A 57,671-nucleotide genomic window follows, 5' to 3' on the forward strand; every position below is an offset into this window, starting at 1 on the left:
GGAAGAAGAGCCAAAGGCCGCTGCGATTGGAGCGGGAATGGACATTTATCAGCCAAGTGGAAACATGGTCGTCGATATCGGTGGCGGAACGACGGATGTAGCCGTACTTTCTATGGGCGACGTCGTTACCGCTTCTTCGATTAAAGTCGCTGGAGACAAGTTCGATGAGGCCATTTTAAGATATATTAAACAAAAGTATAAATTGTTGATCGGTGAACGGACAGCAGAGGATATTAAGGTTACTATTGGTACGGTTCGACCTGGTTTGATGAAGTCCGAAATGGATATTCGTGGCCGGGACATGGTAAGCGGACTTCCCCAAACGCTCACTATTACGGCGGCTGAGGTAAAGGAAGCATTATGGGATCCGGTTTCTTCCATTGTGGCTGCAGCTAAATCGGTACTGGAGCGTACACCACCAGAATTGTCTGCGGACATCATTGACCGGGGTGTGGTTCTTACTGGTGGAGGTGCTTTGCTTAACGGATTGGACGAGCTACTCTCAGAAGAATTACATGTACCTGTTTGGGTAGCGGAAGACCCTATGCACTGTGTGGTAAAAGGAACAGGAATTATGCTGGACAATTTGGACAAGGTCGTTAAGAAAAAGTTCTAAGCAGCCGATATAAAAGGTAGCATTAGATTCGGAAGGAGACTACCTTCATGATAAGAGGTTTATATACGGCCGCTGCAGGTATGGTTGCGCAGCAACGTAGACACGATACGGCAACACAGAACATCGCTAACTTAAATACTACGGGATATAAGCAGGTTGACAGTGTTAATCATGCTTTTCCGGATGTCTTGATCTCTGCTATGATTAATGGCAATACCACGCCGGTGGGGCGCCTTAACACGGGAGTTTTTGCAGAACAGTCAATATCCCAATATTTACAGGGTGATTTAAGGGAGAGCGGCAAGTCTATGGATTTTGCTTTATCTACAGATTTGCAAGTCGCCGACCCTGTGACGGGTCAAAATATAGCCTTTGATGGTTCAGGGAAATATGTAAGTCCTGAGGGTGAGGTTATTTACCGTCCACAGGCTTTCTTTACCGTTCAGGATGCTGAGGGCAATAACTTATTTACCCGAAATGGAAGCTTCACAGTAAATGCGGCTACGGGAGAAGTGTTGAGCAGTGGAGGCTTCAAGGTTCTGGATTCCACTGGCAAGCCACTTGTCTTGACAGGAAATCAGGACACCCTTAAAGTGGACGGGCAGGGTAATGTACTAAATCCAGTAACAGGACTTCCGACAGGGACCAAGATTGGTGTGAGTGTAGTTACAAAGCCGCAGGAGCTTGTGCGTGATGGTAAAGGTGTGTTTCACGCTGATGATATAGCGGCGGCGGACATTCGTTACTCCAATGCAACTGATAACTTACAGGTGCGTCAAGGGTATTTAGAGGGCTCCAATGTTGACCCTACTCAGGTTACTGTTGATTTGAATGCCGCATACCGGGCATATGAAGCGAACCAAAAGATCGTCCAATACTATGATAGCAGCTTGCAGAAGGCTGTAACTGAAGTCGGCAGGGTATAAGTGCTGCTTATGAAATGGGTTTTACAGGTACAGCTTATAGGAGGTTTGATCTATGAACAACTCAACGATTAGTGCAGCAGTCTCCATGTCCAGCCTTCAGCAGCGGCTTGATATTATAGCGGATAATCTAGCCAATATGGATACAAATGGTTATAAGAGCAAGAAAGGCTCCTTTGAGGATGTGCTGACTCGTGTGCAGCAGCAATCGGATGACTATGATCAGCCGGGCCGCGCTACACCTCTAGGTTTTAATATCGGTTTCGGGACTTATGTGCCTTCGATTACGACTAATTGGGAAGAAGGTCCCCTTAAAGAAACAGGTAATCCAACCGACTTGGCGCTTCAGGGTAATGGGCTGTTTGGAGTTCAGGTCAATGGAACTACAGCTTATACAAGACAAGGTGACTTTCACTTTACGCCTGACACCACCGATACAACCAAGATGGTCCTTGTAGATAATACGGGGAATCCGGTACTGAATACAGCAGGTAATCCTTTAACGGTCCCTGTGGGTGTGAATGCAGCTATCGATGAATCCGGTCGTGTATTAACGAAACAGTCAGAGAATGGACCTGTTCGGGTAGCAGGTACTATAATGATTGTAGAACCTAAGACACAGAATGCTTTAAAGGCAGTGGACGGGAATTTCTATATGCTTGCCGATGGAGTTACAGCACAGCAGGCTTTTGTACAAAGAGCGGCAGGTGAGGCGTCTGGAATTGGAGTACGCTCAGGGTGGCTGGAGCAGTCAAATGTCGATATGACCACAGAAATGACAGAAATGATGCAGATTCAACGTACGTATCAACTCGCAGCTCGGGCGCTTTCTTCCAGTGATCAGATGCTAGGTCTGGCCAATAACATGCGCGGGTAGAGGTGAAGGAATGGAACGTCAGAAAAAGGTGAAGTCGGAAGACAAACCAGAAGACAAGAAAGAGCCGAAGCGGCGAGGATTATCAAAATGGACACTTATCCAGTGGATTCTTATTCCTTTGCTTCTCATAGCTGCACTTGGAGGCGGACTGGTTGTCGGTTACGTTGTCCTTGGCAAAAAAGAGTTTAGCGATGTTCTACAATGGAGCACATGGAAACATGTCTATGATTTGGTTTTTGCTCCATAATTTAAGATGATAACGACTCCCTTCTTGCTTAAGGGAGTTTTCTTTTTTATACGGATAAATGTATAATGGTGGGGGGCCTCGGGCAGCAAAAAGGGCCCTCTCCGCCATGCTATCGCATCCGGTGGAGAAAGCCCCTTATCTCAACCTCCACTTCTGCAGGTGGTGAAGGATATATATAGTTTTTACCGAAGCTGCCTAAATTTATGCAGTTCGGCGAAGAATAAATGAAGTAACATCCGAAAGGAGTTTTGTTAATAATGCTGGATATCAACCAAATTCAAGAAATCATCCCCCATCGGCCTCCATTTCTGCTGGTGGACAAGATCACTGAGATTGAAATGGGTAAACGGGCTGTTGGCATTAAAAATGTAACGATCAACGAACCTTTCTTCGTAGGTCATTTTCCAGGTTATCCGGTAATGCCGGGCGTACTGATTACAGAAGCTCTTGCACAAGTTGGTGCGGTTGCTATTTTAGGGGTAGAAGCGAATCGCGGTCGGATTGGCTTTTTAGCCGGGCTCGATGGATTCCGTTTCCGTGGTCAAGTCGTACCGGGAGATACGCTCACTCTTGAAGTGGAGATTACTCGCCTTAAGGGCAGTATTGGAAAAGGACAAGCTACTGCGTCGGTTGAGGGGAAAGTTGTTGCCTCTGGGGAAATTATGTTTGCGCTCAGCTAATATTAATTAGCGAATATATATTATACATGGAGAAGGAGAGATTCTAAATGACTCAATTAAGCCCAAAAGCGGCAGAAATCTTATCTCGCTGGCTGGAGAACGCATCTGTTGATGAGTCTACGAAGGCGGAGCTGCGCGCTCTGGAGAACGAGCCACAGGAGCTCGAGGAACGATTTTATAGAGATCTAGAATTCGGTACAGGTGGTCTACGCGGTGTAATTGGCGCAGGTAGTAATCGTATCAATCGTTATACGGTAGGTAGAGCTACACAAGGTTTCGCTAAATATATTCTGGAGACGCATACTGGAGAGGGAAGACCTTCTGTTGTTATCGCTCATGACTCCCGTCGTTTCTCGCCTGAATTCACACTTGAGGCTGCTCTTGTATTGGCTGCTAATGGCATTGAGGCTCATTTATTTACTTCTCTGCGCTCAACACCCCAATTGTCGTTCAGCGTGCGCCATTTGAAGGCAACGGGCGGGATTGTTATTACTGCAAGTCATAATCCGCCTGAATATAACGGGTATAAGGTTTATAATTCTGAAGGTGGACAGCTTGTCCCTGACGAAGCCGAAAAGGTCATTTCTTACATATTAGGGGTTGACACTTTTGATGGTGTGAAGCGGATTTCCCAAGAAGAAGCGGAGCGTCAAGGTCTGCTGCACTGGCTTGGTGAGAAGGATGACGAAGCGTTTACCGATACTGTCGCTGCGGTTAGTCTTGCAAGTGAAGAGATCGCCTCTACGCTTGGAAAAGACTTCAAAATCGTATACACCCCGCTACATGGTACTGGTAACCTGCCAGTCCGCCATGTGCTTGAGAAAATTGGTTTTACACAGGTGCATGTTGTACCTGAGCAGGAACAACCAGATTCCGAATTTTCCACTGTAAAATCACCGAACCCAGAAGAACGCGAAGCCTTTACACTGGCTATGAAGCTGGGCGAAGAGTTGAATGCAGACCTCTTAATTGGCACGGATCCCGATGCAGACCGTATGGGGGCAGTGGTTCGTGACAATGAAGGTAAATTTGTTGTTTTGTCGGGCAATCAATCTGGAGCTTTGATGATTCATTATTATTTGAGCCGTTTACAGGAACAAGGTAAGTTGCCTAGCAATGGTGCAGTTGTGAAGACTATCGTGACGAGCGAGATGGGGGCAGCTGTAGCCTCTCATTATGGTGCAACTGTATTTAATACGCTAACGGGATTCAAATATATTGGGGAAAAAATGACTCAATTCGAACAATCCGGAGATTACACATATCTTTTCGGTTATGAAGAAAGCTATGGTTATCTTGCAGGTAACTATGCTCGTGATAAGGACGCCGTTCTTGCGGCTATGTTGATCGCTGAAGCAGGTGCTTATTACAAAGCTCAAGGCAAAACATTATATGATGTTCTTCAGGAATTGTATGAGCAGTTCGGATACTTCTTGGAAAGCCTGGAGTCCCGTACACTGAAGGGTAAGGATGGCGTTGCGCAAATTCAAGGTATCATGAATGATTGGCGTACGAATGCTCCACAAGAAATTGCGGGATCTGCCGTTACAGAGGTGCTGGATTATTCGCTAGGCTTGAATGGTCTGCCGAAGGAAAATGTACTAAAGTATTTGCTGGCTGACGGTTCATGGTTCTGCCTGCGTCCTTCAGGTACCGAGCCAAAGATTAAAGTTTATTTTGCGGTTGTGGGTGAATCCTTGCAGAATGCTAAGGATAAGGTAGCTACACTATCCAAGCAGGTTATGGCTCGTGTTGACGGGGAACAATAAAATAAGAATATAGATCGCGCTCTATATTGTGAAATTATATTTTTTACGTAGAAACGGGTACCGTCTCTAAAAGGATGACGATCCGTTTCTACTTTTGTAAAAAGAGTTTTGAAGTGAAAGAGGAGGTACTTTTGGTGCAGCAAAAATGGCAACGTTGGAATATTTCTTCCCGAAAGTGGCTGTGGATCATAGTTGTGGTTGGCGTTTTAGCTGCCTTGCCAGTTGTCTATGACCGTCTGCAGACGGAGAAGTCTTCCAAGACAGTGGAATTTGTATTTGATTACCGTGATTTAGTTGAAGTAGCAAGCTATCGTGCAAATCCGCAGGATTATATTTCCGAACAGTTAGATCGTCTAAAAGATGCTGGTGTTCAGAGTATGGCGATTTACGAAAGCACGCTGGAAGATTATCGGAAGGCGCGTCGTCTAATGATGTGGGGTGCGGCTGATATCGCTAATCTTACGGATACAATCATTCCGGTGAATGAGAACTATACTTATGTTCTTTTTACTAATCCTGATTACTACCAGGCCCTGGCGCCTGTCATTAAAGAGGCATTCGGTAATCTTGGGATTACTTCGAAGGAATGGAGTTTCCGCGGACAACAAGGTCTTATTATTGAGACTCCAATAGAAGATGCTACACTGAAGCCACTTCAGCCGGATCCATTTACACTGGAGATGCTGCATGACAAAGGGTTCACCATTGTACCGCGTCTTGTGGATTCTTTGACTTATAATAACGCGACAGTTAAGAAGCTGTTAGATCGTTATGAAGAATTGGGTGTAAAACGAATCCTATTCGAGGGAGAGTCCGTTAAAGGGTTTAATGATGATGCCGATACGGCTAGTATCACTGACTTTGCAAATCTCCTTAAGGAACGTGGAATCGGAATTGCAGCAATTGAAAATATTAAGAAGCAGCAGAAGGGCTTTAACAAGCTTGCTTATTTGCTGGACTATAACGTAACACGGTTATACTCCCTTAGCGAAGGGGACTCTGCCTTAGATCCAAAAGTGATCTCAGATCGTTTCGCGCTGGCAACAAAGGATCGCAATATCCGCATGATTTATTTAAATACGATTCCTTCACGGAATACAGCTAAGGCACAGATTACAGATACGCTAGACAACCTTGTCACGAGTCTGAGTGATCCTGGTGGTGCCGTTGAGCAGATCAAAGACAATGGGTTTAAGTTAGGACAAGCTACGGCTTTTGAGGTTGTAGATTCGTCTTATCAGCGTTACTTCAAGTTAGTTGCGGTAGTTGGCGCAGTCTCTTTAGTAGCGCTGCTGATTTCTTACTTTATTCCTTGGCTTACGATCCCAGCGTGGGTGCTAGGATTATTGGGAAGTGCAGGCCTGCTGGTCTTGAAACCAGAGCTGTTTGAGCAGGCACTGGCGCTAGCGGCTGCGATAAGTGCACCGACCCTTGCGGTTGTACTTGCCATTCGTAAGGTCAATGAAATGGGACCTCCTCTACGGAGCAATTCCCTTACCTATAAGGCTATGAGCCCGAAACGTCGGTTCACGCATAGTCTGGTGCTTTATTTGAAAACTTCATTAATTTCTTTGAGCGCTGTGCCATTCGTAATCGCACTGCTCAACAACATAACCTACAGTCTAGTGCTGGACCAGTTCCGCGGTGTCAGTCTGCTCCATATGGCACCTATCGGCCTTGTAGCGCTTTATGTACTCCTCTATCGTGGAGAGTTTGTCTTTAACAAGACAGGTAAGCTGCTGCGTACACCAATCACATTAGCTATGGTTCTTGCCGCTATGGTTCTTGGGGTCGTAGGTATGTATTATTTAAGCCGTACTGGAAATAGCGGTAACGTAACACCTCTGGAAATGGCCTTCCGTACATTCCTAGAAAATACGGTTGGTGTCCGGCCGCGTAATAAAGAGTTTTTGCTCGCACATCCGTTATTAATTCTTGGTGCATTCCTGGCCTTTAGATATCGGAATGCAGCGTTTATCATGATCATTGCCGTAATTGGTCAGCTCTCCATGGTGGATACCTTTGCACATATTCATTCACCTGTTCTAATCTCGCTGGTTCGCGGATTGCTCGGTCTTGGTCTCGGACTGATCATTGGTGTAATTGCTGTACTCGTATGGCAGATTGCAGAAGGGTGTTGGAAGCGATGGTCACCACTCCTAAAAAGATAGTTATCTCTGGTTACTATGGTTTCCGTAACAGTGGAGATGAGGCGGTGTTGCAGTCCATTCTAAATGCACTGCAGAAACAGTCTCAAGCTTTGGGTATATCCATTGAACCTATCGTGTTATCCATTGATCCTGAGTGGACCAGCGCCACATACGGAGTGAAATCCGTGCACCGGATGAAGCTTGTTGAAGTCCGTCAAGCGATTTATGAGAGCGCTGGTCTGATCAGCGGTGGGGGTAGCTTGCTGCAGGATGTAACAGGTAGCAAGACTATTCCTTACTATTTAGGTATTATCAAACTTGCGCAGTGGATGGGTAGACCAACCTTTATCTATGCTCAAGGCATTGGGCCAGTGAATCGTAAACTTTTTCACCCTTTAATCAAATCCGTGTTTCGTAAATGTACCTATATATCTGTGCGGGATGAACAATCCCGCGAGCTTCTTCTATCTATGGGGCTAGAACAGAAGAACGTAGAAGTTGTTCCCGATCCGGTAATGGGCTTGTCTTTGCCAGAGGACACGGATGTTGCTACACAATCTTCAGAGTTATCTGATTCACTTCCGGTGATTGGGATATCGGTACGTTTTTGGGAGCAAGACCGCAGAGAACTGGAGGCTCTTGCACAAGGCTTGATTAAGGCCAACCGTGAGGTTCCGTTACATTTGCGATTCCTCCCTTTTCACACCCCTTCGGACAATGAGGCTTCACGTTATCTGATGGATAAGCTGAAGGGAAGTATAACCGAGCATGGTGGGCAGGTCAGTATTTGTGAGGATGCCATTCACCCGCAGCATATGCTACGGGAAGTGGGACAATGCGATGTTCTGATTGGTATGCGACTTCATAGCTTGATCTACGCAGCTGGAAGACGTGTTCCACTGATTGGTATTTCTTATGATCCGAAGATCGATCATTTTCTGGACAGAATTCAGACCCATCCTGTTGGAGCAACGAACACACTTGATGCTGAACATGTTGCTGCCGAGATTGTTCATCTTTTGAACACAGGACAGGAATGGAGAGCGGCACGGGAAGATGTCATTTCCAAGTTGATTCAAGAAGCAGAGGCACCAGCTCGGCAAATCGTAGAATATTTTTACCATAAAGGATGATCTAAAGTGAAAGCAGAAAGCGCGGTACCTACAGTTCCTATTTTTGGAATTAGAGTCTCGAAAGTTGATATGGCAGCAACAGTTGCCTATTTGACGGAGGCTGTTCATACACGTATCCCGCATCAAGTGATTACAGCTAATCCAATTATGGTTATGGCTGCACTGGAAGATCCAGCTTATATGGATATTATGAAATCGGCTGAATTGGTTGTCCCCGATGGGACAGGCGTTGTATGGGCTGCTAATTATTGTAATGAGCCGGTATCAGAACGGGTAGCAGGTTATGATCTGTTACATGAATTGATGCGGCAGGGTGAAAGATATAGTTGGAAGGTATATCTCCTAGGTTCTACGCCTGAAGTGATTCGGGAAACCGCTGAAAGGTTACAATTGCAATATCCGGGTGTTATCATTGCAGGATATCACGACGGTTATTTTGGCCCGGATGCAGATGAAGAAATTGTTGCTGGAATTGTTAAAGCTAATCCTGACTTATTATTTGTTGCCAGAGGTGCAGATAGTCAGGAACCTTGGATTGCTAAATATAAGTCCAAACTGGGCGTTCCGATCATGATGGGGGTCGGCGGCAGCTTTGACGTGATCTCTGGGAAGAGCAAAAGAGCGCCAATAGCCTTCCAAAAAATGAGAATTGAATGGTTGTACCGTCTCCTAAAAGAACCTACACGGTACAAACGAATGCTTGCACTGCCGAAATTCGCATTAAAAGTGGTGCGTGAGAAAGATAAAGTAACAAAAGTCTAGCAAAATGCCGATATTCACCTAGAAAATGAGATAAATAGCCTAAATAAAGGATTGGAATTTGTTTTTGTAACAGCGTATAATTCAATGCGGTAGAGAAATGGGGGTCGACTGATCAAATGTTAATCATATACATCGCTGGATTTATCGTATGCATGGGACTCGCACTTGGCCTCACACCTTTGGTGAAGAAATTCGCCATTAAGATTGGTGCAACAGATGTGCCGAATGCTCGTAAAGTGCACACGAAAATTATGCCCCGCCTTGGCGGATTAGCTATTTTTCTAGCGTTTGTGTTAGGCCTGCTTGCCGTATTGCCGATTATTCCATACGAGTTCACTCCGCGGGAGGTCAACTTCATCAAAGCGCTGCTGTGTGGTGGCGGACTGATTGTACTTATCGGTGCACTTGATGACCGATTCGAATTATCAGCAAAAGTGAAGCTACTGGGCCAAATTATCGCAGCCTGTATCGTTGTTTTCGGCTTTGGTATTACTGTAGATTTTGTGAATATTCCATTTAACAATACGTATTCCTCACTGGAGAGCTGGATTGCTATCCCGCTTACGATTTTCTGGATTGTCGGTGTTACCAATGCCGTTAATCTGATCGACGGGCTGGACGGGCTTGCGGCTGGTGTATCAGGAATTGCAATTGCTACGATTGCGGCAATGGCTTTCGTGATGGGAAACACCATGGTGGCAATGCTGTGTCTGTTGCTTCTGGGTAGCATCATCGGATTCCTGTTCTTTAACTTCCATCCTGCTAAGATTTTCATGGGTGATACAGGTTCGCTGTTCTTAGGCTTTTGCTTGGCATTACTTGCTTTGCTAGGATTTAAACAGATTGCAGTGGTTTCGTTTATTACACCTTTGCTTATTATCGGTGTACCATTGTCGGACACGTTCTTTGCGATCGTGCGCCGTAAGCTGCAAAAGAAACCAATCTTCGCACCAGATAAAGGTCACTTGCATCACTGTTTACGCGAGCTTGGCTTTAGCCATCGCCAGACTGTACTCATTATTTATGGTATTGCTGCATTTTTCGGTATTCTAGCTGTCATTCAATCATCCGCAGCTCTTTATGAAGCGAACTGGGTTACGTTCGTGGTTATCTGTATCATGCTATTCTTCCTGCAAATCGGTGCTGAAATCACTGGTTTGATCGGTAAGACTAAACGGCCGCTGATTGATTTCTTTTTAAGAATGCGTATGAAGGCTAATCCGGAAAGAGGCTCTAAGTCTTAAGCGACTAAGCAATTATTCTAAAATTTTCTAAACTTAACAAAACTCATCCGATTTCGGATGAGTTTTTTGTTGTTTTCCCTAAAAATATCACTACTTATGACCGATAAAGAACAAAGTGAAGGTTTACGAGAACTTATACTCAAAGGAGAGATATAACACATGCAACGCTTTAAGAGACCGTTCGTTTGGCTGATGCTGGCGGCTTTGATCGTTTCTATGTTCCCAGGTAAATACACGCCGATAGCGGCAGCGGCTACCACGAGCTCTACGACTTTCTTCAGTCCGGATGATCTCACATTACGTAATACCGTTTTGTTGAAGCAGGACGTTGTGCCAACAACAGATAATCAAAACCCAGAGGGGTTAATTAGTCGTTCTAGTGTCTACAAAATAAGTAATCCTACCTTTTCGATTACAGGGACTTACTCACAGGTAACTTCATCTACAATGAAGGTTACTGTTGAGCAGCTAACTCAGGATAGCTCAACCAAAAAATGGGTAACGGATTCGACTCGCTTGACTACGGGAACAGTTACAACAGATAACAATAGTCCGGACAATCGCTTTGTAGCGTCTGGTCTTGTTTTGTATACAGGGTTTAATAAGATTACTTTCTCTGGTATGCAAGGTAATCTTCAACGTTCAGAATCATTCTATGTACTATATGATCAAGTGCCTTACGTAACAGAATTAAAAGTATTGGGTGGACCTGCTGCGCTTAATTTGAACGAAGGAACACAGGTTGTTGTGCCGGTATCTACAGTTACTCTTCAAGGTAAAGTAGCGAATGCAACGAAAGTTAGTGTCTCCGTGAATGGCGGAACAGCTCTGCAAACCTCCTTATTGGAAGACGGAACATTTTTTACACCTGCTTTGAATTTGAATCCGGGATTAAGTACTCTTAAAATCGTAATTCAAAATGCTTCGGATTCAATAACCATTGACAGATCGGTTTATTTCTTTGATAAGGATCAACCGTTTGCTTCTTTGAACATCAATCATAATTCAGTCGACTATAATATTCTAAATGACAAAGTACCGACATTAACTGCTGACCTGACACCTAGTGTTGCAGGTTTTACAGGACAAATATTGGTGCCTTACAACGTAGCTCCATTCAAAACAAGTGCTTTATTAACTCTTAATAAAGGTACTACCAGTACTGAAAAAGTTGTTACCATAAAAAGCGTGGAAGAGGAATTAACTATTCCTGGTCCTGATGGCGTTACTCCCACGTACAAGTTAGTCAAATTTACGACTAACACAAATCTAGATATTCTCCCAGGCGTAAATGACTTTAAACTTTCCGTTGATTATGGCACCCACAGTAGTTCTCATATCTATTCTTATAAATTTTTAAAAGATGAGACTGTCATAACAGAAATGTATTATCTTCCTGGATATACAGGCTCAGGAGCTCTTACAAACATCTCGAAACTACCTCTAAATGGTCAACAGTTGGAGAGTGATACCTTTTATATTTTGGCAAAAACAAATAAATCTACTTCAGCTGTTTTAACTGCTAACTATTTACCTTTGAGTAATAAACCGTTAAGTATATCTCCTGTTCCTGAGGCGGTTACTGGTACAAACGAATACGTTTATAAAATTACGGGTTTCTCTAACGGTCAGCAGAAAGTACAGTTCCGATATACTGGATCGGAGTCTTATTATAATGCTGATATTTCATATGTATCTAAAAACTATATTTATGTAAGTAATTTGCAGGACGGACAAACCTACGAATTCGATTCAAGTATCGATAGAACTCTGAATGTTAATGGTGAATATATCGGATTTGAGAATATCGAGAGTGCACAAGTACAGATTAATGGTATTGATAGTAATCAATTACCTGATACCAAGAATTCAGCGGGTACAGTTATTGTGAATAAATTTGCACTTGGTGTAGTGAAGGATGGTTCAACTAGCGACAAGACGACCTTCAATTTTAATTTAGGAATTAGCCAGTCGGGTCCTTTGGTGTACGGTGAGAATAAAATCGTGTTTACAGGTGTCTCTAAAGATAGTACAGGAAATCAGCGGATTATTAAAAAAGAACTGAAACTCTACATCATTGATACCAACATATCTGGGTTGAAGCAGTTCCACCCAACCGTAGGAGATAATCGTCTACCTTTTACGTCAACAACTCTTACTAATGAAGTAGAGCGTAATGCAATTCTTGCATTGCCATCTGAAATTATTTATAAAGACGAGAAATATACAACAAGCAAAGATAAATTTGACTTGGTGCTACAAGGAAGCGGAGCTTCGACGTTAAATCTATATCAGGGTTCAACTCTGGTATTTACTTCAACAGGACAAGATAAGCTCCTAACAGACAATCCTGAAGGTCCTATTGGTCCAAAACGTTATCCTGATGAGTTGGCTGCAAATGGCCTGTACTATGAGTACATCGGAAGCGCTAAGAACTTTATCTTGCGATTACGTGACATTAAATTTGATGCCCCAGGAAGTCAAGTTTATACACTTGAGCTTATTAATAAGACAGGGGCAAGAACTACACAGCGTCTCGAGGTAGTACGAGAAGTGGCTCCATATCGTCTTCTCTCACCTGTACCAACTGTAGGTAAACAAATCGTTGTTAACAAGAACTTTGTTCGTTTCGATATTGAGGCAGAAGGCGCCACTAAAGTAATTATTGGTAAAGATGAAGCCAAAAAACGCACGGATTTTCCGAATCAAGATCGTTTTACCTATGATTATGTAGGTTTGAAGGCAGACAAATCCACGCCAATTAAGATACAAATCGTCCGTGCTAACTCTACAATTAGCGATACTATAGATGTCTATTATGCCAGTGCGGTACAGATCGACACGCAGTATATGGCAGAGAAGGTGTCTACGAAGTATAGTGTTTTCAATAAAGCTCTGGAATTGAGTTTCCCTAAAGGGACAATTATGAAGGGATTTACGAGCTCTGGTGCTGCGAAATATTACCCTAATACAAAATTATTGTTTGGTATTGCTGACCCCGCTGACGGTGTCGTTGAACGAAAGAATGATTACGGAAATATAATTAACGTCACTGGTAGCGATGACAGAACAGAAGGCGGAGGAGGCCAACTTGTGATCCCGCAGGATCTCGCGTTGCGCTTCACATCAACCGTCTCTACAAATAATTTTTCAAGAGTATCTGATATCTACTGGCTCAGTGGTGGTCTAGGAGAAGACGGTGTTAATATTGAAACCAATGGCGTTACTCCGCATTTTGTGGACGCTAGCGGGAAGACGGGGTATTTTACACAATACAGTCAAACTCGTAAAATTGTACCTTCCCAACGCGGTGAATTGACGCTTACTTTTAACTCCAGCATTGTGGATGAGGTGGGGTCGACAATAACAGTATTCCGCTACACCGATGCTGGGAAATGGGAAAACATAGGTGGAGAAGTAGATACGAAGAAGCACACCATCACAGTTCCGTTTGATGAGTTTGGTTATTACACTGTTATGAAGCTACGTCGTGGTTTTGTTGATATTACGAATCATCCATGGGGCAGAAATATTATGAATGGATTGTACTCTAAGGGTTTCATGACTAATCTTCGTGCAGATGCATTCGGGGCAGATGATTTAACGACTCGTGGCGAGTTTGCTACATTGCTCGTAAAATCATTGAGTATTCCTTTGAACTATGATACCAGTAAACAGACATTCTTCGATATTGTGCCACAAGCGGTTTCGGCGACATGGGATTTCAAACATATTGAGACTGCTGCTAGGGCGGGGATTGTTACAGGACTAAGTGATGGCTTCTTTGGACCTGACCAAGCTTTAACACGTGAACAAGCGGCAGTAATGATCGCTAGAGCGCTGAAGCTGAAGATGTCTTTGAATGACAGTAAACTCTTGGCAACCTTAAGTAAATCGTTTGTTGATACGAGTAATATGGATTTCTATTCACGCCCTGCCATTGAGGCTGTGTCCAAAGCTAAGATTATGGAAGGAAGCGCCGTGACGGTTACAGGACAGAAGAAACCCGTATATAACTTTAATCCAAAGGGTAAATTGACTAGAGCTGAGGCTGGAAAGATTACAGTCGCACTCTTGCAAAAGAGTACAAGCATCTTCCCTAAGAACTTTAACTAGAGCAAAAAAATGTTCACCGGCCTGCGAAAAAATATTCGCAGACCGGTGTTTTAATGTAATGAGAGCAATTACCAAGGACATATATTTTGTATTCTGCTTCAATTTACGATACAATAACGTAGAAAATATTATTTTCTGAAAGGTGAAAGCCAACCATGAAACCGATTTTAGCAAAAGCACAGTTGGATTACATGAAAGCCAAGAATATGTTTGAGAATAGAGCAAAAGTGTTAGAAAAGGAAATTGCGGCTAAGCGGGCACTACAGGAGATTACACAGGAGGTTATGGAGGAGCTTGTGCAGGCTACAGGATTCCATGATTCTTACAATGAGCTTGTCGTTGCTGAGAACGCTCTGATCGAATGGTCTCATACTACAATTAAGCATGAGAAGAGCTACCGCGAGAATCGCGCAGCTATTGATGCAATGTATGACAATGTAAACTCAAGTCCTGAAAAGCGTCAGGAATTGATCCAGTTATCTATGAAGATTCGTTAGAACATACTGTAATAGAAGCAAGCGCCGGCAACGGCGCTTTTTTGTTGCGTTCTATAGGGCGGATCTCCGAATGGTGACGGTAAGTAGTAGCCATTAGCTTACGAATTATCAAAGTAATGAACCAGTAGGCTGACCAAGAAAGAACATATTTGATTGAACCTATAAGCGAAGGTTTTTAGGTTATAGCTTTAAGAGCTGAAGCTCAGAAGGGGAGCCGCTATATAATCAGCCTACGGTGAATGTGAGTAATCAGGTCTTTCCGCCCCTTTATACTCAAATTTTGTAGGAATGTTTAAATAAATGGCACTAGTGTTAATGATACTTAGTAAATATTGCATAATGACGTTTAGAAAACGACTATGGTATACTATTTTCCGTGGCAACCCATGATTAACAATAGTTAGTAGAACATACATATGTATCTTCTATTGGGATTGTACCGGGAAACAAAAAAAGAAAAGATTTTTTTGAGAAACCGCAACTTTTCCAAATCTTCTGCGTTTAAGGTGTAGAGTCATTTACACAGGCAGTTGAAATTAACCGCTGGTAAAGCGAATTTAACAAAATGGAAAAATTAGCTTTACGTGACTTGAGGCACATTGTATAATACTTAGGTATAATTAGGAATCTAGTATTGTCATGTCCTGATCATTGTTTACCAGTTTCTGTGATACCCGTCACAGACATTATTTATACTTAATTTGCTCAACTCTGGAAAGGGGGTGCATCGGCTAATGAGTGACACGAGCTACTCAACTAAAGAAAAATCTCAGTTTATGAACGTCCAAGGAGGAGAAAAAAAGGTTATGAAGAAAATTTTATCCGTAGCATTATCTACAGCAATGGCATTCTCGATGTTTGCCTCTGTAGCGTTTGGTGACGCAGCAGCAACTCCGCAACAAAAATTTGACGCTTTGGCAGCAAAAGGTATTCTCAATGGGTACCCAGATGGTCAAGCTCACCTTGAAAAAGATCTTACTCGCGCTGAATTCGCGAAGATCGTTACTAAATTGTTCGATCTTACTGAAGTAACTAACAAATTGTCTTACAAAGACAAAGGTTACAACGCTAAGAACTGGGCAGTTCCTTACATCGAAGCTGTTACTGCAGCTAACTTGATGCAAGGTAAAGATACTGTTAAAGGTATCTTCGACTACAACGGTAAAGTAACAGTTGAAGAAGTAGCGGCTGTATTGTTCCGCGCTTTGAAACTTGAAACTCCAGCAACATCTGACAACAGTGCATCTGCATGGGCTAAAGGTTATGCTCAAGCAGTAATCGATGCTGGTCTGATTGCTAAAGACACTAACTTCAAAGCTAACGCTAGCCGTTCTTTGGTAGTTGAAACAGCATATGCAGTTGATCAATTGAAAGCAGCTCCTACTGTAGCTTCTGCTGAAGCAGTAAGCCCAACTAGCGTAGTTGTAACTTTCTCTGACAAAACTACTACTACTGTAACTTTGACTACAGCACTTGTAGAAGGTGTTGAAACTTCAATTTCCTTCAAACACAACAATCACGACTACACTACTAAAGTAACTTTGGCAGCTCCTAAGGTTCTTTCTGTAGAAGCTCCAAACGCTAAGCAAGTGGTTGTTAAATTCAACCGTGTAATTAGTGCTGATTCTGTGATTGAAGATGGCAAATTGCTTGCTGACACTGTTAAGGTAGTACCTGTTAGCGGAACTGCTGTAACTGTTGTTGGTTCAGCTGCAAGCTTGAATGAAGCTGGCACCGAGTTGACAATCACTCTTGACAAAGTTGATACTGACTACTTGAAGGGTCAATACACAGTAGTAGTAAGTGACAGCGTTCTGACATCAGCTGGAACTAAAGTTGCTACTTACACTGCATTGTTGACAGTTGCTGATACAGTAGCTCCTACAGTTAAGGCTATTAATGCCGTAGCTAAAGAATCTACTAAAGAAGTATTCGTACAATTCAGCGAGCCAGTAAAACAATATAGCTTTACTGCTACTATTAACGGTGTTTCTGTAGCTGTATCGAAGGAATCTGCTGATACATTTAAATTGACTACAAATACTGCACTGAAAACTGGTACAGCTAATGATGTAGTACTTAACAAAGTTACTGACTTTGCTGGCAACGTTGCAAGCACACTTAAAACAAGTGTAACTGTAGTTGCTGATACAGCTGCTCCAACGATCGTTAGCGTTACTCCTGAGAGTGACAACTATGTAAAAGTTAAATTCAACAAAAAAGTTAACGCTGCATCCTTCAAGGGTAATGTTTCCTTGCTGAAAGCTGACGGCGACAAAGTTGGTAACATGAATGTTATTACAACTGACGATAGCGACACAATTAAATTGCAAGTACCTAGTGCCTTCAACTTCCCAGCATCCGGAACTTTCACTGGTACACTGTCATTCGCAGCATCTGTTCGTGATACACTGGGTAACACACTTGGAGCCACTGTGACTCAAGCAGTTACTTTCGTTAAAGACACTACTGCTCCAACTGTAGTATCTGCTACTTACGGTTCTAGTGGTCTTGTATTGACTTTCAGTGAAGATGTTGTACTTGCAACTGGTACTGTTAGCATCATTGATGAATCCACAGGTACTGTTGTTGGTTCACCAATTACTCAAGCTGACATGACTGTAAAAGGTGCGAAAGTAACTGTTAAGACTAGCACTACTTTGGGTGGAGACTACACAGTTCGCATTACTGCTGGCTTGGTGAAGGATAAAGCAAGAACTCCTAATACTTCTGTCGCAGCAACAGTTGCTCTTACAGCTGAAAAAATCAATACCAACGATGACAAGAGACCTACTGTTACTTCTGTAGTGTACACAGCTGCTTCTTCAGAAGCTGGATACCACCAATTTACAGTAACAGCTACTGATAACATTGGTTTGAATGTAGCTTCGCTTCGTGATTCTAGCAGCTATGTCCTGAACGGTGCTGCTCTACCTTCTGGTTCTTTCGCTGTTATTGATCCAACTACGGTTGTAGGTACTGCTACTAAACCAACTACTGCTCAAGTGAAAGTATTCATTCCAGTAGGCGGAATTACAGAAACTAAAGATTACACATTCAAAGTTGTTGGTATCTCTGATGCAGCTGGCAACGGAATGGAAAATACTGCTTCTGCTTCGGTAGTTCATGAGCTTAAGAACACAACTGCTCCTAAATTGACTGAAGCAGCTATTAACAGTAATGTTGCATACCTGACATTGACATTCTCAAATAAAATTACAAATGTTGATCCTTCAGACTTTGTTGTCGTTGCAGGATTGAATGGTTCTGAGCCATCATCAGCAAATGTAGTTGTAAAAGCGACTGTTGGTTCTGGTAGCGAAGAAGGTAAAGTATTGTTGCAAATCAAAGTTGACGGTAAAGACATCACTGATTTGAACACTCTTGATTCCCTTACTGTTGAAGTTAAGGAAAATGCTAAATCTGCTGACAAAGATGGTCTTACAATTGTTAAAGGTAACAAACAAACTGTAAGATAATGAGCTTCCTTTACGAAGCAAGAATAGCCTCTTCGGAGGCTATTCTTTTTTTATAGGCATTTATCCCCACTCATGAGGAGGAACTTCATTGAAATCGGTATGGAAAGTAACAACAGCTGCTGTATTACTGGCTGGTGGTGTATGGGCTGGATCACTGTTGAATGTTACTGCTGAAGGTGCAGGTGTTGGTTCGCAGCCTGGAACAGCAGATGACCCTGTGGTTACCAAAAGCTATGTTGATCAGCAAATTCAGAAAGCACTTACAGGTGGTACAGGTACAGCTCCAGTAGCTACAGCTACTCCGAGTCCAAGCTCAGCTCCAACAGCTACAACAAACCCGACTACTAGCAGTAATGAATCCGTAATTGTCGATGTAAAACCAGGACAAACCTTAATTGCTTCCGCAGGCGCTGAATTTATCGTTCGTGCGGGTAAAGCGGTTATCTACTCTCAGGATGCAAATGGTGTTGCTGATTTAACGGATGGTAAAGACCTTGCCAATGGAGTAGCTGCACCGACTAACCATTTATTATCCTTCCCTCGTGATGGTCGTGGTATTACTGTGCAATCAGGACAAACTCTTGGCCTTGTTGTCATGGTTCGTGGTGGATATACACTAAAATAATTTGTAATAGCATATATTCATAATGCCCGTAAAAGTACTTAATCATACCTTCAAACTGATTTCCAAAGTTACAAATCATTGGCGCGATTGAAGAGTAGATGTTGGACGCACAATATTCCTGTAATCTTACAAATTCACAGGAGGTGCTTAAACATGGCACGTAATAATCGTACAGTGGTACCGGAAAGTCGGGCAATGCTGAAGCAAATGCAATATGAAATTGCAGCTGAATTCGGTTTATATGGAGCGCATTATGGAGGCGGAGCAGACACAGAGTTTGCTTCTGAATTAGGAGCAATCGGAGGTAGTGGTTCTGGCCGTAGCCAGTATCTTGGACATCTTAGTTCAAGAGATAATGGCTCTGTTGGTGGAGAAATCACGAAGAGACTCATTAAGCAAGCCGAACAGTCTCTTCTTTAATAATATCAGGGGTAAAAAAATCTTATTAATCCTATCTGATATTACTTTTTAATACTGCGGAATCAATATTTATACTGTGATGGAGGGGCTTCGGAGTAATTGACACCACCTCCCAAATAAGATAATATGACTTTTGAGGAAAGCCTTAGACCTTTTCCATATGGGAAAGGTTCATTTTTTTGAAGAGTTTAGTGAATATAAACATGAAATACTGCAATCATCCTTCATAAAAAGAACAGGCCCCTGAGTTTCTTTGTTTTATATTTTTTTATTAATTTGGCCTGTGATTATTAAGGAACTCCTTATACAGTGTCAGACTAACCATAAGGGAGGTTGTTATACTTGTCTATTAAAGGGCGTCATTTGTTTACTTCCGAGTCCGTGACGGAAGGGCATCCGGATAAAATCTGTGACCAGATTTCCGATGCGGTATTGGATGCATTTTTAGCTAATGATCCAAATGCTCGTGTAGCCTGCGAAGTAGCAGTAGCAACTGGTCTTGTTTTGGTGATCGGGGAAATCAGTACCAAATCTGAGTATGTAGATATTCCTGCCATCGTACGCAATACCATTAAAGAAATTGGCTACACACGTGCAAAATATGGTTTCGATTATAATACTTGTGCAGTATTGAGCTCACTTAATGAGCAGTCAGCTGATATTGCTCAAGGTGTAAACTCTGCTCTCGAGCACCGTGATCCAGCACAATTGGCTGAAGAAACAGCAAATATTGGTGCGGGTGATCAAGGCTTAATGTTCGGTTTTGCTACGAATGAGACACCAGAACTGATGCCGTTACCGATTGCATTGTCTCACCGTATTGCTCGTCGCTTATCTGAAGTTCGTAAGAACGGAACTTTGGAATATTTGCGTCCTGACGGGAAGACACAAGTTACGATCGAATATCAAGATGAGAAGCCTGTGCGCGTGGATGCTATCGTAGTATCTACACAGCATGCAGAAGAAATTTCTCTTGAACAAATTCAGGCAGATATTAAAGAGCATGTAATTATGCCGGTTGTTCCTGCGGAACTGCTCGATGCTGAAACTAAATATTTTATTAACCCAACAGGACGATTTGTGATTGGTGGTCCTCAAGGGGATGCCGGTCTGACTGGACGGAAGATTATCGTTGATACGTATGGCGGATATGCTCGTCACGGCGGCGGCGCATTCTCTGGTAAGGATCCAACTAAAGTGGACCGTTCTGCGGCTTATGCAGCTCGTTATGTGGCGAAGAATCTTGTAGCTGCAGGTCTAGCTGATAAATGTGAGATCCAGCTTGCTTATGCCATTGGTGTGGCTACTCCTGTCTCGATTAATGTGGATACATACGGAACAGGTAAAATCAGTGAGGAAAAGATGGTTCAACTGATCAGCAACAACTTTGATCTTCGTCCTGCAGGCATTATCTCTATGCTTGATTTGCGTAAACCGATCTATAGACAGACTGCAGCATACGGCCATTTTGGACGAACTGATGTTGATCTTCCTTGGGAACGCGTAGATAAAGCGGAATTACTCAGAGGTCAGGCAGGATTGTAGTTAATTATATGTTCTTATAATTCGTTAAGCCCGCAAGTTGGCACTTAGTGTCAGCTCTGCGGGCTTTTTTTTGTAATGGATAGAATTACTATTGATTCTAATCATAGAGAAGTAGACTACTAAACTTTGTAAGCCCTTTAACCGAAATATAAGAATATACATAAAGACGTTAGTATGGTTTGAGAGGAGTTTATCACGGCATGAAAAGAAAAATTTCAATATGGACGGCAATTTTTCTAGCGGGAGAACTGGTACTTGGAGCAGGGTATCCTTCTATCGGAATTGGAATATCGGCAGTACATGCTGCAGCGGAATTTGGCATTAGTGTGTCGCCAGCACCTGGAGCAACCTATGTAAATATCGGGTCATCTCTTAAATTAAGCTTTGATCGTCAAGTAAACCCACAGGCTGGAGAAATTACCATCACGGGTCAGGGTGATAGTACACCTTTTGTGACGATTCCTATTGGTAGTTATGGTTTAATTGGTAGTTCAAAAGACTACGAGCTTAAATTAGGGCCAAACCAACAATTCACTCCGAATAAGGCATACAAGGTCACAATTCCCAAAGGATTGTTCAAAGATAACGAGGGTAATGAATCAGGACTTACTTCATGGGCATTTACCACCGCTCCTGAGAGTAATACGGCTATCACGGCAGGCAACTTTTCACCGGCTAGTAATGCAAGAGTAGATGCCGGGAGTTTAAAGGAACTTAGTCTGACACTAAATAAGCAGCTGTTAAAAGGTGGGGGCAATATCCGAATCCTGTCCTCAGCAGATAATGCAACAGTGCAAGAGTTCAGAATAAAGGATGATGACACTAGAGTTAACGTTCTGACTGATGCTAACTCTACTACAGTTAAATTAACGTTGGAGAAAGCATTGGCAGCCGGAGGGAATTACTATGTTCTTATTGATGCCTACGCTTTTAAGGATGTTGACAATAGAACGTTCTCTGGTATTTCTAGCGGCAATGTATGGAGTTTCTCTACAAAAGGTGTAGCTGAAATTCCAATGACTCCATCCCCGGCTAACGGTGCAGGCGGTATATCTACCACAGGAGCGTTACAGCTCACTTTTGACCGTCCTATGATGCCAGCATCTGGTGTAATTACGGTGTCTCCAGGGGCAGCTAACGATGCTAGAACGAGATGGCTTAATGTGAACTCCCCAGCCGTTACTGGAGGAAGTAGCAGAACCATAACATTGAATCCAGCGTCATCAGCCTCACCTCTGCTAAACGGCACACAATATACAGTTACGATCCCCCAGGGTGCTTTTTATGATCAAGATGGAAATGTATTTCCTGCCTCGGGCCCGTACACTTGGACCTTCACAACGGTATCTTTGACTGGACTTGGCGTAAGTGCTTTGAATCCATCTGATCGAAGTGAATCTATTGCTAACAACAGATCCTTTTCGATCGCTTTTAATCGGGATGTGAATTACAACAGTGCAGTGGCCAATGGTGTGGCTCTATATAAAAGCGGAGGATCTCAGGTGCCGGTTAACGTTACTCGGAGTACCACTACAGCTAAAGAATTTATAATCACACCTTCTGTAGCGTTAGATAGTGATTCAACTTATTACATTGATATCGCTAAAGGGGCTTTTGTAGACGCAAGTGATGCTAACGTTCTATATGACGGATTAAGTGGTAAAAATTCATGGAGCTTCAAGACCTTGTCTCTGGACAAAACAGCTCCACAGCTCACATCAGCACAGCTTGAGAATAACCGAACCATTCGTCTGAAATATAATGAATCTCTCAATTCATCCATAGCGCTGTTAACCTCAAGCTTTGGAGTTACGGTGAACGACGAGAATCGAGCGATTGAAAGTGTGTATATTCAGGGAGACAGCGCTTATCTGGTGCTGAGTACAGGAGTAGCAGTTGGGCAGATTGTAAAGGTCAGCTATAATGGCGGACTGCGGACGATTCAGGATCCAAGCGGAAATGCAGCGAGCACTTTTAGCTCTAAACAGATCACGAACTCCATTGAGTCCTCCATGCCGACACCTAAAGACGGGCGAATCACGGGGAGATCTGTAGTATTAAATTTTAACGACACACTTAAATCGGTTTCCTATTACGCTCATAACCAGTTCTCAGTGACTGCAGATGGAAGCTCACTTGGGGTCAACTCGATCAGTTCCAGTGGCAATACAGTATATTTAACATTGGGTAGTGAAGCATCAAATGGACAGAACGTTCGGGTGTCCTACTATGCAGGTTCGTATCCTTTGCTGAATTCTTATGGACAAAATATTGCGGACTTTACTGATTTCAATATCCGTAACAGTAACGATACGATTGCGCCAGTGTTTCAAAGTGCAACCGGAGGCGGCACTAAAATCATTTTGAATTATAATGAAGGCTTATCTACAACCAATCTCCCACTGAATAGCCAATTCTCTGTGTTAGTGGGCAGCACGCCTAATTATGTGACTAATGTATCGGTCAGCGGCACTCAGGTCACTTTGACGCTTCAGACAGCGCTGACGGTGAATCAGAATGTGACTATATCTTATGTGCCTGGTTCTGCCGGGATAAGTGATTTGAATGGGAATCGGGCAGCTTATATTAACCTGCAGCCTGTATCCATCTCAGAAAACAGCGGCACTACTATACCTGAGATTAATTCAGCAACCGTTTCAGGTGACGAGTTAACAGTTACTTTTGCAAAGAATATGCAGGCATCCGGTTCCCTCTACGCGAATCAGTTTGGAGTTCGAGCAGACGGAAGCAGCTTGGGAGTGCAATCCTACTATCTCTCAGGTAATATTCTAAAAATAACGTTATCCTCGGTTGTAAAGACTGGTCAAACAGTGGATCTGTCCTATATGTCTGGTACCGGTACGATTAAGGATTTGAGTGGGAATACTCTTTCCTCATTCTCAGCTTTATCAGTTCAGAATCTAACTGGCGTGACCACTGGATCTGGAAATCGTCCATCCTATCTAGGAACACTTGCAACGAGTGAGTTTGGAAAAGAGTATGCACTATTAAAGAGCGATTCCTCGCAAATTGTGGATGACCGTTCTGTATATAATCAATCTGTAAAAAGATATACTTTAAACGCAGATCGAATAGCTGCCAGTTATGAATATCTGTATAAGATGAATAATGATGTATTGGCTTTTGAGGTTCCTTCCACGGAGCAAGCAGCCTTTGTAACGGCTCCGCTAAAACCATTACTAGACGCGGTGAACCGTAATAAAAATACTAAGTTCATGATTCGTCATGGAGATAATCTATTTAGCGTAGGGCTCAATGATATTGATATGAATGGGCTGGCGAGCAGCCTAATCTCGGACAGTAAAAATATCTCGCTCGTGTTCCGCTTGGATAAAGTTCCAGCAGGTACATTTACACCTTTTGAGCAAAAGCTACAGACGATGGGTATGCGAACTATTACTAGTCTTATGGATGTCCGGGTGACGGCGATCGTTAGCGGTAATTATTCGAATGCCAAGGCACTGACAGTACCAGGAGAATATACCGTACGTACTACTTCTTCATTAAATAGTGCGCAGACATCTGCGGCCAGGTTAGACCTTTCCTATTACGATGCAGCTTATCTACCTACAAAAATCAGTACGGTTGGCAACTATACGGTTATCCGTGCTCGTACCGCTGGTAATCAGATTTTAGGGACTTTTTTGTCCACCAGAGCCTTCACGGATATGGGTAAGCATTGGAGTAATGCAATCGTAGCTGAGCTTAACGCAAAGAATATTATTGATAGCAGCTACGGTAGTGCGTTTAATCCGGAGAAAAAAATTACCCGTGCTGAGTTTGCTATAATGCTCAGTCGAGGTCTAGGCTTGCTAGGAGATCGTGAGACCGCACAACGTTTCCGGGATGTGCAGCCTTCTACACAAACTGGAGACTACATTGGCGCAGCGGCTAAAGCTGGAATTATTACAGGGAACACGGATGGTACTTTCCGTCCGAATGATAATATAACACGCGAGCAGATGGCGATTATGATGATCCGTGCGATGGAATATACCAATCATCCTATTACACTAAGCGGTACTTCTGCCTCAACACTTGCAAGATTCAAGGATAAGGCAAAGATTCAGAATCAAAGTGCGGAGTTCGTCGCAAAGGCAGTGCAATCAGGGATTATTTTGGGCATGACAGTAAGTGAATTTGGGCCCCAAGGCAATGCCACCCGTGCTCAAGCTGCCGTGATGTTACAACGGATGCTGAAACAGGCTGATTACTTGTAAACAACTCTTATAGATAACCAAACAATTGGTAAAGCCCGGCAATTATGCCGGGCTTTTTTTGTCGTCTAATTATGACAGTTTTGACTCTATAAAGCTTGAAATCTCTCAATTTCGCAACTTTTTGGCTTATTTTCAGTCTATTAAAAGAGTACTAGAAAAATAGGAACCAGTTTCCAGACATTGATATGGACTGATAGAGTACAAAAGAGATGGGAGAGTTACGTTGAAATGAATGAAGTTTTCATGGAGAAGAAGAGTAGCGAGGTTGCACGGGGAATAAGATTATCTTCCACTAAAAAGTGGATTGCTGCTTCATTGGCTGGTGTGTTATGGATTATGCCGGTAATCGGCAGTGAAGGTATGATGCTGTTTGGTCAGGGATCTGCACCAATCGCAGCTGCAGCCACAGCTCCTTTTAAAGTAAGTAAGCTGGGAGAAGAAGTGATTACTTCGGGCGCCATTATGATGAAATATAAATATACTACTACACGTTCTGGGGCGAGTGCTTCTGGGCTTGCGGACGTCATTCGTGTGGATCTTAACAATCCATATGTTTCTTTAGATGTGATGACTGGTAAAGGCGGAAACCTGACTACTCGGCAAAGTACTGGCGGGATGGCCAAGGAAACAGGAGCCGTTGCCGCAGTAAATGGCGATTATTTTAATACAGGTGGAGAGGGTGCACCGATCGGTGGACAAGTATCAGGTGGAGTACTGGTGTCTACCCCTTCACAATTGGATGGAATGTATGCCTTTGCAGTGACAAAAGACCGCAAACCTATTATTGACGAGTACAGCTTCGAGGGGATGGTAACCGCGCCAGATAGCGCACAGTTTGAGATCTCCGGTATCAATAAAGGCGCTTATAGCCCTGAAGGCGGAAGCTCGACTTATAGTCATGCTAATGCTATGTATATCTACACAGATGTATGGACTGCACTCGACCGCCCTAAAAATAGCTCTACCACTCCAACAGAGGTACTTGTTGAGAATGGTGTAGTTACTCAAATTTCAGAAAATGCTGCACTCCCTATGGCGGTTCCAAAGGGAGCTTATATTTTGCGGGCACATGGCTTAGCCGCACGATATGTTACTGCCCATTTGACGGTAGGACAACCTGTAACAAGTGTGTATTCCCTGAAATCTAAGACTACACAGCAATCGCTAGATCCTGCGAATCTGCAAACAATGATTGGCGGACATACGATTCTAGTAAATAACGGAAAAGCAGCAACGTTCTCTCGTTCTACTAGTAGCATTGGAGGCTATCGTGCACGCACGGCTTTAGGATATTCTCAAGACGGACGTTATGTATATATCATAGCTGCTGAGAAAAATGGTAATAGTTCAGGGATGTCTCTAACCGAGCTGCAATCATTTATGACGAATATTGGAGTCTGGAAAGGTCTAAATCTCGATGGAGGTGGCTCTACAACGATGGTAGACCGGCCCCTCGGTGAAACCTCTACTACACTCACTTTTAATACAGAGTATGGCACAGAGCAACGTAGCATCGTTAACGGGCTTGGTGTCTACACTAACGCACCGCAAGGTGAAGTGAAAGGGATCAAAATTAGCGGAAGTTCCGCACTGTTGGTTGGACAAAAGGCAACATATTCTTTAAAAGGTTATGACACTTACTACAATCCTATTGATGTAGCAGCAGGTAACCCTACTTGGGTATCAAGCGGCGGAAGCGCAACGGTAAGTGCAGGTGAAGTAACGGCAGTGAAGCCAGGTACCGTTACCTTAACGGCTAAAAGCGGTTCTGCAAGCGCCTCTACAACTGTTACAGTTCTGGGTGGTAATGATCTTTCCAGTATGAGTGTAGGTACAGCTACAGCGCCACTGACAGCCGGAACTACTGTGTCTGTCCCTGTTACAGCGGCAACGAAAAGTGGAACAACTATCAATGTTCCGGATTCAGCACTGAAGTGGGAGTTTGTAGGCTTTAAGGGAGCCGTGAAAGATGGCAAGCTTACTGTAAACACCGTTGATGCAGGGGTTACTACGGGTTATGCTATTGCCCGTTATGATGGATTTAGTGCAGTGGTTGTATTATCAACAGCAGCAGCTACAACATGGGAAGATTTCGAGAAAGTAAGCTATCCAATCGACTTTACTACCAATGTTCCAGCGGTACAGGGTACTGCAACGATAGTGGATGGAACGGCTGAAAGAGTAGGCTCCAAGGTGCTGTCACTCAGTTATGATATGACAGCTGGTAGCGGCAAAATGTATGCTTATGCTCAGCTTAATGGTACAAGTGGAAAAATAGTTCCAGCGCTTGCAACTTCGATGTCGGTTGATGTGATGGGCGATATGAGCTTGAATTGGCTGCGTGCTGAATTTGTAGACAACAGTGGAGCTACAGCTTATGTGGATCTTGCGAAGATCATCGATTGGAATGGTTGGAAGAACATTAACATTGACTTGTCAGGCTCAGGCATTAAATTCCCAGCAACACTGAAGAGACTCTATGTTGTTAACGTAGAGGAAGGCCAAGATGAACGGGCGAAGACGGGTACAGTTGCCGTTGATAATATCAAGTTTACAATGCCATCGCTTTCTAGTGATGCAGGCTTACCGAAAGGTACGGCTTCCATGAGCATTGGTTCGAAAGCAATGACTGTAAACGGAACAAAGAAAGCTATTGATGTAGCTCCAATTGTAAAAGACGGCAGTACTTATGTGCCAATTCGGTATGTCCTTGATGCTTTCGGAGGCAGCGCTACTTGGGATCAGGTGAATAAGAAGATCATGGTATTACGCGGAGCCAAGGCACTGGATCTTACTGTAAATAAAAAAGAATATCTGCTGAACGGTAAACGTCAGAGTGCTGAAGTAGCACCAATCATTTTACAAGGTAGGACTTTAGTACCGTTAAGACTAGTTTCTGAACAGCTAGGATTAACTGTAAAATGGGAACAGAAAACGAAGACCGTAACTATCGAATCGTGATATGTTAATATAAAGGAAAACCTTTAAAACGATTCGATAGAAAAGGGGCAAGCATCCGTGGAATTTCAAACCGATGCGATTGATCGCGTCATTAAAAATACCATCGACGTGATGGAGAGCAGCAAGTATCAGATTTTTGAAATATTGCAGGTTGCGCGTGATGAACTTGCTGCACTCAACAAAGAACTGCAGCGGGTCATGGACGAAACGGATGAGACATTGAAAAAAGTAGACAAGCTGGAGCTGCAGTATCATCGCTCCAGAATCCGGCTGACAGAGGTCAGCCGGGACTTTGTCCGCTACTCGGAGAAGGATATCCGTATTGCCTATGAGAAGGCTACGGAACTACAGCTCGAACTCATGATGACGCGTGAGCGAGAGGTCTATCTTCGATCAAGACGTGATGAATTACAAATGCGAGTGCGCAGTGTCGAAAATTCTGTAGAGCGCGCAGAGTCAATTGGTTCGCAAATGAGCGTAGTGCTCGAATATTTGTCGGGAGAACTAGGTCAGGTGACGAGAATTGTCGAATCTGCGAAGAACAGACAGATGATAGGACTCAAGATAATCCTGGCTCAAGAGGAAGAACGGAAGAGAATTGCCCGGGAAATTCATGATGGTCCTGCTCAAATGCTGGCGAATCTAGTCCTTAGGACGGAAATTGTAGAAAGAATGCTGGTAAAGCAGGAATTTGGGTTGGTGCAGGACGAAGTAATAGATTTGAAAGGACAGGTTCGATACAGCCTGGAAGAAATGCGTAAGGTCATCTTTAATTTACGACCGATGGCTCTCGATGATTTGGGATTAATTCCGACTTTGCGGAAATATGTGCATGATTTTGAGGAGAAGACGAAGCTGAGGACGACCTTGGAAACCAGAGGTCAGGAACATCGACTATCTTCAGCCATGGAGGCAGCGGTATACCGATTGGTCCAGGAAGCTTTGTCTAATGCAGCTAAACATGCCTACCCGAGTTTCGTATTGGTAGAGATTACTTACCAAGCGCAGTTAATTAAGATTGTGATTAAGGATAATGGATTAGGTTTTAATGTGCAGAAATTAAAAAATCCGCAGGGCAATCGTGAAAGCTTCGGGCTAGTAGGTATGCGGGAACGTGTAGAGCTGCTTGAAGGTAGAATGGAAATCATATCAGCCGAGAATCAGGGGACAACAATCGTGATCCACATTCCGACGAACGTGGAGAAAGGGAAGGAGTAATGTGATGGAGAACTTAAACTCTACTAAAACGCCCATTAAAGTTCTTTTGGCGGATGATCATCAGCTTTTTCGTGAAGGGCTGAAGCGTATTTTGAATATGGAGGAGGATATCGAAGTCATCGGTGAATGTGGTGACGGTATCCAGGTATTAGAGTTCTGTAACGGAACTAAACCAGACATCGTACTGATGGATATTAATATGCCTATTGAGAATGGCGTGGAGGCCACTCAAAAACTGCGGGAAATGTTCCCGGAGGTTAAGGTAATTATTTTATCGATTCATGATGATGAGAGTTATGTGTTTGAAACCCTTCGTAAGGGTGCCAATGGCTATTTATTAAAGGATATGGAGGCTGAATCCCTTATTAATGCGATCCGTTCGGTCTGTGAGGGACATGCTTTTATTCATCCAAAGGTTACCGGAAAGCTAATCAATCAATTGCGGCGCATGACTTACCTTAATGAGACTGGAGTAGCTGCTGATACGGTAGTGAAGGAAGCCGGTGTTAAGTTTGTGGCCGGTGACAACAATCCTCTAACACGTCGTGAAGCAGAAGTACTGCGGCTGATGGCGGAAGGTAAGAGTAACAAAATGATCGGTGAGTATTTGTTTATTAGTGAAAAAACGGTCAAAAACCATGTTAGTAGTATTTTGCAAAAAATGGAAGTTGATGATCGTACGCAAGCTGTAATTAACTCGATCAAATATGGTTGGGTAACCTTATAAGAATATTTACAGATTTACGGTACATATAGGAATGAATTCAAGGAGAGCACAGCTTGTTCCTTTAAAATATAAGAAAGTATAAGTTTCACTCCATACTTTATGTTTTATATTTCTCGCTTAAACGCTTACCGTCCTTGCAAGGACGCCGAAGGCGTTTATGCTTGATAGGAACTCTGGGCAGTCACCGACCTTTTAAAGCCGGCATATAGTGTTGGTATACAGAGGAGGTGCATCTCCATGGTAGCCCAGTTGATATGGATTGCGGCTGTTTATGTATCCGCTGCAGTGATTATTCATATGCTGCATAATCGGCAGAAGGTGCGGCAGACACCGCAGTCCGTGAAATGGATTCATTATATTTTGATTACCCGCAATCATGCATCTGTTGTGGAATGGTACATTCGGGCGCTGACATTTCAAGCATTTTTAACCGGAAAACGATTTCGAGTAACGTTCATGGATGATGGCTCGAGCGATGGAACCCTTGGAATTGTTTCCAGGCTGGCTGATAGTGGCTGCTCTATCGATCTTGCAACATCTATGTACACTTTTCAGGTGAGTGAAGAAGAGTTGCAGCAACAAGGGATTGTGGTAGACTTGCGGTTGTCAGGGCAGTCTGTTTCGTTGCCTTTTATGGGGATGGCAGGAAGTAGGGGATGCGAATCAAAGCGCGACAGATTTTAAGTGAATATGTGAGTAACGGGTGAAGCACACTCTCCAAGAAATGGAGGAGTGTGCTTTTTTGCGTTTGACGGTAAGGTGGTCGTTGTGGGGGAGAGTGATTTATGGTGAAAGTTAAGGAGGCGGATTTTATGCGAGCGGCTGTGTATGCCTTGGAATGTAGAGGGATCTGGAGTATTTGGATTTCTTTAGATCTTACAGTAGATAGATGGTGGTGGTCTGGCGCTGGACCGGAGCGTCAAGGCAGAGGCTTAGTAATGGTGGACAAACTGGTCTTATTATCTCCTGCGCTACCGCTGGGGTGGGCGGTGAAGCTGCGCGATTATTTTAAACAAAGGAACGGTATGAGGAACTGGGGGGCTAAGGAGTGGGGTCAATATATGAGTGGTGTCCTCGAGCCTGAGTTGAAGGAGGAGAGGGGAGCAGGAGGGAAAGGCGAGGAAGAGTGGCTTAGTGAGAGGGTGTCGCTATGGCGGGCTTATGAATCAGGTTGGATGATAGAACAGAGTAAGAAGAACAATGATTGCAGAAGTTACAGTAGAGGGAATGATCTCGATTATGCTTTACTGGAATCGGAGGCAGAACAACTATCGTGGGCTGTGGCCGGCCGCTCTTTACTGCAGCCGGAAATAGAGGCGCTGCTGGCAGAAGGATTGCCAGAGATGACAGGTCGTTGGCGCCAGGCGGCACAACTGGCGCATTTGCAGGGGCGGCTGGAGTTGACAGCTGCCGTTGGTAGTCCCGCCCCGGCTGCGCACGGGGCGTGGGCCCGCCAGCTCCCTGCGGGCGCTGGCGCTCTGGCGCGTGCGGCGGCTAAGCTGCCGCACGTATTGTGGCGCGGCGCTGTCGCCCGCCGCGCGGTTTCGCGCTGCCTGCGCTGCGGCAGCGCTCCCACCGGCCGCACGGCATGCGCCGCGTGCGGCCTTATGGGCTGCGCCTATTGCGAGGCCTGCCTCGCACTTGGACGCAGCCGGGCTTGCGCGCTGCTCCTGCGCAGCGCAGCGCTTCCGGCCGTGCGGTGCACGGCCGCCCTTGACCCCACCGCGGCCGCAGGCCGGTGGGGGTTAAGCCCAGCGCAGGCGGGAGCCGCTGGCGCTGCGCTGGTTTTTTTGGCGGAGCGGCGTGAGCGCTCCGCCAATTCGTGCCCAGAGCGGTTTCTGCTCTGGGCGGTGACGGGAGCCGGGAAGACGGAGATGATCTTCCCGCTCCTAGAGGCCGTGCTCGCCGCCGGTGGGCGGGCGCTCGTAGCGACGCCGCGACGCGACGTCGTACTCGAGCTCGCTCCGCGGCTCGCCAAAGCTTTCCCGGCGGAGACTCTCGCCGTGCTTTACGGCGGCAGCGCAGAACGCTGGGTGAGTGGTCGCTTAACGCTCGCGACCACCCATCAGCTGCTGCGCTTCCATCGAGCCTTTGATCTCGTTATCATAGACGAGCTGGACGCGTACCCCTATCACAATGATCCTATGTTGGCTTATGCCGCAGAACAAGCCTGTAAGGTAGATGGCTCTTTTATCTACTTATCAGCCACTCCACCACAAGAAATGCAGCGGTTGGTCCGGTCAGGCAGACTTCCACATGCCAGAGTGCCTGTCCGCTTCCATGGTCATCCATTGCCTGTGCCGCAGCATCTGACCATGACATCTGTTCAAACATGCCTAAAGCGTGGGTTGTTACCTAGATCTCTCATACATACGCTTCGTAAGTCGCTCGAGCGCAAGGCGCAAATCTTTTGTTTTGTTTCTCGTATTGCACATATTGAAGGATTACTAGTTCTGCTTCGTCGGAGCTTTCCCCGCGTAGTTATCGAGGGTACTTCCTCCAAAGATTCCTTCCGGGCAGAGAAGGTAACTGCTTTTCGCGACCGGGCTATCTCCCTATTAGTAACGACTACGATTCTGGAACGAGGAGTTACAGTCCCACGCAGCGATGTATTTATTTTGGATGCGGATAGCGATCTTTTTGACGAAGCCTCCTTGGTTCAGATGGCTGGACGTGCCGGGCGATCTAAGGATGATCCTGCTGGGCGTGTTGTATTTGCCTCTCCCCAATGGACCCGATCACAGCGAGGAGCGATCTCCCAAATCCGTACTATGAACATCATCGCTCGCCGCAAAGGATACATTAGCAAGGAGGCGCCGAGATGAGCTCTCTGTTCTCATGGTTAACCAAATCTCGGGCACTCTTGTCCCCTTCCGTAACTCCATGCTTAACCTGCGGCAAGCTTAATCCTGGATCCTCACAATTTCCTGGAGTTTGCAGGAATTGCGTAGAATCCATTCCTTGGATATGTTCCCCACGCTGCTTGAAATGTGGTCGGCATGTGGGCTGTCCTGACTGTACCCGCAGTAGTGAACCGTCTCCAATTATTTGTAATCGAAGTGCAGTGGCTTACACTAGTGTTATGCGAGAATGGTTGGGTCAGTATAAATATCGCGGGAATGAACGGTATGCCCCTTTACTTGGCCTCATGCTGGATAGAGCCTATCTAACACTGAAAAAAGAGAAGCAGAGCGCTCTTTTATCCCGAAAACCATCCATCATCCATCGTTCTTGGTCTGCTGATTTGTTAGTGCCAGTGCCTGTCAGTGATTCCCGGCTTATGGAGCGAGGATTTAATCAAGCGGAAAGATTGGCTGATGTACTATCTAGATGTAGGAAGATTCCACAGCTTCCGCTGCTGATCCGTACACACCATACGGGAAAACAGAGCTTTAAGAGCCGAGCGGAACGACTGGCGGATATGAAGCACGCTTTTGCAGAAAATCCGGCAGTAACAACACAATTTGCGGATTGGTTAAATAGGGAGGTACCTCTAAATCGTCCTGTTCGGATTATTATTGTTGATGATATTTATACGACGGGCAGTACCATTCGTGCGTGCGCTGAGATCATACAACAAGTGGGTTCAGATTATGGTTATACGGTAGAGGTGTATAGCCTAACTTGGGCACGTTCCTGAGGAGAGCGAAATGCATGATTGTGAACAGCCCATTCACTTTTTGAAGAGATCCATGCCCGTAATAGCGTTTCTTCCGTCCCATAGACGAATTCTTTGCAATCATGTAATCTAGGAGCATAAGGATATTATGCGTTGTACAGAATGTACGGAGAGGAGCGGCTGCTTGTTATGAATCTAGACAATTGTCCAAGGTGCGGCCGGTTGTTTGTTAAGAATCTTATGGGGTTGTGCCAGCCATGCATCAAAGAGCTGGAGCATGAATATGAGATCTGCGTGGATTATTTGCGGGAGAACAAAGGAACCAACATTCAAGAGTTGTCCGATGCTACAGGAATTTCGATTAAGGAGATCACCCGCTTTATTCGAGAGGGCCGGATATCTATAGCTAATGCTCCTAATATGATGTATCCCTGCGAGGTGTGTGGAACGCTGATTCGCGATGGGCATATGTGTGATAGCTGCCGTTCTCGGCTAAGGAAGGATCTCTCCAATGCCGCCAAGGAAAGTGCTGCTGAGGATTCTACCAAAAAGACAACAGACGGTGCATATCGTGCCATAGACAAGTTGCGTGACCTATAAAATCTGCAAAAAAACGTTTGCAGCTATAAAGAATGTTTCAGTCTACGCCGATAAACTTAGTAAAGATTATCGGCTTTTTTATATTAGAAGGAAGGTGAAGTTATGAAAATTAACGAGACCGGACGAATTAACGCGATGAATCCGTATCAACGCAGCGCGGATGCGCAAAGGCAGGAACAAATGAAGAAAAGTTCACGCAAGGATGAGGTTTCGATCTCTGATGAAGCGATTCAGCTCTTGCAAGCACAGAATTCTGGTAATGATGCTGAACGTGCACTTAAGATCGACAGTTTGAAGCAACAGGTCTCCGCAGGTACCTATCAAGTAGATGCAGCTAAGCTAGCAGAGAAACTCGCCCCTTACTTTAAGCAATCCTCCGAGAATTAGGTGAAACCATCCATGGCATTGACGACATTAATAGAACTATTGGAGCGGCTGGACGAAGTGCATAATCAAATGCTGGAGCTGGCCGCTGAGAAAAAACAGACGATTATGGACAACAAGGTGGATGCATTAATCGACATCCTGAACCGTGAGTCCAAGTTAATGAAACTGATTGGACAGCTCGAGGAACAGCGAATCGCGGCGGCATATACCGTTCTGCAAGGCGTAGGTATTCGTTCCAACCTGAACCTGAACCTAACTGAGCTGTCCAGACTTATATTTGACCCTGAAGACAAGGCACGACTGCTGCATATTCAGCAGAAGCTTTCTGGCACTTTGCACCGCTTGAAAGAAGCAAATGAGCTTAATCAGAAGCTGATAGAGCAGTCGCTTACTTTTATAGATTATTCTTTGGATCTGCTGGTCGGAAGACCGAATCAGGATATCACATATCATCGTCCGTCCGACAAAGGCAATGGCGTAAATCGGTCGGGGATTTTTGATGCACGAGGCTAGAATTGTACTGATGAAGTGTTCTGTCAGAGCAGAACATAAGGAGGAGTAAGCAGCATGACATCCACTTTTCACTCGATAGAGACGGCGAGACGCAGCCTTTTTACTCAGACCGCAGCTCTTAATACGACTGGACACAATATCGCAAATGCGAATACCGAGGGTTATACTCGTCAACGTGTAAATATGAAGGCTGCTTTACCTATTGAAGCGTACGGATTTAATAAATCTACCGTTCCTGGTCAAATGGGTACAGGGGTGGAATTCTCATCTATCGATCGGATTCGGGAAATGTTTCTGGATGATCAGTACCGTGGTGAAAATTCTGCATTTGGAAACTGGAAGCTTCAAGCAGATACCCTCTCTAAACTAGAAGCGATTGTTAACGAACCATCGGATACAGGTATTCGTACCGTTCTAGATAACTTCTGGAAATCATGGTCTGACCTTAGTAAAAACCCTGAGGATCCTACTGCTCGTAAGATTGTAGTACAAACTGCACAATCTTTGACTGATGCCATGAATTATATGAGCACGCAATTAGATAATCTTGAACGGGATCTAACTACTAATATTGAAGTTAAAGCAAAAGAGGCTCAGGGTTATCTAACCGCTATCGCAGACTTGAATAAATCGATCTATAAGATCGAAGGTATGGGCGATCAGGCAAATGATTTACGCGATCAACGCGATCTGATGGCAGACAAGCTATCCAAGATTGCTAATATTACCGTCGTGGAGACAGAAGCTGGTTATAACGTTTCTCTGGGTGGACAGCCACTGGTAGAGGGTGGAGAAGTTACTGCAACCGTAGATAGTGCATTTCTTAATAATGCTTATGCCGCTGGAACCTTGAAGGGCGGCGAGGCTTACGGAATGATTTTCTCCAAAAACACTTATGTTACCGACTACAAAAAACAACTCAACGATATGGCTAGTACGATTGCTACTGGTGACGTTGAGATTACAATACCGGCAGGTTCTAATCTTCCTGAAGGTACGGTGTTGACTAATGATGCCAAGATTAAGCAAGCAGATGGCACCGTAGTTACTTTGGCCGCTGGTCAGGCAATGCCTAAGGGAGCAACGATGTATGAGGACGCTAAAACCATTGTCAAAGGCTTGAACGGACTCCACAAGTTAGGTTATGCGATGGATGGAAGCGCTGGTCGTGACTTCTTTGTAACCTCTGGTGATGCTGGAACGATCAAGTTGAATCCGGAAATTGCTGCAGATGTTAGCTTATTCGCAACCTCGCTACGTACAACTGTTGATGCAGCTGGCAACACGCAGGTTGTTAAAGGAAATAACACCTTGGCTCTTTTATTGACGAACCTCAAGGATAGTAAATTCACTACGCCGGACGGTAAAGTTAGCAATACTGTGGGCGGGCTTCTAGGCTCCATGGTTGGCCAATTGGGTATTCAATCGCAGGAGGCAGCGCGTCAAACGGACAACTCAGATTATCTGGTTGAGCAGGTTAACTCCCGTCGTCAATCTGTTAGCGGAGTATCTCTGGATGAGGAAATGTCGAATATGCTAGTTTTTCAGCATGCTTATAGTGCCGCAGCGCGTTTTATGACTACTTTTGATGAACTGCTCGACAAATTGATTAATTCCACCGGCACAGTCGGCAGATAAAAGGAGATATAGCGTATGTTGAGAGTAACCTCTAACATGATGAATTCACAGCTTCTGCTTAACCTAAACCGCAATGCACGTACAATGAACGACACACAATTACAGCTTTCAAGCGGACAAAAAATCAACAAGCCTTCCGATGATCCGGTAGGAATTACGTATTCCCTGCGTTATCGTGCGGAGCTTTCATCTAACGAGCAATATACCAAGAATGTAGATAGTGCTCTTTCATGGCTAGATTATAATGATACAGTCCTAGGACAAGCTGGAGATGTTGTTCAGAAGATTCGTGAACTGTCTGTACAAGCTGCGACAGGGACTAATCCACAGTCAGCACTGGACAGTATTAATGCCGAAGTGATGCAGTTAAAAGACCAACTTGTGGATATTGCAAATAGTACGTTGAATGGTAAATACATTTTTAATGGTGAGCAGTACAACACGAAACCTTATGAGTTCGCTAAAGGTGCAGATGGTACATATGATGTATCTAAGCCGATTACAACAGATACCGGGCAGATTCAGTTTATTGTAGGTGAAGATGTGCGTATGCCTATTAGTACGACTGGTAATGACGTATTCGGTAATACTGGGGATGCGGATAATTTGTTTGCAATCATTAATCAATTATCAGTTGCCTTGAAATCGGGTGATTCCAAAGGAATATCGGCACAACTTGGTTTAATTGATACAAGGATGGAAAAAATTCTGACGGCACGCTCTGAAATAGGGGCCAAAACCAACCGTGTAGAATTAATGCAGGATCGGCTTAGTGATTTGAATATTAACTTAACGGACTTACAGGCTAAGACTGAAGATGCCGATTATGAAGGTTTGATTATGAACTCTAAGATTCAAGAGAATATCTATAATGCATCCTTGTCTGTGGGTGCAAAGATTATTTCCACAACTCTCGTAGACTTTATCAGATAACGGAGGTGGTTCTCGTTGCTACAACCGATATTGCAAATCCGTCAGACGCCTGCTGTGATTGGTATTGATGCTGATCCGGGCACTTATTCGATCACTCAGCCTAAAGCTGAGGTTAATATAACGACTACTGCAGGTGAATTAACTGTTCAATCTACTAGACCGGAGCTTACTATTGATCAATCCCGTGCTTGGGAGGCTTATAACGGTGGGAAAATGCTGGATATGAATAAACGGATTTATTCCGGCATTCAACAGTTATATCTTCAGGGAATTGCCAGAAAGGTCGAGCAAGGGAATCGGATGGCTCAGTTTTTTAGACCTGGTAATACAATTGCAGAAGTTTACGGTATGGATACCGAACCAAATTCTTTTCCTGAGATTCGAGGCCCAGCATCATACGACAATGTGGACATTCACATCGAAACGAGAGCCCCACAAATCGATTTTCGAGCCGCGAGAGTGAACATTCAGGTGGAAAGACGTAATCCAGAAATTGAATATACCCGTGGAAAGTTAAATATATATATGCAGCAATATGCTTCTATTCAGTTTATTCCACCAGAATTGAATGTTCAAACGTAGCTTTTTAAGCTATAGATGTGCCAGAAAGCGCCTCTATAGCTTTTGTGCTATATATAATGTGGTGGGATTTTCATAAGATGTTAGTTTTGCGAAGCGAAACTTTTGAGGAGTGAATAACTTGATTATAGAAACACTATCTTGGGGCAAACTGGAAGTAGATGAAATGCAAATATATCATTTTCCGAAAGGACTACCTGGCTTTGATGAAGAAACCGATTTTGCTTTGATTGCGATGGAGGAGACGCCTTTTTGCTATCTACAATCTGTTAGAAATAGGGGTCTATCCTTTCTGTTAGGAGATCCATTTGTTTTTTATCTGTCCTATGAGTTTGAGTTGCCGGATGATGAAGCTGAAGAATTAAGCATAAATGATGGGATTGTCGTTCGTTGTATTATCACGCTAAAGGAACAAATCGAACATTCGACAATTAATCTTCTGGCTCCTATTGTATTGAATCCTACTGCTCGTTTAGCTAAACAGATCGTTCTTCATAAAGCACCTTATCATACAAAGCATAGCTTGCTGCAGGTGCAGTCGGTTATCGATGGAAAGGATGGTGGATGATATGCTTGTGCTTTCTCGAAAAAAAGGGGAGTCCATCGTCATCCAAGATCAGATAGAGCTGACGATCTTAAGTGTGGAAGGTGATACGGTAAAGGTTGGTATTTCTGCACCGAAGCATGTCGATATTTTTCGCAAAGAAGTATATCTTTCTATACAAGAATCTAACCGCGAATCCGTTGCTCCACAGCAGTCTGATCTGAAGGCACTGATCCATCAACTTCGCAAAGTGAATAATAACGATTAATGGTTATAACGTATATACTGAATTCAGAATCTGGGACTGCACGAATGCAGACTCAGGTTTTTTATTTGATTTAAGAGATTTATTCAAGGAATTTCAAAAAAACTTCAATTTGCTCTAAACACTTGGATACATACCGTCGATATATGTAGTAGACGCTGATCCGGCAGGGCGGCCGACCTTAATGGTTCGGCGTTTACCACATGGATGTGGAACTAACTCAATTTCAGGGAGGAAATATCTAATGATTATCAATCACAACGTAACAGCCTTAAATACTCATCGTCAATTATCCATTAACACTGCTAACACTAGCAAAAACATCGAGAAACTGTCTTCTGGCATGAGAATCAACCGTGCTGGCGATGACGCTGCTGGTCTCGCGATCTCCGAAAAAATGCGTGGGCAAATTCGTGGTCTTGACCAAGCTTCCCGTAACGCTCAAGATGGCATCTCTTTGATTCAAACAGCTGAGGGTGCATTGAATGAGACACACAGCATCCTGCAACGTATGCGTGAACTTGCAAACCAATCGGCAAACGGTACTAACACAGAAACTGACCGTGGAGAAATTCAGAAAGAGATTAACTCACTAACTTCTGAAATCAACCGTATCGGTAACACCACTGAGTTCAATACTCAAAAACTATTGAATGGCGATAAAAACGGAGCTGGTTCTGCCAAGGTAGACGCAGTAGCGGGTGTATTTAAAGCGGGCGTAGTAGATCCGACAGCAGCATTCACAATCGATGGTACAACCATTGCTGCTGGATCTGCTGATCTTGCTGGGCTGATTACATCAATTAATGCAGATGCAACGCTGGGTGCTAAGTACACTGTTACTGCGGGTACAGGTGGGGATGCTGGCAAATTGATCATAACCCAAAAAGCAGGTGCAGAAGCAGATCATACTCCAACTATTGGTGGCGGTACCCTACTTGAAACAGTAACAAAAGGTGTAGCAGCAAAAGCTGCAGTAGTAGCTGACGATGCTAAGAGTATGAAGTTCCAGATTGGTGCAAACCAAAACCAAAGCTTGACTCTTGATGTTGCTGACATGAGAGCATCCGCGTTGGGTATTACTACTGCAGGTACGACTGATAAACTTGCTGTAACTGATGGTACAAACAATACAACTACTGAACAGGCTCTTGATGTAACAACTCATGAGGATGCAGCAAATGCAATTACAAAGATCCAATCAGCTATTGATAAAGTTTCCGGCGAACGTGCGAAATTAGGTGCAAACCAAAACCGTCTGGAACATACAATCAATAACTTGGGAACTTCTTCCGAGAACTTGACTGCTGCTGAATCTCGTATCCGTGACGTAGACATGGCAAAAGAAATGATGTCACAAACTAAGAACAACATCCTTGCTCAAGCTGCTCAAGCTATGTTGGCTCAAGCTAACCAACAACCACAAGGCGTTCTTCAATTGCTTCGTTAATTTAAAAATTAACTTTATAGCTTTACAGAAAGAACCTTGGATTTTTTCCAAGGTTCTTTTTTTTGAATATTTGTGATTATTAATAAAACTTCGCAATTCCCGGGATTTTTTCAGGTTTATCTTTCTTAAGTCCTAAATTATCCCTGAATCTAACCGATATAAAGAGTATAAAATGAGCGTTGGTGGAGGTCGGGCTTTATGAATGTACAGTTTTCTCTTTCTGCTAGTTCTGCTAGTTCTGCTAGTTCCGTAACAAGTGTACAGGGTGTATCTGAAGCAAAGTCCAGTACTGCATCGGTGTCATCCATAAATCAAGAAACGCCTATCCGAAATGCTAAGGATATGAGTTTGAGAGAGAAGCAGGGCGTAAATGTGTCTGTTGCGGAAGAACAACTCATTCGTACCATTGAACGGGCGGTGAAATCTCTACAGGGACCCCAAACTACACTGCAGATCAGCATCCACGAGAAGACGCATGACATTATGGTCAAGGTGCTTAATAAGGATACCGGTGAACTCATTCGCGAAGTTCCCCCAGAGAAAACTCTGGATCTCGTAGCTAAGATGATGGAAATTGCCGGAATACTTGTAGACGAGAAAATTTAGGAGTAGGAGGTGCTGTTTTGGTTACACGTGTAAATGGATTTTCAGGGATGGATATCGATAGCATGGTAAAGAGTATGATGACCGCTAAGCGTGTCCCCTTAGATAAGCTTAATCAACAGAAACAGATCCTTAACTGGACTAGAGACAGTTATCGCGAAATTAATAGTAAGTTGGTTGATTTTCGTACAAATAAACTTACTGACAAATATGGCGTTAACTCAGCCTTGAATGCCAATAAGGCTGTTACAAGCGGTAATACGGAAGCGCTAACCGTTGAAGCTACAGCAACTGCTAACGGAATTGATATGAAAGTAAGTATTACTCAGCTGGCTACCAAGGCTACAATTGAATCAAATGGTGCAGGTTCTGGTTTAACTACAGCTTCTTCACTAGCTAAGGCAAAGACTAACGGTTCAAATGTTGAGATTACGGATGCTGATAAGGCAGAGAAATATAGTTTGAAGATCAATGAGCAAACTTTTTCTTTTACAGGAGCGACAGAGATTTCTACTGTTATTGCAACGATTAATGGTAACACTAAAGCTAACGCTATCGCGAGTTTTGATGAAGTCACTGGGAAGCTGATTATTTCATCTAAGACTTTTGGAAGTAAAGGTGCCTTATCTATTGAATCAGTTGATGGTAGTAATAATTTATTTGAGGCTTTTAAAGGCATTAAACAATACACTGGTAAAGATGTTAAACCTGGCATGGATGCTATTGTATTTGTTAATGATACGATGATAAAAAAAGATAGTAATAGTTTCTTGATTAACGGGGTCCAACTGACATTATTGGCTACAACATCCACCCAGACCGATCCTGAGGTGAATCCATCAACAGGAACGGATAAGCCTATTACAATCAAAACTCAATCAGACCCTCAAAAAGCTGTAGATGCAATAAAAGGATTTGTTGAAGATTACAACAGTTTGTTGAAATTGTTGAACGATAAAATAGCTGAAGAGAAGTACCGCGATTTTGCACCATTGTCTGATGAACAAAAGTCAGCAATGAAAGAGGCAGATATCACGACTTGGACGGAAAAAGCCAAAAGCGGACTTTTGAAAAACGATGATATATTAAGAGAAGCAGTATCCTCTTTGCGTGGGGTTATTTCGAACCAGATCGGTGCCTTGAGCTCTATCGGGGTGACTACCGGATCTTACTTTGAGGGAGGAAAACTGAAGTTAGATGAGACTGCTTTGAAAAAGGCTCTTGCCAACGATGCTCAAGGGGTTATGGATCTACTCCAGGGCCCAGCCAGCGCCTCCACTACAGGGGTATTTGACAAGTTAGCTAGTAAAGTCAATAACACACTGGATGCACTAGTCTCGAGGGTAGGTACTAACAAGTACTCGACTGATCTTACCAGTACCTTCAAAGAAGAAAGTGTTATGGGGAAGAAGCTCAAAAATTATAACACTCGTATAAGCGATATGTTAACCATGCTAAATAATGCCGAAACACGCTATTACAAGCAGTTCTCAGCAATGGAAACGGCAATGAATAAATTACAGGCACAGTCTTCCAGTCTTTTCCCCACATCCAGCTAAGAAATTTATAAAATAGAGGGTGAGATTATTGATTACATCTCCGTATGAGAAATACCGTCAGTCTTCTGTTCAAACCTCAACACCTGCACAACTAGTAATTATGTTGTACGATGGAGCTATTCGCTTCGTGAGAACAGCACTGGATGGACTCAGTAAACAGGACTATGAGAAGACAAGTCTTAATTTTGGTAAAGCACAATCTATAGTTAGTGAGTTAATGAGTACATTGGACTACTCCTATGAAATCTCTAATAATCTTTATTCACTTTACGAATATACAAATCATCTATTAATTGAAGCTAACATCCGCAAGAGCCCAGAAAAAGCGGAAGAGGCTATCGGCTACCTTACAGAACTTCGGGAAACTTGGCTTCAAGCATCCAAACTCGCTGCAGGCCAAGGACAGGCTGAAAGTGCTCATGGATGAATTAATCCTGAGTTTAGATCAACTCACCCGGAGCATCGTAAACCGTCTTCAAGAGACTACCTATGAGGAGTTAGAGCTTTTTGTCGAGGATCGTCAGGAGCTTGTCGATTCTATTGCAGAACAAGCCGAAATTTGTAAGTCGACGTCCGCACAAAAACAAGAAATTAATCGAATTTTGGAATACGATCATGTGATTTTAGATAGAATGAACGCTCTTCGTTTGGAAGCCCAAGACTGGTTGCAGAAGCGCAATCAGGCTAAAGTACAGCGTAGCGCATACGAGGCTGCTTACACCCCGGATAGTTTTCTAATGGATCGCAGAAAATAATTCATTTCGGTGTTTCACTATAGGAGTAGACGGGTATTAAATACCGTCTGCTCTTTTTTTATCCTTACACCAAAACTATTTTCTTAATTATGGTAAATTAAACGTCCTATTTTACGTGGTAAATTATTGCATGTAAACATTTACTTTTCCAATTGACAATGAAGAAGTTACGGTGGTATAGTCGATTTGTGAGCAAGACTCACGTTCATCTGATGACGAAGGGAATGTTTAATCAATGGAAGGTAAAGTAAAATGGTTTAACGCAGAAAAAGGTTATGGTTTTATCGAGACTGCAGACGGTGGCGACGTATTCGTACACTTTTCCGCGATTCAAACTGACGGTTTCAAGACTTTGGATGAAGGCCAATCCGTAGAGTTCGATATCGTTGAAGGTGCACGCGGACCACAAGCAGCTAACGTAATCAAATTATAATCATACGGCTAAGCCGACCTACATATAAGTAGATGGTTAGCAATTTAGACAGCGCTAGCAAGGATCTTGGGAATTCTCCCAAGATCCTTTTTTTGTGTGCTTGGGGCCCCCGCAAAGTACCTGAGTATACATCGAAGTAAAGCTCCACTTTGTGGGGATAATTTGTGCTCTCATAAGCCTCTATCAATGCTGTTAATAGAAAGAAAATAGCGTACTTTGTAAATTTATAATATGGAAAATGTTAGAACTCTTCGAAATGTGGGTAATAGGTATACGTTGAGCTGTTTATCTTACCTCGACGCACACTATGTTAGCCTAGGCCAATACTTCCGAGAAGAGATTCATATAGCCTACGCTATCAAAACTTTTAGGAGGATGATTAGCAGGATGAAAAAGAAGTTGCGCGGTCTTATGACCGGAGTTTTAGGAGTTAGTATGTTATTAGGATCTCTTGGCAGCGTATCTGCCGCCTCCGTACCTAAGGATATTCAAGGTCACTGGGCCCAAGCTCAGCTACAGGAATGGTTAGATAGTGGATACCTTGGAGGATACCCAGATGGTACAGTTAAACCAAACAAGGCAATTACACGTGGAGAGTATGTGACTCTGGTAAATCGCCTGTTCGGTTTTAAAGAAAAAGCAACTGTAAGCTTTAAAGATATGAAAAGCACAAACTGGAACTACAGTGAAGTGGCTAAAGCCGTGGAAGCTGGCTATATCGGAGGATACGAGGACAATACGTTCCGTCCTAATAGTCCGCTCACAAGACAAGAGGCAGCAGTAATGGCTGCGAAATTACTTAAATTGAGCACCAATAGCACTACTAGCAAATTTAAAGACAATGCACAAATTGCAGCATGGGCAAAAGGTGCAGTAGCCGCTGCAGCGGATAAAAAGATTATTAACGGTTATCCGGATGGAACCTTCGGTCCTAAGAGATCGTTAACACGTGCAGAGGCTGTAGGTATCATCAATACCTCAGTCATCTATTATCCAGGTAGCGGTACAGGTGGTGGAGTAGTACCTACCCCAACGCCAACGGCTACTCCGACTCCAACAGCTACTCCAACGCCAACAGCTACTCCAGGTGGTAGTACTGGTGGCGGAAGTGGTGGTGGATCTGGCGGCGATAACGGTGGAGGAAATGAATCAAAACCAACCGTTTCTGGGGCAACCTATGGTAACGTTGGTTCGGTAACAGCTGATGTGTACCTAACTCCTTCCGTAACGGGTGCTGTGTACTATGTTGTAGCTCCTTATACTACCAATGTAAGTGTACCAAGTGCCCTGCAAGTAGAAAAAGGACAACTTAGTGACGGAACTGCAGGCGTGTATCATGGTAGCGCTGCTACTGTAGCTAAGACAAAGGTTACATTCTCGGTTTACGGATTGAATCCTGGTACGGAGTATGCAACTTATATTGCGGTAGCTGATGCTTCAGGTAATCTTTCTGATGTAACTACCGTCCGATTAACTACTGCTCAGGCAACTGCAAACTCGATTACGCTTTTTGAACCAGGACAAGTAGGTACAGTTACAGCAGATGTGTATGTTAAATATGGCGTGACTGGTGGCGCTCCAACACCGGTAAAATATGTAGTATTGCCGGCAAATGAAAAAGCACCTAGCGCAACACAAATTTCTTTAGGGCAGAATAGTGCTGGTACAGTATTGACTGCTCCATGGACGGACACGCTTACGTTCGCTCCTGGTGTAAAACATACGCATACTTTGACTGGATTGACAGCCAATACTGCCTATAAGGTATACCTTATTACAGGATCAAGTACAGAATTGTCACCTGTCGAAATCATTCAAATTCATACCAAGTAACTTAATCTTATGCTATCTCAGTTTGGGAATATAAGAATGGAATTCGTACTATAATAACGTCAGGTTTACTCTTGGTCCGGTGAGGCGAATAGTTGCTCTTACCGGACTTGTTTTATTTGTGAACACAAGGACAATATTTGTTATCTAATTGTAAGGGCTGTAAGGAATTACTTTTTACTTAGCCTTAACAATTTGGTATAATGAAGGTGTAACTAAAGGAGGAGTGGCCATGCAATTCACCATTCGAGGTCAACAAATTGACGTGACCGACGCTTTGAGAGAGTATGTTGATAAGAAGCTCAGCAAACTTGAGAAGTATTTCGAAGCACCCCCTACCTCTGAAGGGTCTGTGACGCTTGGCGTAGTTCGCGGCCTTCATACGGTGGAAGTAACCATTCCGCTTGCTGGCGTGACGCTTCGTGCGGAAGATCGCAGCGATGACATGTATGCTTCCATAGATGCCGTTGTGGACAAGCTGGAACGTCAAATTCGCAAACACAAAACAAAGATCAATCGTAAGTTCCGTCAAGAGGGACTGAAGACGCTGTTTGTGGATGGAGCTAGTACCGCTGTTGCTGTAGAAGAACAAGATTATGATGATTTAGAAGTTGTGCGGAACAAACGCTTTACAATGAAGCCGATGGATGTGGAAGAAGCAATTCTTCAAATGAACATGGTAGGACATAATTTCTTTGTGTTTTCCAATATCGACACCTCGGAAGTAAGCGTAGTTTACAAACGTGATGATGGTAAATATGGACTGATTGAACAGGGCTAAGATACAATGATGCCAGTTATGCTCTAAGTATAAAGGGCCTCGAGAGTTAGTCAGAACCTAAGAAATTTAAACCGAGCCCCTATTCGCTTGCAGCGAATAGGGCTCTTGTGCGTATAAGCGACTATATTTGAAAAATGTGGCTGATACACCTTGTATTGCGGCATCTCTTACAAACTGTTACAATTTATGAAGCAGCGGAATCGAATTTATAAATGGCCCTTTCAATTTTGTGAGGATGGGCTCGGTTCCACCATCTGTGTTGCATGAAAGGGGTTAACCATGCTAGGACTTGTAAAGAAAATATTCGGAGACACCAACGATCGTGACGTTAAACGTCTCATGAAGACAGTCGATGTAATTAATGGATTGGAACCGGAATTTGTAAAGCTATCTGACGAACAGTTACAAGCTAAGACAGCAGAATTCCGTGCCCGTATTGAAAAAGGCGAAACTCTGGAAGAAATTCTTCCTGAGGCATTTGCAACCGTACGTGAAGCTTCCAAGCGGACACTTGGTATGCGGCATTTTGATGTGCAGTTAATTGGTGGTATGGCTCTGCATGAAGGCCGAATCTCCGAGATGAAGACTGGTGAAGGTAAGACACTAGTAGGTACATTGCCAGTGTATTTGAATGCTTTGCTAGGTAAAGGCGTACACGTAGTAACGGTCAATGACTATTTGGCTCAGCGCGACAGCGCACAAATGGCACAAATCTATAACTTCCTGGGCATGACGGTTGGGGTTAACCTGAGCGGTATGGACCATGCTGATAAACAAGCTGCTTATGCCTGCGATATTACGTATGGCACAAACAACGAATTTGGTTTTGATTATTTGCGTGACAACATGGTGCTTTATAAAGAGCAAATGGTTCAGCGCCCTCTGTATTTCTGTATTATTGATGAAGTGGACTCTATTCTTATTGATGAAGCACGTACACCTCTTATTATTTCCGGACAAGCTGAGAAGTCTACAGAATTGTATTTTTCAGCAGACCGTTTTGTGAAAAAGCTTAAGGCTGAAGAAGACTACACAGTTGATATTAAGGTGAAGTCTGTAGCCTTGACTGAAAAAGGTGTGGCTACTGCTGAGCGCGCTTTTGGTATTGAAAACTTGTATGATCACAGTCATGTAACATTGAATCACCATATCGTCCAAGCCCTAAAAGCAAATGTAATTATGCGTCGTGACGTAGATTACGTTGTAAACGAGGGTGAGGTCGTTATTGTTGATGAATTTACAGGACGTCTAATGTCAGGTCGTCGATATAGCGATGGGCTGCACCAAGCGATTGAAGCGAAGGAAGAAATCGAAGTACAGAATGAGAGTATGACTCTTGCAACAATCACATTCCAGAACTACTTCCGTATGTATCGCAAACTGGGTGGTATGACAGGTACAGCGAAGACTGAGGAAGAGGAGTTCAAGAAGATTTATGGTCTTGAAGTTCTTCAAGTACCTACGAACAAACCAAATCAGCGCGTAGATATGCCAGATGTTGTCTACAAGAGTGAGAACGGTAAGTTCAAGGCTGTTGTGGAAGAAATTGTAGAACGTCACAAAAAGAACCAGCCGGTACTGGTTGGTACAGTTTCGATCGAGAATTCAGAGCTCGTATCTGAAATGCTGAAGCGCAAAGGCGTTAGACACCAAGTGCTTAACGCGAAGCATCACGCTGCGGAAGCAGAAATCATTACCCATGCAGGTCAGCCAGGTACAGTTACGATTGCTACCAACATGGCTGGACGTGGTACGGACATCGTTCTGGGTGAAGGTGTGACAGATCTTGGAGGTCTGCATATCATTGGTACAGAGCGTCATGAATCGCGCCGGATTGATAACCAGCTGCGCGGTCGTGCGGGTCGTCAAGGTGACCCTGGTTCTACACAATTCTACTTGTCGCTTGGCGATGAGCTTATGAAGCGTTTTGGCGCTGACAACGTTCTGACTATGATGGATCGTCTCGGATTCGAGGAAGATCAGCCGATTGAGAGCCGCATGATCACACGTGCGGTTGAATCTGCTCAGAAACGTGTTGAAGGTAATAACTTTGATATCCGTAAAGTCGTATTGCAATATGATGACGTGATGAATCAGCAGCGTGAAATTATTTATAAACAACGCCGTGAGATTCTGGAGTCTGATAATATTAAAGATGTCGTGCTTGAAATGATCAAGCCAGTAATTGAGCGTATCGTTCTAGCACACTGCAGCGATGATATTCCTGAGAACTGGGAACTGCAAGAAGTTGCTGATTACGTAAACAGCAAGCTGCTTGAAGAAGGTGCTTTGACCCGTGATATTCTATGGGGTAAGGAAGCTGAGGAGATCATCGAGTTTATTTTCGAACGTGTGCTTGAGAAATATGCTGCACGTGAAGAACGTCTGGGTTCAGAACTCGTACGTGAATTCGAGAAGGTAATCGTGCTTCGTTCCGTAGATAGCAAATGGATGGATCATATTGATGCAATGGATCAATTACGTCAAGGGATTCACTTGCGTGCTTACGGTGGTACGGATCCACTTCGTGAATATCAATTCGAAGGCTTTGAGATGTTTAATACTATGACTGCTACGATTCAAGAAGAAGTAGCTACTTATATTATGAAGGCTCACATCGAGGCGAATCAGGAACGTCAATCCGTTATTGATGAAGACAAGATCTCTACAAACAGCGAACCTGTTGAGAAACGTCCGGTTCATGTTGAGGCTGTGACTGGCCGTAATGATCTTTGCCCTTGCGGAAGCGGCAAGAAGTACAAGAATTGCCACGGTCAAAACGCATAAGACAAACGTTTAGTAGTACTCATATTTAGCGTTCTAAGGTATAGACGAAAAAGGCATTGGGGCATGGTTTTCTCAATCTTTGTCCTTAAACTAGTCCTTATCATCGCTTTCATGGGTATACTAACCATAAAGAGCGGCTGGGCCCGGGGGGTATCCCCCGTTTACGGCCCAGTCGCTTTTTTGGATCTTTAGCACTTGAGTGAATGTGGAATGGAGAGAAGGTTTGGAACTGGAGAAGCGTAGCGCTCGCCTTTATCTTCAGATTCCAACCGCAAGTGCGGTTATCTAATCAAGGAATCTGAGGATAACAGCGATCGGAAGTCCAATCCTTCTCGGAATGGCTGAACATTCACTCATTTACTAACTATCCATTAGAGCGAAGACCGTAACAACCAATTTTGAAAGGTGAAGTGACCTATGATAGAACCAAATGTAAAGCAGGATCTGCGTGAAATAGGCAAGAAACTAACTGACCTTAGGGGGTCTCTTTGACTTAGATCTTAAGCAAGAGATGATTTCTAACTTTGAAGAGAAAATGGCAGCTCCAGGATTCTGGGATAATAGTGAGCAAGCGCAGAGTGTAATTGCTGAGATGAACGCTGTGAAATCTTCCGTAGATCAATACGAGAAGCTTCAGCAGGAATACGATGATGCTGCGATGATGGCAGAGCTTGCGGATGAAGAGGGCGATGAGGATCTGGCAACAGAAATCGGAGAGACGATCCGTAGCCTAGGCAGTAAAGTGGATGAATTCGAGCTGCAATTGCTGCTTAACCAACCGTACGACAAGTTAAATGCTATTCTTGAGCTTCATCCGGGTGCAGGCGGAACAGAATCCCAAGACTGGGGACAGATGTTGCTGCGTATGTACACACGTTGGGCTGAGAAACGTGGATTTAAGGTTGAAGTGCTCGATTATTTACCGGGTGATGAAGCAGGAATTAAGAGTGTTACACTGCTTATCAAGGGCTTCAACGTATATGGATATTTAAAAGCTGAGAAGGGTGTCCATCGACTAGTGCGGATTTCTCCGTTTGACTCTTCGGGTAGACGCCATACCTCTTTTGTGTCCTGTGATGTCGTTCCGGAAATTACGGATGATGTAGAAGTTGAGATTCGGACTGAGGATCTTAAGATCGATACGTATCGTGCGAGTGGCGCCGGTGGACAGCATATCAATACCACGGACTCTGCGGTACGGATTACTCACTTGCCGTCGGGCGTAGTGGTAACCTGCCAGAACGAACGTTCACAGATCAAGAACCGGGAACAAGCGATGAAGATGCTGCGTTCCAAGCTCTATGAGCGCAAGCTGCAAGAGCAGCAGCAGCAATTGGATGAGATTCGCGGCGAGCAATCCGAAATCGCTTGGGGCAGTCAGATTCGTTCCTACGTATTCCATCCGTATAACATGGTCAAGGATCATCGTACTTCCGTGGAAACAGGTAATGTGGGTGCAGTAATGGACGGAGACCTGGACGCATTCATTGATGGGTACTTGCGTAGCCAGATCAAGGTTGAGGCGGATTAAGGGATTTTTTCGGGAATATAGGAAAGTATAAGCTTACTCCATACTTTATCTTTATATTTTTTTAGGGGAAACGGATACCATTCTTTGATATGGATGGAATACCCGTTTCTTCTTACGTAGAGCAAGATGACACTTTAAGGAGCGCCATGAAATGCAAAAAATCAATTCTCGTAATAAACCCCCGCTGATTCCACTGAATGGACCCGTCCGTCATGTGGTGGATACAATGCTTATTCTGATCGGTTCGCTAATCACGGCATTGGGGTTTAATCTTTTTTTTCTGCCTAATCATATAGCTTCTGGTGGTGTATCGGGTCTTTCTGTATTGGCTGAAGCTTGGTTTGGGGCTGAACCGGCATTTACGCAATGGGCACTTAATATCCCGCTGTTTGTGCTCGGAGTAATCTTCCTGGGTAAACAATACGGCGTTCGCTCGTTGCTCGGGAGCTTTGTGTTGCCGCTATTTATCTTGTTGACAAAAGATTTGCCTACACCGACAACCAATCCACTTTTAGCCTCCATTTATGGCGGTATCTGTGTGGGGGTGGGACTTGGCGTTGTGTTCCGCGGACGGGGCTCAACAGGTGGACTTACGATTTTGGCGCAGATCATTCAAAAGATATCTGGTCTCAGCTTCTCGGTTTCCGTTGTGTTGCTGGACGGGACGGTTATTATGCTGGCTGCATTTATACTCGGCATGGAGCAAGCGCTGTATGCGCTGATCGGATTGTTTGTTACAGGTAAGGCCATTAATGCAATAGAGGTAGGCTTCCGTTATACGAAGGTTGCTTATATTATTTCGGACAAAACAGATGAAATATCTGCGGCGATATTAAATGATCTGGATCGTGGTCTGACAAAGCTGGACGCACATGGCGGGTACACTGGCGATGCACGTACCGTTCTGATGGTAGTGGTAGGTCAGAATGAAGTATCAAGGCTAAAGGCGATTGTCCAATCCGTAGATACAAGTGCATTTGTTATAATTACCGAAGCACATGAAGTGTTAGGCGAAGGATTTAAAAGAGAAGCGTAATCTCTCCTACAGGGGAGGTGACGCTTCTCTTTTTTTCTAAATGAGGTTATATTTAGGATGAATAAAGTTCACATATTGTGTTGTATTTATATTAATAGGGATGTATAATAATACATATTTCTAAGACGGTATGCATTATATTAAATAATATATTCATGATAAGCAGGAAGTGGGGATGACAGTGGAAGGCAAGCTGAGGGCGGCGATTGTTGGATCAACGGGTTATGGAGGCGTAGAGCTGATTCGGCTACTACAAAGTCATCCTAAAGTAGAGATTACTTCGGTAATTTCCTCATCTAGTGCAGGGGATGCGATAGAGGAAGGGTTTCCTCATTTGACGGGCATTATTGACCGAAGGCTGGATGGCGTTGATCCGGTGCAGATAGCTGAGCGGGCGGATGTGGTTTTTACGGCTACGCCGTCTGGTGTAAGTGCAAAGCTGGTGCCGCAGCTGCTGGAAGTTGGACTTAAGGTCGTAGATCTATCCGGTGATTTCCGATTGAAGGATGGCGCAGAGTATGAGCACTGGTACAAACATACAGCTCCTGCTGATGAGTATCTAGAACAGGCTGTATACGGACTTTGCGAGGTATTCGGAGAGCGTGTGGCTGGGGTTGATTTTATATCTAATCCAGGCTGTTATCCTACGGCTACACTTCTTGGACTAATTCCTGCGATTCAGGCAGGCTGGATTAAGCATGACAGTATTATTATTGATGCCAAATCCGGGGTTACCGGAGCAGGACGCGGAACGAGCCTGATGGTGCATTATGCAGAGATAAACGAGAACTTAAAAACTTATAAAATAAATAAACATCAACATATACCAGAAATCGAGCAGACGCTCACGGAGATTGCTGGAGAAAAGGTAACCGTAACGTTCACCACACATCTCGTACCGATGAGCCGAGGTATTATGAGTACGATGTATGCAGGAATGACGGGCAATTATACGGAGCAGGATTTTGTGAATTTATATCGTGAATATTATGCGGGCAGACCTTATGTGCGGGTGCGCGATGTAGGTGTGATTCCAGCGACAAAAGAAGTTAGCGGCTCTAATTATTGTGATATCGGATTTGCGACAGATGCTCGTACAGGGCGGGTGACCATAGTCTCCGTCATTGATAACGTTGTAAAAGGTGCGGCAGGTCAGGCAATACAGAACCTTAATTTGATGATGGGATGGGAGGAAACCCTTGGCCTCGGCTACACACCTGTGTATCCATAAGGATCAGCGGTACAAATAACATGAGCGAGATTGAATTATTTACTACCTTGGAAGGTGGAAGCATTACTTCACCTAAAGGATTTAAGTCCGGAGGACTGCACTGTGGATTGAAAAAAACAGACCGCAACGATCTCGGAGTGATTATTTGTGAGGTTAAAGCTACGGCTGCTGCCGTGTATACGACGAATGTTTTTCAGGCGGCTCCTCTGAAGGTGACGCGAGAAAGTCTTGTGAACGGAACGTTGCAGGCGGTAGTCGTGAACAGCGGGAATGCTAATGCCTGCACAGGTGAACAAGGCGAGGCCGATGCTTATGAGATGCGCGCTGCTGCGGCTCAACATTTGGGCGTAGAGCTTAATGATGTTGCTGTCGCTTCGACTGGTGTGATCGGTGAGCTGCTGAAGATGGATTGCGTACGTAGCGGTATTGCTGCAATACCAGAAAAGCTGGACGGTGGGGCTGCTGGAGCGGAGGAATTCTGTCAGGCCATACTTACAACTGATTTAGTTAAAAAAGAGGTTGCCGTGAAGGTGCTTGTTGGCGGTGTAGAAGTTGTTATTGCTGGAGCTGCGAAGGGCTCCGGGATGATTCATCCTAACATGGCTACGATGCTCGGTTTTATGACTACAGATGCTGATATTTCAGCGGAAGATTTACACAGTCTACTTCGTTCTGCTACGAACGTTACTTTTAATATGATTACAGTTGATGGAGATACAAGCACGAATGATATGCTAGTCTCGATGGCTAGTGGGCTTGCAGGTAATGAGAAGCTGACTCGACTGCATCCGGATTGGGACGCTTTTGCCGCTGGATTCACGTATGTCTGCCAGACGCTTGCCAAGGCGATTGCACGTGATGGAGAAGGTGCGACCCACCTGATTGAGGTTCAAGTGAATGGTGCTGTTCATGACGAAGCTGCTGCAGCGATTGCCAAGACAGTTGTGGGTTCTAGTCTAGTGAAATCTGCTATTTTTGGAGCGGATGCGAACTGGGGAAGGATCATTGCTGCGGTTGGACGCGCGGGTGTACCAGTATCGCCGGAGCGTGTGAACATTTCGTTAGGTGATATCGAGGTGCTACTGCATTCGAAGCCGGTTGCTTTTGATGAGGAGAAGGCTTTGGCCTATTTGCAAAAAAGTGAAACTGTGCTGATCACTGTAGATTTGCATGATGGAACCGGAAAGGCTACAGCTTGGGGCTGTGACCTAACTTACGATTATGTGCGTATTAACGCTGCATACCGTACCTAATTTGTGGCGGCTTAAGCCCACAAGGGAAGGATACCGAACTTATGACGCTAAATAGCGAGCTTGAACTTATAGATGCATTAGATGGTAGTGGATTGTTTGTGATGAAATGCGGAGGTAGTACGCTGGCTGCTCTTCCTGATTCTTTTTTCGAAGATTTACGAGATTTGCAGCAGGAAGGCATTCAGCCTGTAATTGTTCATGGCGGAGGGCCAGCCATTTCAGAGAATCTAGCAAAGCTGGGCATTGAAAGCAGCTTCGTGAACGGTCTGCGAGTAACCACCGAGGCAGTACTAGATGTCGTAGAGATGACGCTGGCAGGGAGTATCAACAAGGCGATTGTAAGGCGAATTCAAGGAAGTGGCGGCCTAGCTCTAGGGCTATCCGGTATCGATGGAAATATGATTACTGCTAGACCCGTAGCTAATAGCGCTGAAGTAGGTTTGGTAGGAGAGGTAACGGAAGTGAAAGCTGAGATTGTAACTGGTATTGTTGGTATGGGATATATTCCTGTCATTGCACCTATCGGTGTAGATGCTGCAGGTCAGCGCTACAATATTAACGCAGATACAGCAGCAGGGGCAGTCGCTTCTTATGTAGAGTCTCCCCAAATGATCGTAGTTACAGATGTGCCTGGCATTATGAGTACGGTGGAGGGTCGAAAGGTTGTGCTTCCATCCGTTACCGTACAGGAAATCGAAGCTTTAATTGAAAGTGGAGAAATCTACGGCGGCATGATCCCAAAAGTACGGGCAGCTATCGATTGCATTCAAGGCAGCGTTTCAGAGGTTATTATTGTGGATGGAAAAGAACCGCGGGTGCTTAGCCGAGTACTACAAGGTGAAGCGATAGGCACACGTATTATTCGTTCGTAGAATCATAGATGAATATCAATTAGAGGTGCAGCCTGGTACACAGGAGCACAAGGTGGGAGAGTGACTTAGAATGAGCAAGCTTACACAAGCGGAATTGGATTCGCAAGCAGGGGCACAGCAGACCGATACAGTAGGATCAGGTACACCGGATGTTGCAGCAGGCAAGCTGAGCGCGGTATTCCCTTCTTACGCCAGATATGATCTTAGCTTAGTTAAAGGCAAGGGCACCTGGGTATGGGATGATAAGGGCAATAAGTATCTTGATTTCACAAGTGGATTGGCTGTGACCAGTCTAGGTCATGCTCCTGAAAAAGTCGGTGCTAAGCTGAAGGAACAGATCGATACCCTCTGGCATGTCTCGAACCTGTTCCATATTCCTGGACAGGACAAAGTTGCAAACCTTTTGACAGAGAATAGCTGCGCTGATCAAGTGTTTTTCTGCAATAGTGGGGCAGAAGCGAATGAGGCTGCTATTAAGCTGGCTCGTCGTTACCACCAGAAGATTAAAGGTGAGGATCGTTATGAGGTTATCACATTTGAACAATCCTTCCATGGACGTACATTAGCCACACTGACAGCTACAGGTCAGCAAAAGGTAAAAGAAGGCTTCCTGCCGCTTCCAGCAGGCTTCAAGACTGTGCCCTTGCATGATCTCCCGGCGTTGGAAGCTGCTATTGGTGATCATACCGCTGCTATCATGCTGGAGATGGTGCTTGCAGAGGGTGGCGTGCTAGAGGTAGAACCAGAGTTCTTGAACGCTGTAGTAGCCTTGTGCAAGAAACACGGATTGCTTCTGATTGTAGATGAGGTACAGACAGGTATGGGACGTACAGGCAAGCTGTTCGCTCATCAGCATTATGGAATTGAACCAGATATTTTCACTTTGGCTAAAGGGATTGCTAGTGGGTTCCCAGCGGGCTTAATGCTTGGCAAAGGGTATTTGCGTGAAGCATTCTCACCTGGCAGCCATGCGTCCACCTTCGGAGGAACACCGCTTGCAACAGCGGTTATGGCAGCGACGATTGAGACGATGCTGGAGGATGAGCTTCCACAACGCGCTGAAGAAATGGGTAAGTACCTGACAGGTCTTTTGAAAGAGAAGCTGGCGGATAGTTCTTTTGTGAAGGATATCCGTGGCAAAGGACTGTTGATCGGGATTGAATGTCAATCACCAGTGGGCGATATTGTTTTGGCTGGACAAAAGAAAGGCCTGTTGTTCGTGACAGCGGGTCCTAATGTCCTTCGCTTGCTGCCTAATCTATATGTAAGTAAAGAGGAGATCGACCAAGCGGTAGACATCGTCTCCGAACTCATTCATACTTATGCTAAACAAGCAAACGGGGAGGTAGGCTCATGAGTCAGGGCGTACAGAGTAACAAGCACACCATTGCACAGCAACTGAAAGGCCGTGATTTACTGGAGCTGAACGATTACAGCCCGGAGGAAATTACGTATCTGATTGATTCGGCGATTGAACTGAAGAAGAAGCAGAAAAATGGCGAAGAATTTCAGCCGCTGAAGGGGAAAACGATTGGTCTTATTTTTGAAAAATCCTCTACTCGTACGCGCGTATCGTTTGAAGTTGGAATGTATCAGCTGGGAGGGCATGCCCTTTTCTTGAGCAAAAATGACATTCAGCTTGGACGCGGTGAAACGGTTGGCGATACAGCACAAGTAATGTCACGTTACCTCGACGGAATTATGATCCGTACCTTCGGCCATGACAAAGTAGAGGATCTGGCTCGTTATGCTTCTATTCCAGTAATCAACGGTCTGAGCGACCTGGCACATCCTTGCCAAGTGCTGGCGGATTACCAAACCATTTATGAGCACAAAGGAAAGCTCAAAGGCCTGAAGCTGGCTTACATCGGCGATGGCAACAATATGGCGCATTCTTTGATGATTGGTGGAGCCAAGCTGGGTGTTGATGTATCAATCGCTGGACCAGAAGGTTATGAGCCGGATGCAGCAGTTGTAGCAGAAGCCCGTGAGATCGCTAAAGAAACCGGAGCTACGATTGTGGTTACTAACAGCCCGCAAGATGCTGTACAAGACGTTGACGTCATCTACACCGATGTGTGGGCGAGCATGGGCTTCGAAGAGGAGCAAAAGGCGCGTGAAGCGGCATTCAAGGACTATCAGGTCAATGAGGAGCTTGTAAAAGGCGCGAAGAGCGATTATCTCTTCCTGCACTGCCTGCCAGCCCACCGTGAGGAAGAGGTCAGCACAGGCGTGATTGACG

General features: G+C 44.3%; 47 protein-coding genes (2 of these 47 only partly in view). All 47 read left to right on the forward strand.

The window, feature by feature from the left end; all coding sequences use genetic code 11:
• Nucleotides 1-616 carry the 3' portion of a rod shape-determining protein gene (mreB, locus tag ACFWMP_RS22695; protein ID WP_042192456.1) on the forward strand. 383 nt of this gene lie to the left of the window's left edge, so 616 of the gene's 999 nt are visible here — the last part of the coding sequence; its start codon lies beyond the left edge, outside the window; the stop codon is at nucleotides 614-616.
• A gap of 47 nt (nucleotides 617-663) precedes the next feature.
• On the forward strand, nucleotides 664-1,542 hold the full coding sequence (locus ACFWMP_RS22700) for a flagellar hook-basal body protein (RefSeq protein ID WP_149645345.1): 879 nt from the start codon (nucleotides 664-666) through the stop codon (nucleotides 1,540-1,542).
• A gap of 52 nt (nucleotides 1,543-1,594) precedes the next feature.
• Entirely contained in the window at nucleotides 1,595-2,416 is an 822-nt protein-coding gene (locus ACFWMP_RS22705; RefSeq protein ID WP_339243781.1) for a flagellar hook-basal body protein, read from the forward strand.
• 10 nt (nucleotides 2,417-2,426) lie between these two features.
• Nucleotides 2,427-2,663, forward strand: a complete 237-nt coding sequence (locus tag ACFWMP_RS22710) for a DNA-directed RNA polymerase subunit beta (RefSeq protein WP_042192450.1) — start codon at nucleotides 2,427-2,429, stop codon at nucleotides 2,661-2,663.
• 257 nt (nucleotides 2,664-2,920) lie between these two features.
• The gene (fabZ, locus tag ACFWMP_RS22715) at nucleotides 2,921-3,343 is read left to right on the forward strand and encodes a 3-hydroxyacyl-ACP dehydratase FabZ (protein WP_076285655.1); all 423 of its coding nucleotides are present in this window, start codon (nucleotides 2,921-2,923) and stop codon (nucleotides 3,341-3,343) included.
• 47 nt (nucleotides 3,344-3,390) lie between these two features.
• Nucleotides 3,391-5,112, forward strand: coding sequence for a phospho-sugar mutase (locus ACFWMP_RS22720; RefSeq protein WP_339243779.1), 1,722 nt, complete (start codon nucleotides 3,391-3,393; stop codon nucleotides 5,110-5,112).
• Between the two features lie 134 nt (nucleotides 5,113-5,246).
• Nucleotides 5,247-7,283, forward strand: a complete 2,037-nt coding sequence (locus ACFWMP_RS22725; RefSeq protein WP_379424748.1) for a DUF5693 family protein — start codon at nucleotides 5,247-5,249, stop codon at nucleotides 7,281-7,283.
• Entirely contained in the window at nucleotides 7,259-8,395 is a 1,137-nt protein-coding gene (csaB, locus tag ACFWMP_RS22730) for a polysaccharide pyruvyl transferase CsaB (protein ID WP_042192441.1), read from the forward strand. Before ACFWMP_RS22725 ends, csaB begins: the two co-directional genes overlap by 25 nt.
• A gap of 6 nt (nucleotides 8,396-8,401) precedes the next feature.
• Nucleotides 8,402-9,157: a WecB/TagA/CpsF family glycosyltransferase gene (locus tag ACFWMP_RS22735; RefSeq protein WP_042192439.1), complete on the forward strand. Its 756-nt coding sequence runs from the start codon at nucleotides 8,402-8,404 to the stop codon at nucleotides 9,155-9,157.
• Nucleotides 9,158-9,273: 116 nt separating this feature from the next.
• Nucleotides 9,274-10,401 (forward strand): glycosyltransferase family 4 protein, encoded by a 1,128-nt coding sequence (locus ACFWMP_RS22740; protein ID WP_339243775.1) that lies wholly within the window; start codon nucleotides 9,274-9,276, stop codon nucleotides 10,399-10,401.
• 159 nt (nucleotides 10,402-10,560) lie between these two features.
• The gene (locus tag ACFWMP_RS22745) at nucleotides 10,561-14,517 is read left to right on the forward strand and encodes an S-layer homology domain-containing protein (protein WP_379424749.1); all 3,957 of its coding nucleotides are present in this window, start codon (nucleotides 10,561-10,563) and stop codon (nucleotides 14,515-14,517) included.
• A 155-nt stretch (nucleotides 14,518-14,672) separates the two neighbouring features.
• Nucleotides 14,673-15,014, forward strand: a complete 342-nt coding sequence (locus tag ACFWMP_RS22750) for a hypothetical protein (RefSeq protein WP_042131350.1) — start codon at nucleotides 14,673-14,675, stop codon at nucleotides 15,012-15,014.
• 734 nt (nucleotides 15,015-15,748) lie between these two features.
• On the forward strand, nucleotides 15,749-18,493 hold the full coding sequence (locus ACFWMP_RS22755) for a hypothetical protein (protein WP_379424750.1): 2,745 nt from the start codon (nucleotides 15,749-15,751) through the stop codon (nucleotides 18,491-18,493).
• Between the two features lie 88 nt (nucleotides 18,494-18,581).
• Complete coding sequence (locus ACFWMP_RS22760; protein ID WP_076285661.1) at nucleotides 18,582-19,118, forward strand: hypothetical protein; 537 nt, start codon at nucleotides 18,582-18,584, stop codon at nucleotides 19,116-19,118.
• Nucleotides 19,119-19,271: 153 nt separating this feature from the next.
• On the forward strand, nucleotides 19,272-19,538 hold the full coding sequence (locus ACFWMP_RS22765; RefSeq protein ID WP_076285662.1) for an alpha/beta-type small acid-soluble spore protein: 267 nt from the start codon (nucleotides 19,272-19,274) through the stop codon (nucleotides 19,536-19,538).
• Nucleotides 19,539-19,880: 342 nt separating this feature from the next.
• Nucleotides 19,881-21,083, forward strand: a complete 1,203-nt coding sequence (gene metK / locus ACFWMP_RS22770; RefSeq protein ID WP_042192431.1) for a methionine adenosyltransferase — start codon at nucleotides 19,881-19,883, stop codon at nucleotides 21,081-21,083.
• 200 nt (nucleotides 21,084-21,283) lie between these two features.
• The gene (locus ACFWMP_RS22775; RefSeq protein WP_379424751.1) at nucleotides 21,284-25,324 is read left to right on the forward strand and encodes an Ig-like domain-containing protein; all 4,041 of its coding nucleotides are present in this window, start codon (nucleotides 21,284-21,286) and stop codon (nucleotides 25,322-25,324) included.
• A 228-nt stretch (nucleotides 25,325-25,552) separates the two neighbouring features.
• Nucleotides 25,553-28,285, forward strand: coding sequence for a stalk domain-containing protein (locus ACFWMP_RS22780; protein WP_379424752.1), 2,733 nt, complete (start codon nucleotides 25,553-25,555; stop codon nucleotides 28,283-28,285).
• Between the two features lie 57 nt (nucleotides 28,286-28,342).
• The gene (locus ACFWMP_RS22785; protein WP_042192427.1) at nucleotides 28,343-29,503 is read left to right on the forward strand and encodes a sensor histidine kinase; all 1,161 of its coding nucleotides are present in this window, start codon (nucleotides 28,343-28,345) and stop codon (nucleotides 29,501-29,503) included.
• A 4-nt stretch (nucleotides 29,504-29,507) separates the two neighbouring features.
• Entirely contained in the window at nucleotides 29,508-30,230 is a 723-nt protein-coding gene (locus ACFWMP_RS22790; RefSeq protein ID WP_042131342.1) for a response regulator, read from the forward strand.
• Nucleotides 30,231-30,467: 237 nt separating this feature from the next.
• Nucleotides 30,468-30,914 (forward strand): glycosyltransferase family A protein, encoded by a 447-nt coding sequence (locus ACFWMP_RS22795; RefSeq protein WP_076285666.1) that lies wholly within the window; start codon nucleotides 30,468-30,470, stop codon nucleotides 30,912-30,914.
• 128 nt (nucleotides 30,915-31,042) lie between these two features.
• Nucleotides 31,043-33,055 (forward strand): ATP-dependent helicase ComFA, encoded by a 2,013-nt coding sequence (locus tag ACFWMP_RS22800; RefSeq protein ID WP_379424819.1) that lies wholly within the window; start codon nucleotides 31,043-31,045, stop codon nucleotides 33,053-33,055.
• On the forward strand, nucleotides 33,052-33,870 hold the full coding sequence (locus ACFWMP_RS22805) for a ComFC family protein (protein ID WP_379424753.1): 819 nt from the start codon (nucleotides 33,052-33,054) through the stop codon (nucleotides 33,868-33,870). Before ACFWMP_RS22800 ends, ACFWMP_RS22805 begins: the two co-directional genes overlap by 4 nt.
• A gap of 168 nt (nucleotides 33,871-34,038) precedes the next feature.
• Entirely contained in the window at nucleotides 34,039-34,449 is a 411-nt protein-coding gene (locus tag ACFWMP_RS22810) for a TIGR03826 family flagellar region protein (protein WP_076285720.1), read from the forward strand.
• A 102-nt stretch (nucleotides 34,450-34,551) separates the two neighbouring features.
• Nucleotides 34,552-34,836: a flagellar biosynthesis anti-sigma factor FlgM gene (gene flgM / locus ACFWMP_RS22815; RefSeq protein WP_042192418.1), complete on the forward strand. Its 285-nt coding sequence runs from the start codon at nucleotides 34,552-34,554 to the stop codon at nucleotides 34,834-34,836.
• 12 nt (nucleotides 34,837-34,848) lie between these two features.
• Entirely contained in the window at nucleotides 34,849-35,349 is a 501-nt protein-coding gene (locus ACFWMP_RS22820; protein ID WP_042192416.1) for a flagellar protein FlgN, read from the forward strand.
• Between the two features lie 54 nt (nucleotides 35,350-35,403).
• Nucleotides 35,404-36,987: a flagellar hook-associated protein FlgK gene (gene flgK / locus ACFWMP_RS22825; RefSeq protein ID WP_379424754.1), complete on the forward strand. Its 1,584-nt coding sequence runs from the start codon at nucleotides 35,404-35,406 to the stop codon at nucleotides 36,985-36,987.
• Between the two features lie 15 nt (nucleotides 36,988-37,002).
• Nucleotides 37,003-37,920 (forward strand): flagellar hook-associated protein FlgL, encoded by a 918-nt coding sequence (flgL, locus tag ACFWMP_RS22830; RefSeq protein ID WP_379424755.1) that lies wholly within the window; start codon nucleotides 37,003-37,005, stop codon nucleotides 37,918-37,920.
• Between the two features lie 15 nt (nucleotides 37,921-37,935).
• A complete protein-coding gene (locus ACFWMP_RS22835) occupies nucleotides 37,936-38,502 on the forward strand; it encodes a DUF6470 family protein (RefSeq protein ID WP_379424756.1) in 567 nt (188 codons plus the stop codon).
• Nucleotides 38,503-38,611: 109 nt separating this feature from the next.
• Nucleotides 38,612-39,067, forward strand: coding sequence for a flagellar assembly protein FliW (gene fliW / locus ACFWMP_RS22840; RefSeq protein WP_379424757.1), 456 nt, complete (start codon nucleotides 38,612-38,614; stop codon nucleotides 39,065-39,067).
• Between the two features lies 1 nt (nucleotide 39,068).
• Nucleotides 39,069-39,311 carry a carbon storage regulator CsrA gene (csrA, locus tag ACFWMP_RS22845; protein WP_076297902.1) on the forward strand — a complete coding sequence of 81 codons (243 nt, stop codon included), beginning with the start codon at nucleotides 39,069-39,071 and terminating at the stop codon, nucleotides 39,309-39,311.
• A 241-nt stretch (nucleotides 39,312-39,552) separates the two neighbouring features.
• Complete coding sequence (locus ACFWMP_RS22850; RefSeq protein ID WP_076297901.1) at nucleotides 39,553-40,758, forward strand: flagellin N-terminal helical domain-containing protein; 1,206 nt, start codon at nucleotides 39,553-39,555, stop codon at nucleotides 40,756-40,758.
• A gap of 198 nt (nucleotides 40,759-40,956) precedes the next feature.
• Nucleotides 40,957-41,364, forward strand: coding sequence for a flagellar protein FlaG (locus ACFWMP_RS22855; RefSeq protein WP_379424758.1), 408 nt, complete (start codon nucleotides 40,957-40,959; stop codon nucleotides 41,362-41,364).
• Nucleotides 41,365-41,381: 17 nt separating this feature from the next.
• The gene (gene fliD / locus ACFWMP_RS22860) at nucleotides 41,382-42,920 is read left to right on the forward strand and encodes a flagellar filament capping protein FliD (protein ID WP_379424759.1); all 1,539 of its coding nucleotides are present in this window, start codon (nucleotides 41,382-41,384) and stop codon (nucleotides 42,918-42,920) included.
• A 28-nt stretch (nucleotides 42,921-42,948) separates the two neighbouring features.
• Nucleotides 42,949-43,347, forward strand: coding sequence for a flagellar export chaperone FliS (gene fliS, locus ACFWMP_RS22865; protein ID WP_379424760.1), 399 nt, complete (start codon nucleotides 42,949-42,951; stop codon nucleotides 43,345-43,347).
• Entirely contained in the window at nucleotides 43,340-43,675 is a 336-nt protein-coding gene (gene fliT / locus ACFWMP_RS22870; RefSeq protein WP_379424820.1) for a flagellar protein FliT, read from the forward strand. Before fliS ends, fliT begins: the two co-directional genes overlap by 8 nt.
• Before the next feature lie 235 nt (nucleotides 43,676-43,910).
• A complete protein-coding gene (locus tag ACFWMP_RS22875; RefSeq protein WP_019915069.1) occupies nucleotides 43,911-44,108 on the forward strand; it encodes a cold shock domain-containing protein in 198 nt (65 codons plus the stop codon).
• Nucleotides 44,109-44,495: 387 nt separating this feature from the next.
• Nucleotides 44,496-45,941, forward strand: a complete 1,446-nt coding sequence (locus tag ACFWMP_RS22880) for an S-layer homology domain-containing protein (RefSeq protein ID WP_379424761.1) — start codon at nucleotides 44,496-44,498, stop codon at nucleotides 45,939-45,941.
• 229 nt (nucleotides 45,942-46,170) lie between these two features.
• On the forward strand, nucleotides 46,171-46,719 hold the full coding sequence (gene hpf / locus ACFWMP_RS22885) for a ribosome hibernation-promoting factor, HPF/YfiA family (protein WP_042131328.1): 549 nt from the start codon (nucleotides 46,171-46,173) through the stop codon (nucleotides 46,717-46,719).
• 279 nt (nucleotides 46,720-46,998) lie between these two features.
• Nucleotides 46,999-49,506 (forward strand): preprotein translocase subunit SecA, encoded by a 2,508-nt coding sequence (gene secA, locus ACFWMP_RS22890; RefSeq protein WP_042192370.1) that lies wholly within the window; start codon nucleotides 46,999-47,001, stop codon nucleotides 49,504-49,506.
• A 417-nt stretch (nucleotides 49,507-49,923) separates the two neighbouring features.
• Nucleotides 49,924-51,037 (forward strand): peptide chain release factor 2 gene (prfB, locus tag ACFWMP_RS22895; RefSeq protein WP_143759238.1). Its coding sequence is split into 2 segments (ribosomal slippage): nucleotides 49,924-49,995 and nucleotides 49,997-51,037, totalling 1,113 coding nucleotides; the frame shifts between segments, so codons are not numbered across the junction.
• A gap of 151 nt (nucleotides 51,038-51,188) precedes the next feature.
• Nucleotides 51,189-52,073, forward strand: a complete 885-nt coding sequence (locus ACFWMP_RS22900) for a YitT family protein (protein ID WP_379424762.1) — start codon at nucleotides 51,189-51,191, stop codon at nucleotides 52,071-52,073.
• A 175-nt stretch (nucleotides 52,074-52,248) separates the two neighbouring features.
• Nucleotides 52,249-53,304 (forward strand): N-acetyl-gamma-glutamyl-phosphate reductase, encoded by a 1,056-nt coding sequence (argC, locus tag ACFWMP_RS22905; RefSeq protein WP_379424763.1) that lies wholly within the window; start codon nucleotides 52,249-52,251, stop codon nucleotides 53,302-53,304.
• 20 nt (nucleotides 53,305-53,324) lie between these two features.
• On the forward strand, nucleotides 53,325-54,557 hold the full coding sequence (gene argJ / locus ACFWMP_RS22910; RefSeq protein WP_379424764.1) for a bifunctional ornithine acetyltransferase/N-acetylglutamate synthase: 1,233 nt from the start codon (nucleotides 53,325-53,327) through the stop codon (nucleotides 54,555-54,557).
• Nucleotides 54,558-54,598: 41 nt separating this feature from the next.
• Nucleotides 54,599-55,429, forward strand: coding sequence for an acetylglutamate kinase (gene argB / locus ACFWMP_RS22915; RefSeq protein WP_076297893.1), 831 nt, complete (start codon nucleotides 54,599-54,601; stop codon nucleotides 55,427-55,429).
• Nucleotides 55,430-55,499: 70 nt separating this feature from the next.
• The gene (locus ACFWMP_RS22920; protein WP_379424765.1) at nucleotides 55,500-56,786 is read left to right on the forward strand and encodes an acetylornithine transaminase; all 1,287 of its coding nucleotides are present in this window, start codon (nucleotides 55,500-55,502) and stop codon (nucleotides 56,784-56,786) included.
• Nucleotides 56,783-57,671, forward strand: partial view of an ornithine carbamoyltransferase gene (gene argF, locus ACFWMP_RS22925; protein WP_379424766.1) — the 5' portion only. It continues 80 nt past the right edge of the window; the window shows 889 of its 969 coding nt (coding positions 1-889); its start codon is at nucleotides 56,783-56,785; its stop codon lies off the right edge, out of view. Before ACFWMP_RS22920 ends, argF begins: the two co-directional genes overlap by 4 nt.

It is taken from the genome of Paenibacillus sp. NPDC058367 (assembly GCF_042723305.1).
Taxonomy (GTDB): Bacteria; Bacillota; Bacilli; order Paenibacillales; family Paenibacillaceae; genus Paenibacillus_AQ.

Excerpts from the sequence above, each read along its gene's own strand:
- ACFWMP_RS22700 (WP_149645345.1), top strand. The coding sequence starts at position 664 with ATGATAAGAGGTTTATATACGGCCGCTGCAGGTATGGTTGCGCAGCAA.
- ACFWMP_RS22705 (WP_339243781.1), top strand. The coding sequence starts at position 1,595 with ATGAACAACTCAACGATTAGTGCAGCAGTCTCCATGTCCAGCCTTCAG.
- ACFWMP_RS22710 (WP_042192450.1), top strand. The coding sequence starts at position 2,427 with ATGGAACGTCAGAAAAAGGTGAAGTCGGAAGACAAACCAGAAGACAAG.
- fabZ (WP_076285655.1), top strand. The coding sequence starts at position 2,921 with ATGCTGGATATCAACCAAATTCAAGAAATCATCCCCCATCGGCCTCCA.
- ACFWMP_RS22720 (WP_339243779.1), top strand. The coding sequence starts at position 3,391 with ATGACTCAATTAAGCCCAAAAGCGGCAGAAATCTTATCTCGCTGGCTG.
- csaB (WP_042192441.1), top strand. The coding sequence starts at position 7,259 with ATGGTCACCACTCCTAAAAAGATAGTTATCTCTGGTTACTATGGTTTC.
- ACFWMP_RS22740 (WP_339243775.1), top strand. The coding sequence starts at position 9,274 with ATGTTAATCATATACATCGCTGGATTTATCGTATGCATGGGACTCGCA.
- ACFWMP_RS22745 (WP_379424749.1), top strand. The coding sequence starts at position 10,561 with ATGCAACGCTTTAAGAGACCGTTCGTTTGGCTGATGCTGGCGGCTTTG.
- ACFWMP_RS22750 (WP_042131350.1), top strand. The coding sequence starts at position 14,673 with ATGAAACCGATTTTAGCAAAAGCACAGTTGGATTACATGAAAGCCAAG.
- ACFWMP_RS22755 (WP_379424750.1), top strand. The coding sequence starts at position 15,749 with ATGAGTGACACGAGCTACTCAACTAAAGAAAAATCTCAGTTTATGAAC.
- ACFWMP_RS22765 (WP_076285662.1), top strand. The coding sequence starts at position 19,272 with ATGGCACGTAATAATCGTACAGTGGTACCGGAAAGTCGGGCAATGCTG.
- ACFWMP_RS22775 (WP_379424751.1), top strand. The coding sequence starts at position 21,284 with ATGAAAAGAAAAATTTCAATATGGACGGCAATTTTTCTAGCGGGAGAA.
- ACFWMP_RS22780 (WP_379424752.1), top strand. The coding sequence starts at position 25,553 with ATGAATGAAGTTTTCATGGAGAAGAAGAGTAGCGAGGTTGCACGGGGA.
- ACFWMP_RS22790 (WP_042131342.1), top strand. The coding sequence starts at position 29,508 with ATGGAGAACTTAAACTCTACTAAAACGCCCATTAAAGTTCTTTTGGCG.
- ACFWMP_RS22795 (WP_076285666.1), top strand. The coding sequence starts at position 30,468 with ATGGTAGCCCAGTTGATATGGATTGCGGCTGTTTATGTATCCGCTGCA.
- ACFWMP_RS22800 (WP_379424819.1), top strand. The coding sequence starts at position 31,043 with ATGCGAGCGGCTGTGTATGCCTTGGAATGTAGAGGGATCTGGAGTATT.
- ACFWMP_RS22805 (WP_379424753.1), top strand. The coding sequence starts at position 33,052 with ATGAGCTCTCTGTTCTCATGGTTAACCAAATCTCGGGCACTCTTGTCC.
- ACFWMP_RS22810 (WP_076285720.1), top strand. The coding sequence starts at position 34,039 with ATGAATCTAGACAATTGTCCAAGGTGCGGCCGGTTGTTTGTTAAGAAT.
- flgM (WP_042192418.1), top strand. The coding sequence starts at position 34,552 with ATGAAAATTAACGAGACCGGACGAATTAACGCGATGAATCCGTATCAA.
- ACFWMP_RS22820 (WP_042192416.1), top strand. The coding sequence starts at position 34,849 with ATGGCATTGACGACATTAATAGAACTATTGGAGCGGCTGGACGAAGTG.
- flgK (WP_379424754.1), top strand. The coding sequence starts at position 35,404 with ATGACATCCACTTTTCACTCGATAGAGACGGCGAGACGCAGCCTTTTT.
- flgL (WP_379424755.1), top strand. The coding sequence starts at position 37,003 with ATGTTGAGAGTAACCTCTAACATGATGAATTCACAGCTTCTGCTTAAC.
- csrA (WP_076297902.1), top strand. The coding sequence starts at position 39,069 with ATGCTTGTGCTTTCTCGAAAAAAAGGGGAGTCCATCGTCATCCAAGAT.
- ACFWMP_RS22850 (WP_076297901.1), top strand. The coding sequence starts at position 39,553 with ATGATTATCAATCACAACGTAACAGCCTTAAATACTCATCGTCAATTA.
- ACFWMP_RS22855 (WP_379424758.1), top strand. The coding sequence starts at position 40,957 with ATGAATGTACAGTTTTCTCTTTCTGCTAGTTCTGCTAGTTCTGCTAGT.
- fliT (WP_379424820.1), top strand. The coding sequence starts at position 43,340 with ATGGATGAATTAATCCTGAGTTTAGATCAACTCACCCGGAGCATCGTA.
- ACFWMP_RS22875 (WP_019915069.1), top strand. The coding sequence starts at position 43,911 with ATGGAAGGTAAAGTAAAATGGTTTAACGCAGAAAAAGGTTATGGTTTT.
- ACFWMP_RS22880 (WP_379424761.1), top strand. The coding sequence starts at position 44,496 with ATGAAAAAGAAGTTGCGCGGTCTTATGACCGGAGTTTTAGGAGTTAGT.
- hpf (WP_042131328.1), top strand. The coding sequence starts at position 46,171 with ATGCAATTCACCATTCGAGGTCAACAAATTGACGTGACCGACGCTTTG.
- secA (WP_042192370.1), top strand. The coding sequence starts at position 46,999 with ATGCTAGGACTTGTAAAGAAAATATTCGGAGACACCAACGATCGTGAC.
- ACFWMP_RS22900 (WP_379424762.1), top strand. The coding sequence starts at position 51,189 with ATGCAAAAAATCAATTCTCGTAATAAACCCCCGCTGATTCCACTGAAT.
- argC (WP_379424763.1), top strand. The coding sequence starts at position 52,249 with ATGACAGTGGAAGGCAAGCTGAGGGCGGCGATTGTTGGATCAACGGGT.
- argJ (WP_379424764.1), top strand. The coding sequence starts at position 53,325 with ATGAGCGAGATTGAATTATTTACTACCTTGGAAGGTGGAAGCATTACT.
- argB (WP_076297893.1), top strand. The coding sequence starts at position 54,599 with ATGACGCTAAATAGCGAGCTTGAACTTATAGATGCATTAGATGGTAGT.
- ACFWMP_RS22920 (WP_379424765.1), top strand. The coding sequence starts at position 55,500 with ATGAGCAAGCTTACACAAGCGGAATTGGATTCGCAAGCAGGGGCACAG.